The organism is Paenibacillus sp. 2KB_20 (assembly GCF_052115765.1).
Taxonomy (GTDB): Bacteria; Bacillota; Bacilli; order Paenibacillales; family Paenibacillaceae; genus Paenibacillus_AQ.
Window position 1 is genome coordinate 403,701 of the sequence record NZ_JBFRHH010000006.1, and the last position, 45,594, is coordinate 449,294.

Genomic DNA, 45,594 nt, shown 5'->3' on the forward strand with positions numbered 1-45,594 from the left:
CTTATGTCTCCATTCTTGCATCTACATGGCACAACAGCAGCATTTGAATATCCATATAAGGAAATCCCATCTCAACTTCACTATGTTGGACCTATGCTACCTCCAATGCCCACAGACTTCATACCTCCCAAATGGTGGTCAGAGCTTAGCTCAGGCAAGCCTGTCGTTCATGTAACTCAAGGGACGGTTGCTACGGATGTTGAGGAACTGACACTGCCGACAATTAGGGCAATGGCGGATGAGAATGTACTTGTTGTCGTTACTACGCCAAATCCAGAAAAACTGGGGGACATACCGCGCAATGTACGTGTAGAGCGCATGATCCCACATTCTCTCCTGCTTCCGTATGTTGATGTCATGGTTACTAATGGTGGATTTAATGGTGTCAAGGTCGCACTATCCCATGGCGTTCCTCTTGTGGCGGCAGGGATTCTATCCGATCAACCCGAAGTGTGTGGTCGTATTGAATACTTCGGTGCAGGGGTTAATCTTAAAACCAGTACCCCAAGCAGTTCTCAATTAAAGGAAGCTATATTAAAGGTACTAAAAGAGCCAGCTTATCGTAGCAAAGCAAAAGTCATTCAGTCAGACTTTGCTTCCCATGATAGTGCAACGGAAGTGGTACGATTGCTTGAACGTCTAGCGAAAACAAAAAAGGCTGTTCTTCGGGAAGCTTAATAATATTGTTTAGTTAATAATAGCCTCTACAGAAAAAATAAATCAGGTGGTATTAAATGGAGATTCGCCAACACGATAGACTGCGCCCACACAGACCCCGTACTGCAGCATGTCGCCAGACCATGAGAAGTACTGGCTGAAATCCACCGGGTGCTTCGCCCTGGGGGGAGAATTGTCCTCGCTGAGCCGGATTGGGATACGCTAATTATTGACTATCCCGACCTCTTGGTAGCGCGAGCCGATACTCGTTTTGTAACAGACATCGTCGTTCAGAATGCTTGCATCGGGCGTCAACTTGCCGAGATGGCGAAGCGTTCTGGCTTCGATGTTGCGAAGGTGATACCCGTCACGACCGTATTCGAGGACGTCTCTGAGGCGGATAAAATTTTTGGTATCTACCGTGTGACGGTGCTGTTGCTGCAGGGTACATGGAAGGAGATGTGGCCCGAATGTGGATTGATTACTTGGCTACTTCTCCATTCTTCGCATCCGTCACCTTGTTTATTCCTATCGGCTCCAGGGAGGAAAAAACGGTTTTTGATTAAAAAATTTGAATATAATAGATAATTGGTAAAAAAGAGGGGTGTGATCCATATGTTACCTATTCACCAGCAATTCATTAATCAAGCTATGGAAAGAATCCGTCAGGATAGTCGCCTCACGGGGCTACTTATCGGTGGTTCCGTCAATCGCGGGACAGTGGATGTATACAGCGATCTAGATTTGATCGTTGTATATGATATTGCATTCAAGGAAGAGATAATGGAGCAACGCATTCGAATCGCCAATTCGTTTGGCAGCCTGCTTTCGGCCTTCACCGGCGAGCACGTCGGTGAACCTCGGTTGGTGATCTGTCTGTATGGACCTCAACCGCTCCATGTCGATTTGAAGTTCATCTCCTCATCGGAGCTGGCAGTACGAGTCGAGAATCCGCTCGTGCTTTGGGATCGCGACAATTCGCTACGTTCAATCATCAACGAGACATCACCTTCGTACCCTACTCCTACTCCTCAATGGATGGAGGATCGATTCTGGGTATGGGTGCATTATGGAGCAACGAAGTTAGGCAGAGGCGAATTATTCGAGTTCATTGATTTGCTCTCTTATATACGAAGTGTCGTGCTTGGGCCCCTAATTCTTATGAATAACGGGCATATTCCGTCTGGAGTACGTAGGCTGGAGCAATATGCCGCTCACGAAATGGAAGAGCTTAAAGAGACGCTTCCGCTCCATAACGCCCCAAGTTGTTACCATGCGCTGAAGGCCTCTATAGAGATCTATAGAAGATTGCGTCAAGATACCGAAGGACTGATACGCAAGGAAGAAGCTGAGCAAGCTGCGATAGTATATCTCGATTCGGTATACGATAGCGTGCGCAAATGATATCTGGTTGCTAAGACCTATTGGAATGCTTCCTGACGGACCAAATCAAGATAGAGTTTTATTTTTAAAACATTTGAAGGAATAGTTTCTTTTTTATCTATCAGGTGCTAGAGGTCACGAATGTATAATCATTACACACAAATAACTGAAATTGCCGAAGGCGGAGTGTATGCTTCGTTTGAGGACTAGGAAGGTAATATCGTCAATATTGTTGGAGACAGGTAGTGACTGTATGAAATGTGAGGAGTATTTCTATGCGATCGATCGAGCACGAATACTAAGTTGGAGAAAAAGGATTGACCAGGAAAGATTTTCTCGGTGAGGCTGGGGTCTATCGAATGAAGTTTTAGTTTGTTGGTCGCTAAGCTAACGGGAAACGATAGCTTAATAAATAACTAAAACGCGGCTGCTGGCATGAATCGGCAGCCGCGTTGCGCTAACGGGCAGTTTAGCTAATGTTAAGAAGTTGCAAAAATACTTAAACGTCCTTTTAAGTTTATATGGGGGCCTTAGAATAATCCTTCAGTATTGTGTTTTGATTTTCTCGGTCAAAGTATTGATAATTCTAATAAGTTCCGGATCCTGAAGAATTAACTTCATTATTATTATCATGTGCATGAATTATTGTAGTATGATCACGTCCTCCAAATACTTCCCCAATTTTCGGTAATGAGGAATCTGTGAGTTCTCTGGAGAGGTACATTGCAACCTGTCTCGGTATGGCCACTGCTTTTGTTCGCTTGCGCTCCTTCAATACTTCAGGTCGCAACCCATAATATTCTGCTACATATTGCTGGATCTTAGGAATTGTCACAACTTGTGGGGGACAGGAGAGAATAATATCTTTTAAAGCATCTACTGCTAATTCAACGCTAATTTCCTGGCTAACTAGAGTAGAAAATGCAACAACACGAATGAGAGCACCTTCTAACTTACGAATATTTGAGTTGATATTGCTTGCAATGTATACCATTGCTTCATAGGGAATATGAATATTCTCTGTCTGAGCTTTTTTTTAACAAAATTGCAATTCTCGTTTCAATGTCTGGAGGCTGAATATCTGTTAATAGACCCCATTCGAAGCGTGATCGTAATCTTTCTTCTAATGTTTGGATTTCTTTAGGCTTCCTATCACTTGAGATAATAATAGCTTTGCCTTCCTCTAAAAGAGAATTAAATGTGTGGAAGAACTCTTCTTGCGTTTGTTCTTTACCAGCAATGAATTGAATGTCATCAACCAATAGAACATCAATATTTCGATACTTACTTCGAAAAGCTTCACCGCGGTTATTCATAATCGCATTGATAAATTCATTAGTCGCTCATCATCAAGGACGATCCGTATGAGAAGCGCAACGTAGCGGAAAGCGGAAATGCGTTTCTGTGATGTTGAAGTCGTTCCCCATTTATAACTCGATTTGCATGCCGCCGGCTGACAAACAAATCCGTTGTGTTGACACGTCACTATAAAGTCACCTTAAAATGTGTTACCGTACAGTACCGGTGTCAAGCGGCTCAAATCATTTTTGTTAGATCACCCGAGAAGACGGTGTGACGTTCGGCCGACCCAGGCAAGGAATTGATAAAAAGTTTATGCGAGCTTATCAGGAAGGGAGGCCGAATAACGGCAACGGGGGCCATGCAGCATAGTGGCATGACAAAACCGACTTTTTACCGGCGCAATATAATTTTCAAAAATCCCAATGTTCCATTTACAAAAATATATTCGGAACTTTGTCATTTGAGAGAATGGAGGGTTTATCGGTCTAATGTCGAATAATTCCATATTGAGGGCGGATTAACATAACGGGTAGTTTACTTCAATCCGCAAGTTTTATTTAGAACAATTTGATAAATGATCGGAAGTGACTAATGAACATTCGTCTGTTGAATGACTCTGATGCCCAAGTGTATAGAGAAGTAAGGTTGCGTGCATTGAAAAATGACCCCGATGCATTTGGATCAACGTATGAGCAAGAAGAAACTAAACCACTGGGGCACATTATAGAAAGGATACACCATACAAAAGATCAATTTACATTGGGATGTTTTGACGACAGTAACAAATTAGTTGGCATTGTCAATTTTTCACGTGAAAACAGGCTTAAGACGGCACATAAAGGAAACATTTACGGTATGTACGTAGAGCCTCAATTTCGAGGACGGGGGTTAGGTAAAGCCCTTCTATTAGCCTTGATTGAAAGAGCAACAAAAGAATGTGAAGGGTTGGAACAGATTCATTTGACGGTTGTGTCTAATAACAAATCAGCAAAACGCTTATATATCTCGCTTGGGTTTGAAGTTTACGGTATAGAACCACATGCATTAAAGTTTGATGAACAGTATTTCGATGAAGACTTAATGATTTTAAGATTGCGACTTATAAACTAAAGGGGACAATAGTTTAACGAACTGACTGCAATTGATAAATCTATCACTCATAAAAAGAACTCTCCAGAAGCGGAGGGTTCTTACATTTCTATCCATGTGTTTGCGGGTGGTGTCAGCTACGCTGGTACTACCCCAAGCTGGTATGGCCTGGGGTGTGCCCCGGCGTATGGATCACGATAATGCCCCCGCCAAAAGGCAGCACCTCTCCGTCGTGCAAAATGCGGTTCACTGGTGCTGTTGGAGGGTTCTTCAGCGTGTGCTTAAATGCGTTCCTCCACTCTGGCGGCACGTTATCCGGTAACGAAGCCAGCGCTTGTGTAATGGCCTCGGGCGATAATTTGACAAGCCTTGTATCGACTTCGATTATAAGGCTTTTCTATTTCGCTGGCGGACACTTCAGGAGCGTGGTTACTGTGCTCGATCACGGCCGGCAAACTGCCGATATGATCCAAATCCCGGTGTGTTATAATAATTTGGCTTATGTCATGGGCGGAAATCCCGATGCCCGATAACTTTTGTTCCTGAATGAGCGGCATATGCCTTACTCACTCACGGCTAATTAGGAGGATTTGAATATGATTACATACAAACCGTTAAGCGAGCTTCCGATTCGGGAAGTATCGGAGCTCTGGAATCACTCATTTGAAGGGTACATGGTGAACGCCTCGATGCCGCTGGACCGCTTCATTGCCCGTATCGGAAATGATGGTCTGTGCATGGAGAGATCACTCGCTTGTTACATGGATGGCGTACCGGCCGGCATCGTCATGAACGGCTTTCGGGAGGAAGATGGTGTTAAGATTGCACGTAACGGCGGGACGGCGATAGCCCCCGATTTCCGGGGGAAAGGAATCGGAAAAATCATGATGGAGAAAAACGAAGAACTGTACGTAGAACAAGGCGTCCATCGTGCCTATTTAGAGGCGATCAGCACAAATGCGCCAGCGATTCGTCTCTACGAAAGCGTTGGATATCATATCATCGACCGGCTGCTCATCATGACGAATGAACAGCCTCCGGAGCAGCAAGGTGCGAAGAATACTCGTTCACCGTATACGCTGGTCAGAGGCCTAGCAGCGGAGGCTGCATCGGTAGCCTTCTATCGATCCGGTGAAGTCTGGCAGACAGACGCTTCCAGTATCAAGGATGGCGAATGCGTTATTGTGTATGAAGGAGAAGAACAGGTGGGCTTTGGTTTGTTTAAGCGGGTGTTTGATGCCACAGGTAGTTTGGCAGCAATTACGCTGTTTCGCTGTGAGGCCGCTCCAGGACATCCGGATGCAGAAGCCGTGATGAAGACCGCGGTACTGGAGATGATACAACACGGTTATGCCTGCAAGCGGTCCGCATTCAACATCCGGGCTTCGCATAAGGAACTGGTGAACGTGCTGAAGGAGCTTGGATTTACGAGCTCGATGGAGCAGGTGCTTATGGTTCATGAATACAGCGCTACATAGGTTGCATGAATACTTGTAAAATTCGAAAGGAATTGCGTGTATGAGAAAAACACGGATTTGAGCCTGTACCCGGCCCTCTCGAATGATATCCATTGGGGCGTATTGAGAGCCAGGTTTGCCTTTGGCGAAGGTCAGACAAGGTTTTAGAAAGTTCTTGGTTTGCACAGGACATGGCGGATCTTACTGGGAAGGAGCATTTATTAAGCATATCAATTACAAATACCCAGAGATTATCGTAATTTCCGCAAATCACAATAATCATCTTGCATGGGAAGAAGCAATCTAACGGGCAGGATAGCTCAATGATTTCGAGAAGGTTGAAAATATACACTGGTGACTGGTGTTTTCGTTCCGCAAAAGTGGAGGAGGTGGCAATGCGCCTAGACTATGATGATCATAATCTCAATTTCCCAAGAACGGAACGTATTGATAGATTTCTCTTTGAAATGATGAGAGATATTAGTGGAGCGGTGAATGATTCGTTTCAATATCGGTATGGGCTCCAAAGTTATAGCAAGTTTCTCGCAGCACCTTTGTTTAAGTACAAGCGTGGTAACACTCCACTTATCATTGATGAGTTGATACTAAATTCCTTAGACGTCAGTATTGATGTATCTTGCTTTGATTGGGTGGGAGAGCAAGCTGTTTCTTATGACATTTATGGACGTGAATGTGAGCGGTATCATGTCGAGGATTTTTATTTGTCAATCCCGTTCAAAGATTTGTTCTCCAAGAAAAGGATTCTTGAGCATGTTTACGATGAGTTATCGCCTGTTTTAGAATCTCGGGGGCATATGATGGATATAGACAATATTACGATCTCATTTCCCGGACTAACTCTTGACATTTCTGAGGTAAACAGAAACACCTTTGATAATTTTCAAAGAGATCATGGAAATTGGAATTTTAAAAGACATGCAAGCTACAGAAAAGATAAAGAGGTGCTTACAAGTCACAAACATCCTTCATATCGGGCAATGATGATTCAGAATCTCAAGGGGATTCAGTTAAATATGGCCAGTTTTTCAAAGACACCTTCCGCGGACAGCAAACGATCAGTCTGCGCATGGGGCTCGGCGCGCTCATCATCCAAGAGAGGATGCAGTTGACCGACAGAGAAATCTTGGAGTCGATTAGCGAAAATCCATACATGCAATACTTCATTGGTCTGTCCGGATTCGTCATGAAGCAACCGTTTCATCACTCCATGATGACGCATTTCCGGAAGCGCCTGACGGATGTGCTGGCGGAACTTAACGAGATCGTCGCCTCCGCAGGCGCGAAGGAAACGAAAGACGATGATGACAGCAACGACGCAAGCGGCGGTGGTAAAGGCAAAGTGAAGCGCTCGGAGAAGCGCGCCTCTGCTGCTGAAGCCGAGCAGCAGGCGATGTTCGTAGAAGCGCGAGTCGCATCGTCAGAAGCAACGTCTCCGGTGGAGTCGGTAGCTCCAGAGTCAGAGATTCTTGAAACGAATGAACCTGTTTCCGAAGTGCGTCCGGAATCAGCTGCAGAATCGGAAGCCCCTGCGCTGCCGAATCAAGGGACGGTGCTGGTGGACGCCACCTGTACGCCAGCGGATGTGGCGTATCCCACAGATTTGAATCTGCTGAATGAAGCGCGGGAGAAGCTCGAAGCGATTATCGATACGCTGCAAGAGCCGGTCATCGGACAAACGGCGAAACCGCGCACTTACCGGGAAAAAGCACGCAAGCAGTTTCTTGCGGTTTCCAAGCAATGCAGGCCGGGACCGAAAGTGATTCGCAAAGCGATTAGACGCCAGCTCAGTTACGTGGGACGAAATTTGGAAATCATCGCCGAACAAGCCAAGATGCAGCCGCTCACGCTGCTTAGCCGCAAAGCCTATCGCGACCTGTTGGTGATTCATGAACTGTATCGTCAGCAGCTTCAAATGTACAATGAGCGTTCTCACCAGATGGAAGATCGGATCGTCAGTATTCATCAGCCGCACGTCAGGCCGATCGTGCGCGGGAAAGCTAAGGCGCGCGTCGAGTTCGGAGCCAAGATCGCGGTAAGCATGACAAAGGGCTATGCGTTCCTTGATCGTCTGTCTTGGGACAACTTTAACGAAAGCACGACGCTTATTGATGTGATCGAGAAGTACTGCGAGCGAATGGGAGACTATCCGGCAGTTGTCCAAGCGGATCAAATCTACCGCACGCGCGAGAACCGGAACTTCTGCAAGCAGCACGGTATTCGGATCAGTGGACCAGCATTGGGACGCAAGCCTAAAAACGGTCCGACATTGTGAAGAGAAGCAAGTCGTCAAACAGGATACCGGTGAACGAAACGCGATAGAAGGCAAATTTGGTGAAGGTAAGCGCAAGTACGGGCTTGGCTGCATTCGAGCACGCCTTGCAAAGACAAACGAATCGGTTATTACGCTGCAACTTCTGGTGATGAACCTGGAGCGCAGGCTCCGCGTTCTTTTTTGCTTTATTTTCGCGATGCTGTCTCGCGGGCGCCTAGCTCTGAATTTTGGATAAAGAATCGTTCAGCAAGCCCTACATAAACCTGCGGACAGCAGGATCTGAAATTGAGGATGATCGAAATGAAAAATGAAAAAATTCTTTTGGTAGACGACGAGCAAGGGATTCTCGAAATTATCGAAATATTATTGCAAAAAGAGGGCTATCACCGGATAAAAAAAGCCATGACGGGTCAGGAAGCTTTACGCTCCGTTCAAACCGAGAGCCATGATCTCATCGTTCTGGACGTGATGCTTCCCGATATGGACGGATTTCAATTATGCGGGCAAATCCGCCAATATACGCAGGTCCCTATATTGTTTGTCACGGCCCGCTCAGGCGACCTCGATAAGCTGACGGGACTTGGAATAGGCGGGGATGATTATATTACGAAACCCTTTAACCCCCTCGAGGTCGTAGCACGAATTCAGGCTCAGTTGAGAAGGCAAAACATCTACAAGGAGCTTGTCTCTCCGGAGCCTTCCATATCGGATTACGGAACCATTCAAATTTATAAGGATGAAGGGCGGATTGTCGTCCGCGGCGAAGACATACATCCTACGGCCAAGGAATTTGAGCTGTTGGTATTTCTATGCAGCCGTCCTCATCGCATATTTACGGCCAGTCAGCTGTACGAGCATGTGTGGCAGACGGATTATCTCGGAGACGATAAGACCGTCGTCATGCATATCTCCAATCTGCGCAGAAAGATAGAAACAGATCCGAAACAACCCAAAATGATCGTGAATATCCGTGGAATCGGCTATAAATTCGTGCCACCTAACGGGGGTGAAAGCGAATGAACATTTATCTCCGGCTTGGGGTCCATATCGTCGGAAGCTTATTCGTTCGGATCTTGGTCATTTTGACGGTATCAGGGATCGCTTGTATCTTTACAGCAAAAAGTACGCCCATGTTTCCCGGCATAACTGTAGAGCAATGGAAAACGGTCGTTTTTCTCGTTTTTTTGTTTGGGAGTCTTCTTCTTTGTTTCTTGTATTGCATTTGGTATTTAGGCAAACCGCTCGTCTATCTGATGAAATGGATCACGCTTTTGGCGGGTGACAAGTATGAAGCACCTCCGTTAAAACGAAGTTTTTACAAGGGAAATGGAAAGCTGAAAAATCCCTATCATTTGTACGAAGGCCTCATCATGCACATGCGCAAACTGACGGCAAACCTGCAAAACAATGCCATGGAAAGGGATCGGATGGACGAATTGAAGCGGGAATGGGGAGCCGGCATATCGCATGATTTGAAAACGCCTCTAACGTATATCAAAAGCTATGCTTCCATGCTGCTATCCCCGCAATACGGCTGGAACGATTCGGAAAAAACGAAATTTTTGTGGGAGATCCAGCAAAAGACCGAACATTTGGAAGAGCTGATTCAGGATTTGAATCTTTCCTTCCAGATGGACCATCAGAACATTCCGCTGTCCGCGACGAGCGGCGACATCGTCGACTTTGTAAGGCGGATCGCGGCGGATGTGGGGAATGATCCCCGGGCTAGCAAGCATGAGCTGAATTGCGATGCGCTTGAAGAGCGGATCGATGCCTCTTACGATCCCAAGCTGTTTGAACGGGCCCTGTACAACCTTCTGATGAATGCCGTGCTTCACAACCCTCCGGGAACAACGATATCTATTTCTGTGTACCGCGACGAACGTATTCATATCGTGATTAAGGACGACGGAGTCGGGATGAGCGCAGAAACAATGCGGTATTTATTCCATCGGTATTATCGGGGGAGCACGACGAAGCAAAAGTCCGAGGGAACGGGACTGGGCATGGCCATTGCCAAACAATTGATTTTAGCGCATCAGGGCGACATTTCGGTCACAAGCAGGACCAATGAAGGGACTGCCGTTGAAATTTCGCTCCCCAGTTTATCGACTGGAAAATAAACACGAAAAGCCGACCTTCACTTTACAAGAAGGATTGGCTTTTTTCATGCGTATACGATTTTGCCATGACTTGGTTGGCCGTTTACTTGTTTTTTACTTTTGGCCTGTATAATACACATCGAGGTAAAGGATAATTCATGTTCTTAGGAGTGATTATGGTGGAACTATATTTGGATCACGTCGGCAAAAACTACGGTGGGCAAACTTGGGCCGTGCGGAACGTATGCCTACACTTAAAATCCGGCGTGCTTGGACTGCTTGGGCCTAATGGCGCCGGCAAGTCCTCCTTGATGCGGATGCTGGCCACGATCACCAAGCCGTCGGAAGGCAAAGTGTTGTGGAATGGTGTGAACATTACCAAAAAACCGGACAGGTTAAGGAAGGTGCTTGGATATTTGCCTCAGGATTTTGGCGTCTATCCGAATTTGAATGCGGTGGAATTTCTGCAATATTGTGCGTCTGTAAAAGGCTTGACGGGAAGATCGGCGCGCATGCGGATCGACGAATTGATTCAGCTGGTAAACTTGACGGAGGTGTGCAAACGTCCGCTAGGAGGATACTCCGGCGGGATGAAGCAGCGTGTCGGCATCGCGCAGGCACTGCTCAATGACCCTGAGCTGCTGATCGTTGACGAACCTACCGTCGGACTGGATCCCGAGGAGCGAGTCCGTTTCCGCAACCTTCTTTCCGATTTGGCGGGGGAACGCATCGTCATATTCTCCACGCACATCGTATCGGATATTGAATCTACCGCTACCGAAATTGCCGTCATGCAAAAAGGAGCGCTGCTTTCCTATTCCGATCCGGAACATTTGCTCAAAAACATGCAAGGGAAGGTATGGGAGACGATGGTTCCAAGCAGCCAACTGCAAGCGGTGAAAAATCAATGGCTCATCAGCGGCTTGGTCCGCCGTTCCGAAGGGTTTCAGGTCAGGGTGATCGCCGATCAAACCCCATTCGTCGGAGCGCAGCCGGTCGCGCCCACGCTGGAGGATGCCTACCTTTCTTTAACTTCATTCGGGGGAGAAAGAGCATGATCTCAGGCATTTATCAGATTGCCAGAGCGGACTTTCTGGAACGGATCCGGCGCCGGGGGTTTCTTGTCGTCATTTTCCTTACCGTCTTGTTCAGCTATATCTTCTCGCCACCGCGCAACGGAAAATATGTAACACTCGTTTTCGATCAATATGTCGGCCTCTATAATTCTGCTTGGATGGGAACAAGCGTCGCCATTTCTTTTTCGGTGTTCTTTTCCTTGATCGGGTTTTATTTCATTTCCAAGGCGGTGGACGTAGACCGGACGGCAAGGACAGGGCCGATCATTGCCGCTTCACCGGTAGGCAAAAGCAAATATGTTCTCGGAAAATACTTCAGCAATGTAAGCATTTTATGCATCATCGCCGCCATAACGATGTTATCGGCTTTGATCATGCAGTTGGTAAGGGGAGAAGACCGAACCATCGATCTGTGGGCACTGGCTTCGCCATTTTTGTTCATGTCCTTGCCCCTGATTGCATTAATTTCGGCCATCGCCATATGGTTTGAAATCATTCCGAAGCTGCAAGGAACGATAGGAAATACGATTTATTTCGTCATCTGGATCGTGACCGTTTTTGTGGGTGCGAAGCCCATTCCCATGGGAAGCTATTTTACGTTTACCGACCCGTTCGGACGGGCCATTCCTATGATCAGTATTGCCGCATCATTAAAGGAACAATTTCCCGACTATAACGGCCAATTTTCGCTAGGTTTGACGTTCCTCGATGAAGAGGCCCAGAGCTTTGTATGGCACGGTGTCAACTGGTCATGGCCGGTGATCTTCGGACGTTTCGCATGGATAGCGGCTTCGATCATATTTGCCTGGATCGCTTCGTTATTCTTCAATCGGTTTCGCGTGAAGGAATCCCGGCCCTCTGCTGGAGAACAAAATCAGGCAACGGTCGTGATGCCGGTTGAACCCATCGCCTTTGACGAAGATTTGACGTTTTCTTCATCCGCATTAACACCGGCAACAATCAAAGCGGGAAGACAGCCTTTTTTACCTCTTCTCCGGGGTGAATTTAAACTGATGATGTCAGGCTACCGCATATGGTTCCTGGCTGCGACTATGCTTACGGTTTTGGGCTTTATTTTGCCGCTCGGAGCGGTTGAACGGTTCATTTGGCCGCTATCATGGGTTTGGCCGCTGGCCATCTGGTCGGCGATGGGCACCAGGGAACGGCGTTTCAGGACGGAGGAACTACATTTCTCCTCGCCGGGCCCAATAAGCATGCAGCTTCATGCAACATGGGCCGCGGGTATCATCCTCGCCGTATTGATGAGTTCGGGACTTGCCGTACGACTGATTGCCGAGCAGGAGCTGACGATGCTGGCAGTGTGGATAAGCGGGGCGGTATTTGTGCCGACGCTGGCATTGGCTTGCGGGGTGTGGAGCCGTAGCGGAAAGGCGTTCGAAATCATCTATTTGTCCATCTGGTACATGGGGCCCTTGAACGGGCTTCCCGTTCTTAACTTCATGGATTTGTCGGAAGGAAGGAATGTCTATATTTATTCTGTGCTTTCCCTGATCTTCTACGTAGCCGCAATCCTCGGGAGAAGGCAAAGGTTGAACCAATAGAAACAAAGTGGATGAGACAGAATGGAGCGATATGCAATGAGAAAACAATTTGCCATAGGATTTGCGATCATTTTGGCTGCAGCGGGAGCTTTCATCTGGTATCAGTTTTTAAGCTATGAAAATGTAGATGTCAGAAAGGAGGTTTCCGGCGATAAAATTACGAACATCACGCTGGATCTTAGAGACGTGGATTTGATTCTGCAAAAAAGTTCCAACCAACAAATTACCGCCCGTCTTTCGGGAAAAAAGGCCAAAGCCGATCACTGGACTCTCGAAACCGATATGCAAGGTTCAACTTTGCGGATCGCATCGGGATTTGCGCAGCGGGCCTATCTTAATTATATAGATAAACCAAAAAGGGAACTCATTGTAAGTCTGCCGGAAAAAGTTTATAAGGATATTCTATTGAACCTGTCTTCCGATTGGAGAAATGTTTCCCTGACGGTCCAAGCGGCTGACGGGGCGCTTCAGGAAGTAAATGTAAAGAAACTGAAGGACCCCGGTCATGTGGAAACTCTGTTTGGGAATCTACGTATCCAGACACATCGCTAACAAAAATGGCCTCTCCAACTAACGGTATTCGCACTCTTCCCGGTCAAGCTGCAACATGATATCCACCACCCTAGCCACCACCAATCGAAATAAAAAAAACAACAAACCGTAGGTCCTTGGGGAACTTGGTTTACCAGTTACTAGCTTGGGCTTTTCTTGGCTCATTGGGGATTAGCGCTTGGCTCAGCTACGCTGTCCATTATTTGCGGAGGAGAGAGTGGTGAACATTTCAAGATCAATCGTTTCGAAGGATTGGACGTATTCCGAATATGCTCAAATACAGGATTCCGGCAACTAGTGATAAAACAAAAAGGAGGAGAAACAGGTTGCTGTAAATATGAGCGTTGGCTTGTTCAATAAAAGGAAGAATGGGTATCTCGAGCGCCCTTACGTTTAACAAGGAAGATACGGCGGCCGTTCCAACAGCGCCTGAAACACCAACGGCCAGCCCATAAAATCCCATTCCGGCTCCTATTTGTGAAGCGGGCAGCGTTCGGGTGACGGTCTCCGTAAGCGCAGTTTGCACAAACGACATCCCGATATAGATAAAAACCAACGAACCACTGATATACCAGAGCGATCTACCCGTCATACCGGCAAACAGCAGCAACGCCGCACCTATTAGTAGATATCCAATGTAAAAGACGAAACGATGACCTTTCTTTGCGGTCATTTGACCGGCGATAACGCCAAAGATTACCGAGAAAACGGCGCCTGGAAACACCACGATGCCGATTCGATCCGTCGGCAGTTGATGCAAACCGGCCAGCATAACCGGTACGATAAAAACGATGCCCATCATGATGCCGAACACAATAAAGCTAATACTGATACCGATCAGATAAGGAAGATTGCGGAATAATATCGGCTCCACAAATGGGTTCCGGGCGCGGATCACATGGATAATAAGTATGCCCAGGGTAAGCAAACAGGGCAGTAAGTAATACCACTGCGCTTCCGTGCAAGCAAGCATCAAACATGCAATGAAAATCGAAAGCAAGCTTGCCCCGAACAGGTCAACTTTAGCTTTATTCTTGATCTGACTCGTCCTGGGAAGTTTAAGAAACAAGGTGAGCGCAGGAAGCAGAAACAGCGGGATCAGAAACAAGAGAGACCAATGCAGAGTCGAGGTGATATATCCGCCAACGATCGGGCCCGCGGCTAAGGCCATGGCTTCGACCGAAATAAACAGACCGAAAAGCTTCGCCCTGCGTTCTGGACTGAAATACCGGGCCACAGCCACTAGAGTGAGTGCTTTCAGAGAGGAAGCTCCGAATCCTTGAATGGCTCGGACTATGAGAACCCAGGAATACCACTTCTGCAGGATAACTCCACATATACCGGAGATTACGTAAATAAGAATGCCAATGACCAATAAGGGACCGATTTCGAAGCGGTCGGACAATTTGGCAAAAACCGTTTGCCCGATACCAAAAGTAATGATAAATGTCGTGACAATCCAGCTCCCTTGAGAAGGGAGCATTTGAAATTGTTCCGCCAACCGAGGGATGGATACATTAAACACGGATTCGTTCAAAACGGCAAAGAAGAGCACATAGACGATACATGCGGAGAAAATACCCGATCGGGACAGCATTTGCTCAGCGGGGGACCCGACAGAAGGTGACTTCATGGTTTTCCTTGCACCTCCTGAACCTGTGTAAATCCTTTGGCAATCCATTCGGACAGCAGTGCCATGGCTTGGTCGAATATTTGCGGTTTAAATTTGGACCGATGCTCGTTCATGGTAAAGTACAATTGAACAATGGCTGTTAAGACTTCAGGATCTTCCGGAATCACTTTGCCGTTTGCTTGCAGTTGTTCAAACACCGGGCTGAACTGCATATAGTCTCGGAAGACATGTGCCGCAATCTCATCCTTGGAAACCGATCGCATGACGAAATTGAGATCATCTTCGGAGTGCTCCAGAAATGGATCTTCCTGGATCTGCTCCATCCCTTTCGTTAACATTTGACGGATAGCGGTGCTGGGAGAGCCTTCATTCTGTTTCGTGACTTCCTCGATAAGCAAGGCCTGATTGTGATAGGCTTTATCTTCGAATATTTTGAAATAAAGCTCTTCCTTGGAAGCATAAAACTTGTAAAATGCCGCAGGTGAGATGCCAGCAGCTTTTGTCAGTTGCTCGATGCTTGTTTTCTTAAGACCAAATCTGCCGAACAATCGGCTTCCTTCCTGAAGAAGCTTCCCCCGAATCATTTCCAGTTCTTGTTCAGTAAATTTACGCGCCAATTCAATCACCTCTCTTGTTCATTATATAAACCCTACGGTAAATGTAAATATATAAATGAAATATTTATTTATTTTTACAAAGAACGTATAATACCTCATGTGAGGTGAATTGGTTATGGAATCGTTGACATTGATGTATAAACGGTATTTCAATGAATCCTTATTTTCCCCAAAAAATGAGGTGTCATTAATGCCTCGGCCTGAAGTGGGTACCGGGAGCATTGATAGAATCACGACTTACAGTGGAATCGAAATTGTATACTATGATATTTGCTATCATGCATCCTGTCCTTTTGTTTTCGCTTCAAAAGGGCGAATGGTGGAACTCCAGTTTGCTCTCTCTGGTCAACGTCAAGTCATGGTATCCGATCAGATTCACGAGCTTCCGGCCGGAAAGGGAGCTCTTGCTTTTATGCAAAACTTTAAAGCTCGGTTTTATCCCCCTGCAACGGAACGGTACGTTTCGCTCGCGTTGGGCATACCGGTGACTTTATTTGACTATGCGGCCAATCAATTGGCGACATCGCTAAATCGTAAAATTGAGTTTAACAGGATCTTAGATGGTCAGGCCTCTCGAGCTTATTATTTTGATATCGATACCAGAAGCATGGCACTAGTCAAGCAATTGATCTCGGTTTTTACAAATGCCAACCGATCCCCACTCATGATGGAAGCTTTCGCATTGGAGCTTTTAAATAGGCATATGATTCAATTATTTGACCTGATACCAAGACCAAGAGGCTTGTCTACAGGCGATCTTCAAAAATTGCATCGAGTTAAACAAGTACTTGAATCTTGCATGGCTGATCCCCCCTCGCTGCAGGCCCTTGCCAAAATGGCGGGGGTAAACGATTTTAAACTGAAGTCGGGGTTTAAAGCATGCTTCGGACTGACCGTATTCGAATATTTGAGACACATTCGTCTCGACTATGCGATGAAGCTTCTGCAAGACGGTGAGGCTAATGTAACCGAAGCGGCAATGAGGGTAGGGTACAGCAACGTGAGTGCGTTTTCCGAGCAGTTTTTTCGAAGATATGGCGTGAAGCCATCAGCGATCAAAAATCAATAATAATCCGTTTGACCGTAATATTTCCTTTTCAAGGGAGCGGAGGCAGTCAAAGTTCACTTATAATCCTCATCAAACGATACGTTATGAAGAGGAGTGTAGGGAAATGAAGAGAGTGAAGTACAGCGTTTTCTTAAGCGTTTTTATAGCTATGTTGGGGCTTATGCTGATTGCCCCCATTATGCCTCCGCTAATTCGGGAATTAGGGCTGAAGGAAACTCATTCCGGTCTTATTATTTCACTTGGCTCTGTCATGATGGCGGTTATGGCGCCGGTATGGGGGAATGTAAGTGATACGAAGGGGCGGAAACCCGTTATTCTGATTGGGTTTATTGGGATGTGCATCAGCAGTTTATTGCTGACCCTTACTTTTTATTGCGGACTTAAACATTGGATTAGCGGTGGACTGTTACTGCTTCTGTTAATCGTAACGCGTAGTTTAATCGGGATGTTCATCCCCGCAGTCTTATCCTCTTCACAGGCTTATATGGGGGATGTGACGGAGGGAAAGGAAAGAGCGAGCGGCATGGCGATCATTAGTTCCGCAAACGGACTGGGGCTTATTATCGGACCGGCCATTGCCGGCGTGTTTACGTTAATTGGTTTGCTATGGCCATTATATTTTGGAATCGTGATTGCAGCTGCTGCATTTTTAGTCACACTACTGCTAATGCCTAAAACGAAACCGGTAGTAAAGGAAAGACCTGTTAAAATCAGTCCATTTCAACCCGGATTGCGGATGTATTTATTAGCCGCTTTAATCACGATGCTGGGGATTGTAACGGTTCAGGTCATCGGCGGGTTTTATTTGCAGGATCAGCTAAATCTCGCATCTGAAAGTGTAGCGAGAGTGGTTTCCTTAGGACTGATGCTTACAGGTCTGGCTATGCTCCTTGTACAACTGATTCAGACGAAATGGCTTAAATGGGAGCCGCGGCCGATGATCCTGCTCGGTTCTATGATTCTCGTCCTCAGTATGATCGTATTCCTGTTTACAGCTAGCCTTCCATTCTATTTCTTAGCGTTTTTTATGTTCGGTCTAGGTGCGGGATGGATGATGCCCGGATTTATGGCAGGCGCGTCTCTCTCCGTCAGTAATGAACAACAAGGCGGGGTTGCCGGCCTGGTTGCCGCGATGCAGGGAATTGCAGCAATCATCGCTCCTATTGTAAGCACCACTCTCTACCAAGTCGATAAACAAATCCCTATGGCAGCTGTGGCGATTCTAGCCGTATTTCTGGGTGTAATTATGATGAGAAGCTCCAAAAATGGCCTACCCGCGAAAAACCTTTAAGAATCAATTAGGAACAGGGGCCATGACCGCAATTGTCTTACTCAGACACAAGCAACGATCTAAAGTCATTCCAACAAGAAAAGAGAAATATTTTTATGACAACAGCTTCTTTTTCTTTTTTCGCTTCAACCTAGTCCGGTCTTTGTATCTTTACTTCGAATTATTTCTGCACGTTCGGGTCGTTAGATCGTTACGGACTACTATTTGGGTTGTTTTTATCGGGTTTGGCTTTAGTGCTCATTTTATAGTTCACCTCCTGTGTCATCCCGTAAAAGTATTTCTCAAAACCGTTCTCCTTATTAGAACAATGTCCCGGAATTCTGGTGAAGTGTGAGTCCCAAGTATAATTTCATCAAGAGACGATGATTCAAATTAATTAGGTGCACCATTAAAGAACGGATTAACTTTCATTCTCTATGGTGCCGCGCTTGGTGCGGCATGAATGTCTAACGGGAGACGACAATAAGCGGTAGTCTAGGATATTCTTGTCCATGGTTGCCGCTGTTTCTTTAATTGCTGCCCCCGATCGGCGCTTCCGGATCCGCTCGTTCTGCCGTCGCTCAGCGTGGACCTGACTTGCGGCCACCACCTCAACTAGGTGATTCGATCGCTCTCTAGATCCGGCCAGGATCCGGACGTTTCGTTCGCTGCACTGGCCGGCGTGAGACGGCCATAGTCGCCGTTCTCTCCATGACAGATTGTCGGATCATATCGTGGAATAGTCTTTGGCTCATAACGGTCCGGCTAAACGTGAAAAGGATCAATAACAATTTAGATAGGACGAGAATTGCAATGAATTGTTAAGCTCTAACGGGAAACAGTAGATTTAAGTAATCAATGAGACGAAGAGGGGGGAAACCGAAATGAAGACGATCAAGTGCATGATGGACCACCTGTACTGGGCGGACGGATGCATCTTGGACGCGTTTTAAGGAGAGTGAGACGAAGAACAAGGACCTTCTGAAGCTGGTTTGGCACCTAGCAGTCGCGGAACGAGTCTGGCTGTCCCGATTGCAGAGCAAAAGCAGCGCGCAATATTCGTTGTGGGAGGAAGCGGAAGACCTGACGGCGATCCGGACGATGTTCGAAGAAAACGTCGAGCAATATCGCGTCTATAGTTGGACGAGATGATCGACTATGCGAACCAGAGCGGGGTTCCGTTCCGAACGTCCGTCCGGGACATCCTGTTGCAGGTCCTCTTACATGGGCAATATCATCGGGGACGATCAACCGGGCACTTCGGATCGAATCGGCAGAGCCTGTCCAAGTCGATTACATCACGTTCGCGAGGCTTTAATGGGGCCTAATAATCACCATTACTCGGAATGGGATTGGCATTGAACTAACGGGAAACGATAGTTCAATGAAAAAAAGGGCTGCCGAGTGGCAGCTCTATTTCCCGCTAACGGTTAATATAGTCGATAAGTAGGGATATCAACGGGAGGAATCTCCTCGTTGCGCTAACAGGCAGGGTAGTTGAACATAACTGTGAATGATGTTCATTGTCTAAAAACGCATCCTTAATATCACAATTATGAGACTCTATACTTTTGAGTTATAATCCAATTGTATTTCGGTATAATATGATTGGTTTAAAATACTGTTTGACTGGTGATTGAACATTTGATAAGATGGCGTAATACCCTTTTTCAGGGTCATAATTTAGGGGTGATATCCATGCCTTTACAAATGCATGAAGATTTTATTAACCTAGCCAAAGAAAAACTCCGTGAGGACTATCGTTTACTTGGACTTCTTGCAGGGGGTTCCATGATTACAGGTTTTATGGATGAGTACAGCGACTTGGATTTAATTGTTGTATACGATGCCAGATACCGAGAAGAGATAATGGATTACCGCATTCAAATTGCAGAGAAACTAGGAAGTTTATTGTCTGCCTTTACAGGTGAACATGTGGGAGAGCCACGATTAATTATTTGCTTGTATGGAGCGCCGCCATTACACGTTGACTTAAAGTTTGTTACTGTTCAAGAACTTGAACAAAGGGTTGAGAATCCAATTATCCTTTGGGAGAGAGGCGCAGAAATAAGTGAATTAATTCAAAGAACATCACCGAGCTATCTATACTCTAGTCCCCAATGGATCGAGGATCGATTTTGGGTATGGGTGCATTATGGTGCGACAAAACTGGGAAGAGGAGAATTATTCGAGTTAATCGATCACCTTACCTATATGCGAAGCTCAGCACTTGGACCACTGTTTCTTATCAAAAACGGTGAACTTCCAACAGGAGTAAGAAGACTCGAAAAATATGTGAGCGAAGAACTTGAAGAACTAAAGGAAACTGTTCCAAACCATAGTACAGAGAGTTGTTACCACGCTTTACAAATGACCATTCGGCTATATCAACAACTTCGTCAACATGTAGGGAATATCGAATATAAAAAAGAGGCGGAACAAGTTTCAGTTGCTTACCTTGAAGCTGTTTACTCCTCTTTAGATAAATAGACAAATCATTTTTGTTAAAAAGCGACGGTAATCGCATTAAAAATATGAAATATAAGTAATTCAAGTAACGGGACACGATAGCTTAAAACGCGGCTGCCGGCATATATCGGCAGCCGCGTTTTACCCAAAGTTGAGGGTACGATTATATGAATCAACAGCCGATTAAGTTCAAGATTGACAATGTATCTTTTGAACTTCAGGATCAGCACGATTTCACATGGCTTCAATCTATTGGTAATGTTTTTTGTGTGTTTGATCAGCAAGATTCTGGTAACATTAGTTTCGGAATCGAAAAGAACGGTAAAAAGCTATTTGTTAAATACGCGGGTTGTAGACCATTGGAGTTTTCCGGAAACCCTAGAGAAGCAATTTCTAGGTTAAAGGTTGCCGTGCCGTTGTATAAGACATTAGAACGTCCAAATCTCATTAGACTTATTGATCATTTTGAAACGAAAGATGGGTATGCTGCTATATTTGAATGGTTTAATGGCGAATGCCTGCATTCACATTGGTTGTTTGTCGATCAACCAAAACATACTCATCCTGAATCGTCTTTCTACAGATTCAAACAGTTATCCATAGAGAAAAGGTTGCAGTCAAATCAGTATGCAGAAGAGTTTTATCGGCACAAGTTCTTGTCCCGAGTCGAGGACAAGAACTTGTACCGACTGCCGTAATGGACAAGAACATGAGCCGATTACCGATTAGATAAGTATCTAACTATGTTTCCATGCAATCTCATTAAGCTAACGGGCAGGATAGTTTAATAAATTCACGAATACTCTACATATGGAATTATTTACGAAGTTCGTAGATAAGACGTTATACGACAGAACGGAGAGATGAATCTTTAAAGTGGGTGCCAATGGAGTAAAGGAAGGAGATTAAGTTGCTGAAGGAATATAATAAGGGTATTCGGATTTCATGGTGTAGCTATCAGCCATTCGTTTTTTATTGATTGTAATAAATCTTATAATAGTTAGATTAATGGTAAAAATGCATTAACCCAAACAACAGAGCGAAAGGATATTATCCCTTATGAAATTATCAACGAACGAACAATCGACTCACGACATTCGACTTGCCCGCTATGCCGCCGTGTCCACTGCCTTAAGTTTGTTAAGTGATGAACAACTTAACAAGCGAGTGGAAAAAGCTACGGTTCTAAATACTGGTATTGGCGGTACAACGGCTTTCTTACAAATTGATGATACACCCGTGTTCGTGAAAATGGTGCCGCTTACGGAACTAGAAAGCCACTCCGAAAATTATATGTCTACTAGAAACACGTTCAATCTTCCTCCGTATTGCCACTATGGGATAGGTTCACCAGGTGGTGGAGTGTGGCGTGAGGTCGCTGCCCATACAATGACCACCAACTGGGTTCTGGCGAGACAGTGTGAGAACTTTCCCCTAATGTATCACTGGCGGGTGTTAAAAAGCCCAGAACGGCGTAATCCAATCTCTGAGGAACTGAGCGATGTTTCCAAAATGGTTGAGTTTTGGGGTACTTCAAAAATACGGGGTCGTATTGAGGCCCTTGAGCAATCCAACTACAATGTTGTACTGTTCTGTGAGTACGTACCTTATAATCTGAATAACTGGCTTACCGAACAGGTCGCTATTGGTGAGAATGCAGCCAATTCAGCGTTTGCCTTGTTGGACTCAAACTTGCTCTCAACGGTCTCCTTTATGAGTGCGAACGGATTACTACATTTCGACGTTCACTTTAACAATGTTTTAACCGACGGACACCATGTGTATATTTCGGACTTCGGACTTGCAACGTCTTCTCGATTTGAACTGTCAGATTCCGAATTGGAGTTCTTTGAATTGAACAAGACTCATGATGGATGTTATGTGGCAACACAAATAGTGAACTGGCTAGTTGCAGCATTGACTGGTAGGATGAACCGTTCTGAACGAATCGAATTCATACGTCGTTGTGCTGAGGGTAAGGAACTCCTAGAAGTGATGGATTCGGCAGCGGAGATTATAATGCGGTACGCTCCAATAGCTGTAGTGATCAATGATTTCTACACAAATCTCGTTTCGAAGAACAGAAATACATCGTTTCCAGTTGAGGAGATTGAACGGGTCTGTATGAAAACTGGGTTCCAGCTGCCCTTCTCGAATCCCAGGCTTGTCTAGTCTACTTTAGATTTCCAATTGTTATATCATTATTGGAGCTGAATTTTTGATGTTGCCCAAGAATTTTTAAATCAGTCAGTGTTTGCTGTTGTCATTCAATACAAAGTTGAAAGTGCTTAAAGGAAAATTTACCAGAAAAATCATTTATAGATAAAAAGTTCGGATTTAATAAACATGAAGGAATGACAGGGATGTTAAGAGTCCATTCATGAGAGTGAAATAAAGTGAATGTGAAAGTAACTCAAGGTTCCGTCGTATAACATAATAATTCACGCTAAGGGTTGGCTGTTGCCGACCCTTGATCCACCGGGAGAGATAAGCAAGGGAGCGGAGTCAGGCGGACACATCCATCTCCCTTCGATAAGAGCTATCTAAGGGAGATGGACGTCGTGAATACATGAACGTTATGTGAATTTCCTGTAGAGCAATAAAACCCATTAACCCTTTAATCCATCTTTTGTATAGGGGGTCAATATGATCAATTTGAAGGAATATCATGAAGTAACTTTAGTAAGCAATTTATTAGCCGAGTGTATGTGGCCTGATAATGAAAGAATACTTCAAGAGCTCAATATGTACAAAGTAGACGACGCTAGGAAACTTTTTGGGAGACTTAAGAATAATGAACTTATAGGGTTAATCGGACTAATCCATCTTTCAACAAAGGAAGTTGAGCTGAAACATATTGCGATTCGATCTGATTATAGAAGGCAAGGAATAGGAAGAGAAATGATTAATGAATATATAAAGAAAAATGAAATAAACAAGATGATAGCAGAAACACATAAAGATGCAGTCAATTTTTATAAAAATATTGGATTTGAAATCATGAGTTTAGGGGAGAAATACCCTGGTGTTGAAAGATTTCAATGCACTTTACCAATGAATAAGATCATGTAAGAGATGATTCAGGAAGCCAGGGACTTCACATAACACAATAATCACGCTTCGGGCAAAAAGGAAAATAGATATTGATGACCGTAATAACACAACTACAAGGACAATTGTCGAAGAAGATTTCAAATTTAATACAAGTGGTGAAATTATTAAAATTAGCGGAATGACACAATCCATAAATGTAAGTGTCGGTAGACAAGAACATAGACCCATTGAAAGTCGCTATTTTAGCGACATTTTTATTTTATCGGTACAAGTTCTTGTCCTGAGCCATGGACAAGAACTTGTACCGATTGCCGTAAAGGACAAGAACATAGTCCGATTACCGATTAGATAAGGATCTAACTATGTTACTATGCAATTTCATTAAGCTTACGGGCAGATTAGTTCAATCAAGCCACTGTAATTTTGGAACACTTAACCTTAAGTTTCGTATAAAGGAAAAGAAGTCCGAGGGGAGTGGTAAATGATGAAAGTGGTCATTATCGTTATTGTATTTGGACTGATATTTGCAGCATGTAGTAGTTCAGATCGAACAAGTAAAATCATAACTGATTCCATAACCAAACCAACGATTAATACAGTAACCAAAAATGAGTTAGATTCCGGGCAGGTCATCTACAATCATAACTATGACAACATGGATCGTGGGAATCATGATTTAGAAGGTCAGGTTGTGGTTGATTTGAAGTATTACAATGATCATGCGATTAGTCGCGGTGATATCGTATACTTTACAAATCCTGAAACTAAAAAGAATCTTGGTGAGTACAGTATTTCTAGAGTAATCGGGTTACCTGGCGAAAAAGTAAAGATTGAAAAAGGACAGATCTATATTAACGGGAAATTGCTTGATGCCTTTTACGGAAGAGCACATCGACTGGGTGCTGATCTCGATAGTTTGAAAAAAGCTTTAGAGCGTGTTGACTTAGAAGATTACATACGAAAAAACATTAAAAACAATGTGGATTATTTTCAACAACTGAGCATGGAGGAAATCGAGATCCCCGAAGACAGCGCTTATCTTGTAGGTGATGATTGGTTACGCAGTAATGATAGCAAATTGTTCGGCTCATTACCCACAGATAAAATTGAGGGGAAAGTGGTTGGGGTGATCGGTAGCCCGTAAAGCTAACGGGAAACGTTAGTTCAATACAAACACAGCGATTAAAATTTGCTATTAAATGAGCTGAAAGTGAAATTTTGAAAAGCAAACCTGCGGAAGATCGCTCTATATAAAGATAAAGATTATTTTATTAAAATATTTTCTAGGGTATGTCGATTTTTTTATATACCGTTCGTCAATTAAATAGAGGCAAGAAAGAATGCTTCAAACTCACACGTTAAAGGAGAAATGAAATAAAATTTCTGTGCTTGGGTTACTTGGAGTCAGATAAAATGGATGCCCGCCCAAAGGATGAGATTGATGCTATAATGAACGAATGTCCGCCCCACCTAGAAAATTTCTACAAGAGCGGCCAAGTGATTATCGATGCTGGTCTCGCATCCGAAACGAAATGCTTGCGGCGGGCGAATGGGAAAGTGAAGGTTATGGACGGTCCTTTTATCGAAACGAAGGAGATGATCGGTAGTGCTTTTCTCATAGAAGCACGGGACATGGAGGAAGCTATCCGGATTGCTTCCTTACATCCAACTGTACAAGTGGCATCAGGCGAGCAGTTTGGATGGGGGATTGAGATCCGGCCTATCAATTACTTTGAATCGAGAGACTAGAATCAACTGTTTTACGGAAATCGTTCAATATATGAAAGTAAGGGCCATTCCGCAAGGAGTGGCCTGAAAAAGTTGCCGCTACAGAGATCCCTTCCATAAATGACAGGTGAGGTCATCACGCTAACGGGGAACGATAGTTAAATAAAGAAAAGTAGGTAGCTGATCAGAGTGATCCGTTGCCTTTTTAAGCTAATCGGTAGGATAGATTAACTCAATTACTCAGGCTTTCATTAGACAATTGTCGTGAGTCGAGGGCAAGACGTGTTTAATTGTCGGGGGACAAGAACATGGTCCCATTGAAAGTCGCTATTGTAGCGGCTCTTTTGTTTTATCGGTACAAGTTCTTGTCCCGAGTCGAGGACAAGAACATGTTCTTATTACCGGTTAGGCATGTATCTAATCGGTATTCTCCCCTTTAGATGCACACAATAAAAACCATACAGGTACTTGCAAAAAGGGGAACCCATGCAATTCGTGGTGATTCCTATTCACGAACCACAGGAAGGATACGTCCTTTTGCGGGTTGAAGCATGCGGGATATACCACGGAGATGCAAAGGTTACCGAAAGGGCAACGACTTCCTATCCAAAAATCCTAGTTGCATACTTGCAACAAAACCTTGGGAACACGATAATCCGATGAAAATAATTTCTGAAGAGGGGAAGGAGAAACTAGCTAACTGGGCATAAGCAGAAAAAACATCTTTTGCCTGATTCCAACTAAAGAGACTAATGTAAATATATAATTATCTACATATGTTAACGGAACTTTGCAGCAATATACAGGTGCTGCGGGTTCACTATAGGCATAGAATTCTCCTCATTTGACTAGGAATTTATGTATACGTTAGAATAGCCATAACCAGTAGGTGAAATCCGAGGTGATAAGCGTGAGTATATTAAGATACAGTTACCCCACGATGTTAAAAAGAAGCAAAAGCTTGTCTTATCGACAGCAAGTTACTTCAATGAAAACGGTACTAATAAATTTTTTAGTAGAGCACAAGTTAATTGCTATAGAACCTTTCCATGCGGATGGTTCGCTCAAGGACGATTTGGTACTGCGAAGCGAGGTTTTCCCCAAATGGTCTGCGTATATTGATCGTGGCGGAGATATTCAAAAAACAACCATTCTTTTACAGGGATTGAACAAGCTGCAAATATAGCTAGTTGGGCATCAAGAGCGAAAGCCAAATCATAACATGGGTACGTAAGCATCAAAACGGGGAAAGTTTCGAGGATTACCGAGGACGCTGGACCAAGAAACATTTTAGTAGTGCAGAAGAAGAGAATGCCTATTTGAAAGCGCAGGTGGAGTACCTAAAAAAGCTCAATCCGAATTTGCACGGGGAGGGAAGCTGGATTTCGAAGCCCGGTGTGAAACAATTAACACATAAATGATACGACAGAAGTGTAGTTAAATAACTTTATCTACATATGTACAAAATACGAGTTTTGTGTAAAAGTGTTAAATAAACGACCGTGCAACGGCCATTTTTGCATCAATCGTATAATTTCATCTTATCCATATTATTGACGGCTTTTCTCATCTCTTCATCTGTTAAATGCGTGTAAATCATCGTTGTCTGAATCGACGAATGTCCCAGCTGATTCTTCAGCTTCGGCACGTCGTTGTTCTCACGATGATAACGTGTTGCAAATGAGTGTCTCAAGGAATGCACCGTCAATGCCGGCTTACCAAACGCTGCAGCGTATTTTTCAATCAGCTTTTCGATCGACCTTGGCGTCAACCGCCGGCTTTGGCCTTTGCGTCCGATCGGCGCTGCTATAAACAGGTAATTTTCCGATTTTTCCGGTTTATACCTAGCTTCACGGATCTTCAAATAGCTCTCCAGGTCCAACAATGCTTGCTGGCTAAAGTATACATATTGCTCTTTATTGCCTTTACGCAGCACACGCACTTGGCCTTTGTTCATATCCAAATCCTCGATGTTAATTCCCGCTACTTCGGATAAACGCAGTCCGGAGCCGAGAATTAGCGAAACGATCGCCGTATCCCGTTCCCGGTTAAATTCATGAAAGCGCTGTAAACGTTTATTGGTTTTATGGAGTTCCCCAAAATCATGAGCCACAAACTGACGGAACTTCTCGAGATCGTCTTCCCGCAAAATTTTGCCTTCAATTCGGTAAGCGATCGTTTCCTGGCTTTCCTTAATTGGATTAAAGTCGATTTTGGCCATGACATTACGCTGAATATATGGCTTAAGCTCCGGAGTTTCGGCCTTGTTTTGAAGATAATCAAACAGCGATTTTAATGCGGACAACTTCCGGTTGATCGTATATTTGTTGTTATCCAATTGATATTCCAAATAATACAGAAAATTTTCGACTTCACGGACGGTCAGCGATTCGAGTACGGACATTTCAATGTTTTTGCGATCATGGATGTTCGATTTAACTGATACAAGCCAATCAAAAAAGATGAGGTAATCGTGACAGTAGTTCAGCAGCGTCGTATGCGACAGTTTGCGTTTTCGGCCATCGATGTATTCGGTCACGTACCACGGGAGCTCAGCACTCTTGGCTTCCACGCGTTTCATATAATGCAGCTTCGCAATTTTATCCACTTATTGCCAACCTCCCTTGTTTCCAGAGTAACTTATTTATAATTATTCGTCAAATTATTATTTTACGTAATTATTGCGTGTGGTATTCAGGATCCTAACTAGAATCTTTGGCCTCAACCATCATTGCTGCTTTTCATCAATCTGTTCCTTGGCTCGGGACAAGAACTTGTGCCGATAAAACAAAAAAGTCGCTAAAATAGCGACTTTCAATAGGGACTAAGTTCTTGTCCCTCGACATCGGGGACAAGAACTTGATAACAACGGTGACATTATCTCCTCCTGCGCCAATGCCTCCTCGTTCATTCTTCCCATTCGAATGGATAGTGATAGCTACTGCGAGGATGGATGGATCAGCATGGATTTGAGAGGCACCATCGAATCCTCCGGAACGTAATAATTGAATTTGTTGTCGCTGATCTGCCCAAGCAGCTGGCGGCGTATCGGATCGGCGTCCTTCAGCAGGCTCACAGACGCCGAATGATAGTCGATAGGACGCATCCAGATCGGGCTGTAGCCGAGGAACAGCTGCCTTCTTGTGAATGCGGAGCGATTCGGCGAGCCAGCATGCCACAAGTTTTGGGCGAACACGAAGACGTCACCTGGTTTTCCGCACACTTGTACCTCTCCGTCAAGCTGCTGGCGCACATCCTTGTGATTCGGATTGTACGGCTGCTTGTGACTGCCCGGAATCACTTTCGTATTGCCGCGATCCGGCTCCGACATATCGCTCAAAATATAGCAAACTTTAATATAATAGGTTGCCGTCAAGCCGTTAATGACAGGAAACTGCGGATGCGGACCGTCTTGATGCCAATCGATAAAGCTGTGCGTGGCCGTTTGGGCTTCGCTTGGATTCGGTTGTCTGATCGTGAGGTGGGAGATGTGAAGCTGAATGTTGTGGCCAAGCAAATTAACGATTAACGGAAGAATGGCAGGCTGATCGATTAATGCAGCGATCTCGGCATGGCGTTCTACGCTGTTATAAATATTATGCGAAAGCGCTTCTGGTTCCGTCAAAACAATTTCGTCGATCGCGGCATTCAGCCGGCTCACTTGTTTCTGCGACAAAATATCTGGTATAACCAAATACCCCTGTTCATGAAATTGCTCCATTAATTTCGGTATTTCCAAATTGGCTGTCTTCATCCTTTATACCTCCTACTTGTATTTAATTTAATTATATTTGGCGAACCATCATGTTATAATGTAAGAAAAATCGATTTCCCTTGTAAATAATTTCATTCTATGAAAAGGTGTTGTCATGCAATGGAGTTCAGCCGATTTCTGGATCCCGATCTGCAATACCATGTCTACGTGAAGGATACCCCTCAATTTCAGAAAACGCATGATACGTATGATCATTGGGCGTTGTTCATCGTCGAAGAAGGCGCTTTTAATTACAGAATGGGCAGCCAAAGCGGAAGAGCGGTCAAGGATGACATCGTATTATGCCCGCCCGATCTAACCTTCTACCGGCAAACGGACGGTTTATCGTTCCATCTCATGGGGTTTCAATGGATCAATTCCCTAGAGGAGCCGCCGCGTGCGGCGAATTTCCCGACTTTCGGCAAGCTTCGGCTATTGAACAACAAACGCTTCCAATCCACCCTCTCTCAATTTCGCGACGCCCAATACTTGCATGCAGGGATTGGTCATATGTACAAGAAACATCTTCTCAGGGATCTGCTCTATTTGCTTCAGATCGAGCAATCCGAGCAGCATACGATGACCTTGTTCAGTGAGGATCCGACCCTTGGGCGAGCCCTGCATCTGCTTCAGCAGCAAGCAGAATTCGGCCTATCGTTGAAGTCGATCGCCGTGGAGCTTGGTCTAACCCAGGTGCAACTGACAAGACTGTTTACACGCGAGCTCCGCATAACGCCAAGCGCCTACGCGACTAATCTTAGAATGGACAAGGTGAAGCAACTCCTTGTATATTCTTCGCTTACCCTTGCCCAAATCGCCGAGCATTGCGGATTTACCGACGAACATCATTTAAGCAAAAGCTTCAAAAAACTGTGCGGCGTCAATCCTTCGTCGTACCGAAAAACACATAGCGTATGATAGAACAAGCCGACCTGCATCGAATGAGGTCGGCCTTTCGTTCCCGTTATTTAGTTCCCGTAACCGAGCGTCTTAAGCTGTTCCATGGCGCTGTCCACTAACGCTTTGTAGTTCATAGACGTTTCCAGCGTCTTGATAAAGTCATCATATTCGGTCAATGGACGTTTATCGTAAATAAACTTCGCGATCTCCTCTTCCATGTACCGGTTCGCATCGGCTGGGTTATATCCCTCTGGATTATCGATAAATCCGTTCAATGCTTCAATACGGGGTTGATCGTTCGCGAATTCGATTGCAGCCGATTGTCCGGCGAACTTCGCTTGCAAATACTCCATTTCCGGTCTGCCGGTGAATTGGTACAGCCAAGAATGGCCGACCTCGCCCGCTTTGTCCGTCATCTTCGGCTTGCCGTCCTCAAGTGTGAAGTGCGTATCCTTCACCCCAAACTGCACGAGCAGCGAGCCTCCGTCCGGATTCGAAATATAGTTGAGCAGATCGAACACCCGCTGCAGTTTCTCCGGGTCTTTCTCAAGCGCTTTCGGAATGGCATATCTCCCAGGCGCCGCGCCGATATCCCATGAACCGTCGAATTGTCCTCCTGTACCCGAAGGAGCGGCGATTTGCAGCCATTCCGCATTCGGATTAACGGTTTTGATTTGTTCCACGAACTGCTCCTTCGTCATGTTCGGCCAATCAATATAGACGATGCCCGCCTGCCCTTTGATCGCCTTCTCTTGATGCTGCAATCCGCTATTGGCGAGCAGCTCCGGATCAACCGATCCTGATCCAATCATGTCCTTAATAAAGACCAAAGCATCCTTCATTGCCGGTTCATGCAGCGCATTGACGACTTTGCCGTCCTTCTCGTAGAAGTTGCCTGGCATTCCGACGCCGAAGGCTCCGAAAACGGTCGAGAATGCGCTCAGCTTGCCGCCCGTTAGACCAAAGGTGTCCGGCTTGCCATTTCCATCCGGATCGTTCTTAGTGAACGCTTCCGCTACGGAAGCCAACTGCTCCACGGTCGTCGGCACTTCCAGCTTCAGCTTGTCGAGCCAATCCTTGCGGATCCATAAGGTGTTGTAAGGGATTTGCGGAGATTTGGAGATGCCATATACTTTCCCGTCGACCATCCCCTTCTTGACGCTGTCCTCCCCGATGAACGCTACCGTTTGCTCCAGCTTATCCATATACGGCGTCAGATCAAGCAGCAGCCCTTGCTTGGAAAATTGAATTAGCTGCTGCCGGTCGACCATGAACAGGTCGGGAAAGTTCCCCGAGGACATCCGAACGTTTAGTTGATTGTTGTAATCGTCCGCTGCTGGATACACTGTCAAGTTCAGGTCGATATTCAGCGCCTTATCCAATTCCTGCTTAATCATGTCTTTATCGGGCGATGGAAGATTGTTCCCCGTCTCGATAATGTCGAGCTTAACCGGTTTGCCGCTAGGCTGCTCCGTCGTTTCCGCTCCGGGCTTGGCGGTAGCGCCCGAATTATTTTCCGGGTTATCATTGCCATCCCCCCCCGAACATGCCGTAAGCAAAGCCCCCGCTAATGAAACGGCTACTAGCAAAGTCCCTAATTTCTTCATGATCTTAACCCCTCTCTGAATGGTTTCATCAGTTAACCTTTAATCGAACCAAGCAGCATCCCTTTTGTAAAATGCTTTTGAAGAAACGGATAAATCACGATGACCGGCAAGCTCGCAATCATGACGGATGCCATCTGCATCGTCTGCGTCGGCATCATATTTTCCGCGTTCTCAAGCGGCTGCTGGCTTTGCATCAGAATTTCCCGGACGACGACCTGAAGCGGATAGAGTGTGCGATCGGTCACATAAAAAATCGCTTGAAAAAACTCGTTCCAATGGCCGACCAGGTAAAACAATCCAACCGTCAGCAATACAGGAAGGGAAAGCGGCGTAACGATTTGCAGCAGGATGCGGAACTCTTTGGCTCCATCCATTCGGGCCGACTCGAACAGCTCCTCCGGCAGTCCTTCAAAAAAGCTTTTCATAATAAGAACGTTAAAGCTCCAGACTGCATTTGGCAGAATCATCGCCCAGATAGAATCGAGCAGCCCCATCGACTTAACGACCAGATAGGTCGGAATAAGCCCTCCGCTGAACAATAAGGTGAACACGATCATGAGCAGAAAAAAGTTTCTTCCCGGCAAATTCCGACGGCTGAGCGGGTACGCCATCAGTCCCGTCAAGACGAGATTGACCGCTGTTCCGATCACCGTAATGAGAACGGTTATTTGGAACGCCTTCGGAATATTGGACTCCGTCAGCAGCGTGCGGTAAGCGGAAAACGTAATTTCCTTCGGAAACAATATGAATCCGCCGTTACGCAGCACTTCTCCGAACGGAGTGATGGATACGGATACAACATAAAGGATCGGCAGAATGGCGATAAGTCCGCATAGTCCGAGAATAACGTATATGATTGTGTTAAAAATTTTATCATCGAGGCCTCTTACCATATGCCCTCACCCCATTTCTTCGCCACGCGGTTAGCACCAAGCACAAGGATGAGTCCGATGACCGATTTGAACAATCCGACTGCCGACGCCAAGCTGAAATTAAGCTGCTGCAGACCGGTTCGGTAAACCCATGTGTCGATGATGTCCGCAACCGGGTACACCTGAATATTGTACAGAATGTAAATTTGATCAAAGCCTGCGTCAAGCAGATGGCCAAGCTTCAGAACGAACAGCAGGACGATAATGCTTCTAATGCCAGGAAGCGTAATATGCCAGATCATTCGCATTCGGCTCGCACCGTCCACCTTCGCCGCTTCGTAGAGGGTCGGATCGATGCCTGCCATCGCGGCTAAATAGATAATCGCTCCCCAGCCGAGATTTTGCCATACCTCCGATCCGACCAGTATGCTGCGGAAATATTCCGTCGAGGTCAGAAACGGGATCGAGCTTCCCCCCGCTTCTACAATCCAGCGGTTTATGAGACCGCCGTTCTGGGAGAAGAGCGTCAAAAGAATACCGAAAATAATGACCCAAGACAAGAAGTGCGGCATGTAAGTCAGCGTTTGTACGATCGACTTCAGCCAGCGAACGCGGCATTCGTTCAGCAGTACGGCCAGCATGATCGGCGGCAGCGTCCCCCATAACAGCTTGTAGAGGCTGATCAACAGCGTATTGGTCAGCAGCTGGCTGAAGTAAGGCGACTCGTAAAAGCTCTGAAAATGCTTATACCACGGATCGACCCACGAGCTGCCCGTTATGCCGTCCAGGATCGCAAAATCTTTGAAGGCGATAATGACTCCGTACATCGGGAAGTACCGAAATATGACAAAATAAATAATGCCGGGCAGCAGCATGACGTAAAAGGCTTTAAACCGCCATGCCAATTTTAAAATCATGAGCAGCTTTGTCCGCGGAGAAGGCCGTATCCGAGGGGCTGGCGTTAGGCTTTGATTGGCTTCCATCGTATCCCTCCATAGTTTGAATGCGCTTCCAATAAGGTAAGTATAAAGGTCCTGACGTCTCCTCGATATACACAAAAACGTAAAAAATGTACGTAATTCCTTCATCATCATTAACATCGAATATGGATCCATCTACATCAATATCAACGATTAATGAGTAAAGGCTGTCACGAATGGTCTGAAGAAACCACGTGACAGCCTTGGTATCGTTATTGGTTAACGCCAAATACCTAATCGTTCGTCGCTTTCCGTCAGGACGGGCATATCGACGCGGACAACAGTACCTGCCCCTTCCGCGCTTCCGATCCGCAAGCCGTACGTCTCACCGTGATGGATCCGAATCCGCTCATGCACGTTCCGCAGCCCGATGCCAGTAAACCGGTACATGGAGCGCTGCCCACCGTCCTGATTTTCCAACAGCAGCCTGCTGCGCTTCTCCCGTTTGATGCCTATCCCGTTATCGCGCACATAGAGTCTCAGAATCCCCTTCCTCAGCCCGCCTTTCACGACGATAAGCCCGCCGTGATTCGGCGTTAGTCCATGGAAGAGTGCATTTTCTACGAGCGGCTGCAGCGTAAGCTTAAGTATGCGATACTGCAGAAGGTCAGGAACAATATCAATCATAAACTGATATTGTTCCCCATAGCGTACCTGCTGAATATGCATGTACATTCGCAGCCCTTCCAGCTCCTCCTCAAGGGATACGTATTCTGATTGCTTGTCGAAGCTGAAGCTTAACAGCTTGACCAGTGAACGAATCGTATCGCGCAACTCGTCGATACGCTGCTGCTTTGCCAAGCTGCTTATGCAGGCAAGGGTATTATACAGAAAATGGGGCGCAATCTGGCTTCGCAGCATCTTCAGCTCGTATTCCTTCTTCTGCTCCTCCGCATTTTTCGTCTTTTGGAGCAGGCTCTGAATCCTCTCGAGCATGGCATTGTAGCTCTGCGTTAGCCTGCCGATTTCGTCCATTCTCGTAACAGGCAGCTTCGCCACAACCTCAAAGTTGTTAAGACGGTCCATCTTCTCGACAAATCGGCGAATCGGATGTGTGAACGATCGGCTGAGCAGATACGCACTGATCAGAAGCATAATGATCCATACGATACTCGCGGTCCGGTAGTTGTTGTTCAGCCTCTGAAGGTCCTGATAGAAATAATCCTCTTCGATGAACGCCGCAAGCGACCAGCCTAGACGGTTTTTGGTCGACTTCACGGCAACGAGCGGATTCAAGGAATCCCCTTTTATGCCGCTTACGCCGACTTTGAGCAAGGCGAGCTGCCCACGAAAGCTCTCCTCCAGCTTTGGCGGATACGAGGCGGCTTGGAAGGGGAGCAGCTTATCGCGGGAATCCAGCCGATTAATGACGCTGCCTTCCTTCGTGAACAGTATATAAGATTGATAGATCATCGGCGCAATACGCTCCGTGAGCAAATCGAGATTAAGTTCAGCGACTACGACACCCTTCACCTTTTTGCCAGCATCCGCAATAGGCAGTACGTAAGCAAGCGTTCGCCCCGACATTGGCGAATCATAAGGTTCGCTCACGTTAATGGCCCCGTAGTTAATAAGCGCCAGCTCATAGAGTTGATTCAGATTTGGATTGCCGATGATGTCATAAACGACCTGCGAGCTTGCAAATACTTGACCGTCAGCTCGAATCATGTACAAAGTTCTGGCAATGGAGTTGTTAATTCCCGCAAACTTGCGAAGCGTCTCGACAGCTGCCACCTCATTCCCTTCCTCCAGCAAATCGGCGCGGGTCGAGAGTAGCAGCAGCATATTTTCCACATTGTCCAAACTTGCATCGATATATTGATTCGTCCGGCTGACGAGCAGCTCTGCATCGCGAATGACTTGATTCTGAAGCAGACTTTCAGCCTCGTGGAGGTTTCGCCATGCAAGCACTTGAACGAGCAGCAGCGTCACGATGAACAAATAAATAAACTGCTTGGTAGCGAGACCAAGGCTGGCATACCAATGAAACAGTTTCGTCATTATCCCCCTTCTTTCGCGCCCGTTCTCACGCTCCCGTGCTATCAGCCATTCCGTTTATAGTCCGTCGGCGATACCCCGGTCCAATTTCGAAACGTAACGGTAAAATAGCGGTAGCTCGGAATGCCGACCTCTTCCGCGACCTCATATACCTTCTTATTCGAATGCCTAAGAAGCTCAATCGCCTTCTCCATACGAAGACGGGTTATATACTGATTGACCGTACTCCCCGTTTCCTCGCGAAACAATTTGCTGATATAATGTGGGCTCAGCCCTACCTGCTCTGCGATAATGGGCAGCGAAATCGGCTCCTTGAGATGGTCTTTGATCCATTGCACGGCCAAACGAATCTCAAAGCGCGAACGCAACTTCCCTAGCTCGTCAGCTTCCATATCCTGAACCATATTGGCGATCATCTCAGCTAACGTTCCTGCGTCCATTAAAATCCCCATTCGGGCTGCGCTTAGCTCAGCGCCCTCTTGCTGCCTGTGCCAATCTACCTGCCAATGAAGTATCCGTTCCTTCAGTTGACTTGGCTTCACTCGCTCTGCGATGCACCAATCCCTGAACTCGCCAAGCAAGCATTCCTTCAAGCTCGCAGGAGACAATGATGCTTTTCTCAGCATCTCGTTTAATTCCTTCGTTTTCTTTTCCGTCAGATCCGTTAGAGGCAACGAATGCTGCGTGTACACAGCGCTTTCCTCGGGACATCGGTCGTAAAACAGCGCATCTTTCCACTCGTTCGAATAGGCGAGCGCCGATGCAATTTCTTCCTTCGATGTGACCGGTTGGCTAAATAGCGCACATATTGTCGCGTAGCGCTCCTGCTTGGTCTCTTTCCGATCCAATAGCTCCGTCAAGTGTTGAACGAACGTGCGGAGTGACTCAAGAACAGCATCGGTAGGAGTTCTGCCTTCAAGCAGAACAAAATATTCCCGCTCCCGTACCGTCAGCCAAGTCAGCCAGTTTGGATCCCTTTTTTCCTGCTCGGTCAGCCTCTGTTGAACCGTGTCCTTCACAGGCAGATAGCCTATTGGAGGAATGTCTAGCTGAAGTCGTACCAGTCGAATTGGACGATCTACGCTTAGCGTCATCGATTGCCAATCGGAGCCGGCTGGCTCTTGCCCGTGAAGCAGCTTGCCGAATAAGGCGGCTTGCAGCTGCCTCTGTTCCCTTCTCGCATGCTCGTGCACCATGCGCTCCTTGACGACCGCAGCTCTCGCTTTGTCCATCGCCTGTTTAAGCTCTTCTTCCTCCAATGACACCTTCAAAATATATTCAAGCGCTCCAAGACGGAGCGCTTCTTGTACGTAATGAAAATCGCTGTGACAGGTTAACAATATGATCTGTACGCTCGGGTGGCGCTTCCGGAGTTCCCGTATGAGAGCAATTCCGTCCATAACCGGCATCGTAATATCCGTTATCACGACATCTGGCGTGCGTTCAGCACATAGCTGCATCGCTTCCGACCCGTTGCTCGCTTCCCCTATCCATTCGGCTCCGCACGCCTCCCATGGAAAGATCCGAAGCTCTTGGCGCAGAGGAATTTCATCTTCGACGATCAATACGCCAAGCGGCTTTATGATCATGATATCCTCTCCTTTAGCACAAAATGAAAGCGATGTCATTTTATTTATTCCATTATAGAGCATAGACTCTTATTTCGGCAACCTCCGCGCGTGGTCCTCCGTTCGTTTCGTCGATCCATAGTCTAATCGTATGCGACGAGATGGAACGGCTGAGCTTATGCACTTTTTTGCGCTTATGGTTGTGCTTCTCTTCAGCCAGTGTGACCCATTCCTCACCGATGAGCGCTTCTATCCGATAAGCTCGGATGAGCTCGGGAATCGCTTCGAAAGCGGTGCGGTGATGGTGCAAATTTATTAAGTCTTCATTAATATCGTCGTTAAAGGTGACGTGGATCTCGGCGATCGATTGCACTTCAGCCCACTCCAACTGCAGCCATTCCGGTTTGCCTGGAGACATCGGCTCGGACATCCATAAATGCGGACCGGCGAACGGCCGAATATACCCGTCCGTCACCGCTGCGGCAGCGTACGCTTCCGTATTTGGCGTAACCTGCAGACATAGCGGCTTGCGGTTCCAACGGCGCATGCTCCACTGTACGACCGGCTGATCCGGCTGACGATCCTCTAAAAGAGTCGAGACGATCGGCTTTGGCCCTTTCTCAAAGCACAGCACGCCGGTCATCGGAGAATCCGATCCGTGAAGTTGAATCGCTTCGTTTGCTTTAATAATAAGGAATGCATTGCAGGCTGCATTGGGCTGCCAAACTAAATCCAGCTTAGCCCACTGCCTGGTACCTTCGGCTACTGACACCGATGCTTCAGCCACCATCTGCTTTGGCACGTAATTTTCACCTTTTTCCGTATGCCACAGCTCCACTTCAAGAGTAGCAGCCTTTGCCGCATCGATCAGCAGCGCCACTGATTCAAGCGAGGGATTCACGGGAAACAGGATGCCCAGTTCTTTGTCCAACGGGTGTGTATAGGTTGAGTCCGTCAGCGACACTTTGGTCATTGTGCTGGATGCCGTAATTCGGGCCGATTTGGCGAGATCGTAAGGGTCGTCTGCCGCGATCCCGATAATCGACGCATCCTGCCTGAGCATCGTCTGCTGCAGGTCGTTCATATGGTCACGGTGCAACACACGCGGCGATATCCCTTTCTGCACGCACAGTGCGGCACCGCTTCCGGCTGCTTCGCCGATGACGGCACAGGTTGCCATTACCCTCGTCGTACCGAATGCGACGTGAGTTGCGCTGATATCGCGGCCTGCAAACATCAGATTGCTGACGTTGCTGGAGTACAGACACCGAAATGGAATATGATAGATGCCGTCCGAAAATAAATGCTTTGAACCGCTCTCTGTCGAATACATGCCTTGCGGCGGATGAAGATCTATCGACCAGCCTCCGAAGGCGATGCGATCGGTGAAGGGCACCTGCGCGATAATATCGTTTTGGTTCAACATATAATCTCCTGTGAATCGGCGATACTCCCGTTTGCCAGGGAGCGACCCGACCCATTCCAGCGTCATGCGATCGGCATCGAAATTGCCGGAGTTTTTGATATAATCCCATACCCCGTAAATGACCGACCAGAGCTCATCGCGTATTCGTTCATTATCATGCACCGTATCCAGCTCGCCGCCCCATTCGATCCACCAATAGTGGCAGCCTGAGTCGCCGCTGCGAATGACCCGCTTCATCGGGATCGCCGTTTGCGTAATGTCCTTCGCAAAGCTCGGCGGAATGTACTTGACCGGCCGATCTGCCTCCTTCGTATAGAACAGGAGCGTGCTGCCAAGCGTAATATCGTCCGCCGTCTCCGGTGCCCAGTCCTCGTTGTATTCCTCTGCGGCCTCGCGGCCGATCCGGTATTTAGCGCCTGCCAGAAAACCCGCAAGGCCATCTCCTGTACAATCTATGTACATATCGCTTTCAAACCGGATTTTCCGCTCGGAGCCCATCATCCAGCCTGTGACTGACTTCATGATGCGCTCCTCCTCCGCGCCTTCCGCTTCGACCTCGTGCACATCCGTATTGAGAAACAAGGCAATGTTCGGCTCTGCTCGGACCGTCTCGAGTACGACGAGATCCCATAAATAAGGATTTCCATCCGGGTTCCGGAATTGATTCTCGACGAACATTTCTCCCATGATGCCGGTTTCTCTAGCATAACGCTGCGTGCCATGCGCCGTAGCGCCGCATACCCACACCCGTACCTCGCTGCTAGAATTGCCTCCGAGTACGGGTCTGTTGTTCACGAGCGACACGGTTTGGCCGAGACGTGCGGCTGCAACGGCAGCGCATACGCCGGCCAAGCCTCCGCCAATAACGGTAATGTCGGATTTTACTAATTCAAACTTCAATCGAATCCCCCCAAGTCTAGAATTACTATCATCTTAATCGAGGGGGTCGTTATTTAACATGCACTGCGCTATCATATTGGCATATACTTTATTTCATTTGGGAGGCTGATTGCGGTGATGATGTTGAATCGAAGCCCCATCCTATATCCTAGCCTAATGCATCATGTCTTTTGGAATCATAAGAAACAATTTCAATACAGCGTGGACACCTACGGACATTGGGTTCTATTTGCGGTGGAGGGCGGCAGCTTCCGTTATGGGATCGGCGATAGCGAGGGAATGGCGCAGATGGGCGACGTCATCGTTTGCCCGCCGGGCGTCGATTTTCATCGCGACGTTATCCATGCGCCGTCTTTTCATTTCATCGGATTTTCGTTAGGCTCTATATCGGGAGAGGCGGTTGCAGGGCAAGAGGCAGAGCAGGACGTCCACCACCGTTTGGCGGCTTCTGCCTACAAGCCCGCCGTCACGCATAAGGAGAGGTTTGCCGATAATTTGAGATATTTCAAGAGGCAGGACGAAGCTGCCGCGGAGATCGATCAGCGGAGCTATTGGCAAAACCATGCGCTGAACGATATTTGGCTGTTTTGTTTGCAGTCGATAGCGGTCGGCGTGGTTGGCGAAGACAAAGAACCTGCCGATCCTCTGATGGAACAGGCACGGCTCTATATCCAGCAGAACGCCTATAAGGACATGAGCATGCTGGTGCTTGCGGACGAGCTGGGCATCAGTCCCGTTCAGCTCACCCGCAGATTCACCCGAAGCGTGGGGATGACTCCTTCGCGCTATTTAAGCCATATTAGGCTGGAGCAAGCAAAGTCCTTGCTCGTCGATACCCATCTGAATTTAGAGCAGATCGCATTAGCTTGCGGCTTCAACAATGGCTTCTACCTCAGCCGCGTGTTCTCGAAGCTGATGAAAGTCAGTCCTTCCGCTTACCGGAAAACGAACCGGGTCTAATGCCTGCTACAATCCCCTCTATACAGAACTTGATAACATAAAATAAAAAGCCGCATAATCAGCGGCTTCTAATGTTACTATGTTTTTGTCACCCGACATCAACTCCATCCAATTCTGTAGACGTTAGTTATAATAATGTTCTGCCAATGCATTTGCAGCAATGATGGCCTGGTACACATCTTCAGGCGTTACCGGGTGCGGCAAATTGCCCATCGTGTCTCCTTCGGCACACGCATCTTCTGCTACTTTTCGCCATTCCTCCTCTATGAATTCATCCAGACCCAGGTCTTTTAAGGTTAGCGGCAGCCCTACTTCCTTGATAAAACGGATAACCGTTTCGATTTCCTCTCGTGGAGCACTTTCGAGAACAAGCTGCGTTAATAAACCAAAGACCACTTTTTCGCCATGCTGCGCATGATGCAGCGATGGAACGGCCGTCATTCCATTATGGATTGCGTGGGCAGCGGCCAAGCCGCCGGATTCAGCGCCAACACCGCTTAAATAAATCGTGGCTTCAATTGTTTTTTCAACGGCCGGGGTCGAGACGTTCTGATCCACGGCGATTTTAGCCTGCAGGCCATATTCTAGAATGGTGTCATAGCACATTTTTGCAATACCTAAGCCGGCTAGGGATGGCTTTAGATTCACTAAATTATCTCCATTTTTCTGATAACATGCTCGCGCTTCAAAATAAGTCGCAAGAGCATCCCCTATCCCCGCCACAAAAAACCGTGTCGGTGCGTTTACCAGAATATTGGGATCTGCCAGCACGATGTCAGGATTTGTCGGCAAAAACAGGTAACGGTCAAATGAACCGTCTGCATTGTAAATGACGGAAAGTGCAGTACACGGCGCATCTGTTGAAGCAATTGTCGGGAAAATCGCAACAGGCAGATGTGTGTAATATGCGGTAGCCTTAGCTGTATCCAATGTTTTCCCGCCGCCAATACCGACTATGATATTGGCACCTGATTTTTGCACCGCTTGGCGGTGTCTGTCGATTTCATCTTGAGTGATTTGATAGTTGAATTTTACAAATTCGCTTTGATGTCCGGCCTCTTCAAAAGATTTACCGGCTTCCCTGCGCGCACGATCCAAAATAAATTCATCGCAAATAACATACGCATGGTCACCATAAGTAGCGGTATAGGAAGCTAATTCTTTTAGTAAATAGTTCCCCACGATAAATCTCTTTGGCGATGTAATTGATTTCACATATTTTCCCAAAATATCACGCTCCAATGGATTTCAATATCCTTGCTATTATCTAATGATAATGAGATTTTTATACGATTGAAAAAACTGTCCCTTTTGTAGCCATAAAAATATCCCCTCCAAGTTCACTCCCTTCTCATGAAAACATGAGTTTTTTCGAGTGTCTACTTTGAGGGGATAATGCCACCATAAAAGCTGCTTTTTATCCAGGTATCATCGGGACAATGCACATTTTACATAATATTGGAATATATTGAGTTGTTTGACTCATATAATCATCATGATTAAGCCCGTCTCTAGTGCAGTCCCCTCCTGATTTACTTCAGATTTGCCGACCATTTCTCAGCACGAGCCTGCAGATCATCCAGAAACTTCTGAATATCCGGAGCATTTCCGGATGCAGCCTGGCTAATGAATCCGTTAATAGCTGGAGCGATATCGCTCATATAAAACGGATTGGCTTCATCCATGAGCTCCGAGTGGCCAACATTTGCGATTTCGAGTGCTTTTTTCACAAACTTATCTTCCGGTGTTACAAAATCAGCGTTTTTAAGTGTTGGGGTACTGGAGAAGTTCTCATACATATATTTTTGCGTCATGTAGCTGGTCAAGAATTTTAATACTTCCCATGATGCATCCACATCTTTAGCATTCTTCGCCATGATGAACGGGTCAACCGCCACCCAACCTTCGCCTTTAGGCCCCATGTTCAGCACAGGTTCAAAACGGTCCAACAGCTCTTTGTTCTGCTTCGACCGGAATTCACTCATTGTTGAGCCGCCGGTGGAATCGAGGGCGATGGCGATATTGTTCTTCTCCAGACCGAAATTCTCAGCTCCTTGGGCATTTACGAAACCTGCCGGCGGCAGTTGTGCGGCTTCTTTCAGCCATTCCAGCACTTTGACCATTTCCGGAGAATTCAGGTGCCATTTAATGCTTTTGATATCCTTCAACGATCCATCCGCTCCTTTGGCGCCATAAGCAAGGGTTAACGCAACAAAGGTAGATCCGTTTAATGAGTTGCCGCTCCAATACAGACCGAAATTGTCTTCACCGGTTTTCGGGTTTTTGCCGGTCATTTGCTTGGCTTTCTCCAGAATTTCATCCGGTCCCGGCTGTGCCGAGAGCGTTTCAACGCCCCAGTCTTCAAACAGCTTCTTATCATAAATCGTCATCCGGCGGCCAAGAACGGCAGGAATGCCAAACTGCTTGCTTCCGTCGGGCGACTTGGTGCTATAGGAGTTATTCATAATGCCTTCCAGATAGATGCCCTTGTCAAACGTAGTGTCCTTTTCGATCAAGTCGTCCAGGTCACGCAGCAGCCCTTCCTGGTACCATTGTGATGCAAAGGCTCCACCGGTATACAAGATATCCGCATCGCCGGAGAGCAGCATGGCCGTTTGTTTGGCTTTTACGTTCTCCCAGGGGATTTGATAAACCTCCAGTTTGATGTTCGGATACATTTTTTTGAACGTTTTATCTAAATACTCGTTGAGTCCGATGGTCGGGTTGCCTGTCAGTGCATCGATCCCGTTATCCAGCTGCCAGCCTGCCAGTGCAACGCGAACCGTACCTTTCATGTCCGATACTTTTTCAATCTTCACGCCGCCTGTCACATCTTTTCCCGAACTGCCTGAACAAGCGGCCAATGTAAATACCAGCACGAATGACAGGATAAGCAGCACAACTTTTTTCATACACAAACACCCCCACATAAATTTAGCTTCCATTTTGAATTACTGCTTGATACCGGATAGCGCAATGCTCTCGATGATATAACGCTGCAGGAACATATAAACTACGATAACCGGAATGAGGCTCGTAGTTGTTGCTGCCATAATGATCGATGGCTGCTGATTGATTCCGTTGTTATACGTAAACATGGCCAATCCAATCTGGATCGTGTACTTGGCAGCCGATTTTAAGATCAGCAGCGGCCACAGCATATCATTCCATACGCCTAAGAACAGCAGAATGACCATGGTGGCGATAATGGGCGTACACAGCGGCAGATATACCCGGCTGAATACGGTGATTTCCTTGGCGCCATCCAGAACGGCAGCTTCCCTTAAACTGCTGGGTAATTGATCAAAGAAGGCTTTGGCTAAAAAAGTACCGAACGCATAGTTCATGGCCGGCAAATAAAAAGCCAAGTAGTTATCGACCAGTCCGAGTTTACTGAACAAAAGATACTGCGGAATCATCGTCATTTCGAACGGAATCATCATCGTGCTTAGCGCTAGCAGCAAGACGAAGTTTGCTCCTTTGAAGCGGAGCTTGGATAAGGCATAACCGGATAATAGTGCGGACAATGAGCTGATGATAATGACCCCTGCACTTACAAGCGTGGAGTTGCCGATGTATCGAAACATATTAATGTTGGTGAAGGCGGCTTCATATGTTCGGATCGAAGGCTCTTCCGGCCATATTTTCGGCGGGAATGAAATATTTAATCGTGCAGCCCAATCGAAGCTCGTTACCAGCATCCATAAGAATGGCACAATCATGATGAATGAACCTACCAACAGAACCAGCGTTAGTATCAGCTGTTGAAGTGTGATTCGTTTACGGCGCACAGGCTCCTTGGGCAAGGCTGAACTGCTCATAGTTACCCTCCTGTTTTCTGGAATAAGGTTCCCCTACGGACCCGAAAAATGGATAATGGCATTAGTCCAAACTGTCTTTGCGGCGGTTGAGCAGCATGAGGAACACGGTTAGGATGAGTATGATGACGAATAACAGATAGGATACAGCCGTAGCCAGCCCCATCTGCGAAGAGAGAAACGCATTTCGGTAAATATACAGCACTACGGTCATCAAGCTTCCCCCAGGATTACCTGCGGTTCCGCCGATTAACCATACATCCGTAAACCGTTTCATTCCGCCGATGGTACCCATGATGAGCATGAACACAAAGATCGGACGCAAGTATGGGATTGTAATGTACCACCATTTCCGGTAGGTGCCAGCCCCATCCACCTCTGCAGCTTCATAGAGATCCCGAGGGACGCTTTGCAAACCAGCCAGAAAAATAATCGTGTTATACCCAAGCGCACCCCACAAGCTCATGAGCACAATACTGTAACGCGCAACTTCAGGGTTCGTGAACCAGCCGACAGGATCGATACCAAACAAACCAATTACAAAGTTGATCAGCCCTTCCTTGGACGGAAAAAACAAGAAGGAGAACAACAGGCTTGTAGCAACGCCGGACACGACATTGGGCAGAAAATATACCGCTTTGAAAAAATTGCGTCCCAGATGCCATTTCAGATTATTAATCAGGCTCGCCAGAATAAACGACAGTGCAATTCCAAGCAGTACAGACCAAATCCCCATGACAAACGTATTTGTAAGCGCTTGCCAAAATAAGGAATCTTCTAATGCGTAACGGTAGTTGCTCAGGCCCACCCAAGCGCCGGATAAATTGAGCCCGGATGTCTGATGAAAACTCATAAACAGTGCGGCGAACATGGGATAGATGGCGAATACGATGACACCGATAATCAGAGGGGCGCTGAATAGATAACCCATCCAGTCATTACGCGTAAATCTGAACTTTCGTTTGGCCCATTTCCCATGCTCCGCAGTCCATTTCCCTTCTGGGGTGGATGACAAACCGATCCTCCTCCTTTCGTTAATAACCGGACCCATTCCGGTAATCGGACAAGACGTTCATGTCCATTCTGTAAATGGTTATGTGGACGAATCCGGATTATGTGTTATTCTTTTTTTCACAGACGTGAATGGAAGAACAACATCTTCTGCGATTGCTTATCGGCAGTGTATGCAGCTGCCCGCATCCGGGTGTATGCCTAGATCGAACCTTGCTTCGAAGATCCTGGACCGTTTTGAAACTGTACCGAAAAAAGCACAACCTATTTTAGGCTGTGCTTTTTTTGTATTTTGAAAGGCTTATAGTACGTGTTCAAAAAGGTCAATTTTCAGCACCGAGAAGGTTGGATGAAGCTAGGGACGTCAGGAGCGGAGCGTACGTTTTGGGTACGTGAGCACCGGAAGGCCCGGCTGAATTCAAGATTCGATGCCGAGCTGCTTCCTGATTCGCTTCGTGATCAAAAGCGGACTTTTTGAACAACCTCT

The 45,594-nt window shown here is 46.5% G+C and carries 34 protein-coding genes and 3 pseudogenes (1 of these 37 cut by a window edge); 21 read left to right on the forward strand and 16 right to left on the reverse strand.

Translation table 11 applies throughout. The features are described from left to right. Positions 1-678 carry the 3' portion of a glycosyltransferase gene (locus AB4124_RS18595; RefSeq protein WP_441973801.1) on the forward strand. Its footprint begins 594 nt before the window's first position, so 678 of the gene's 1,272 nt are visible here — the last part of the coding sequence; its start codon lies off the left edge, out of view; it ends in the stop codon at positions 676-678. A gap of 594 nt (positions 679-1,272) precedes the next feature. Then, the gene (locus AB4124_RS18600) at positions 1,273-2,061 is read left to right on the forward strand and encodes a nucleotidyltransferase domain-containing protein (RefSeq protein ID WP_441973802.1); all 789 of its coding nucleotides are present in this window, start codon (positions 1,273-1,275) and stop codon (positions 2,059-2,061) included. Between the two features lie 522 nt (positions 2,062-2,583). On the opposite strand, the pseudogene dnaA reads toward AB4124_RS18600, so the two are convergent. Continuing rightward, positions 2,584-3,380, reverse strand: a pseudogene (dnaA, locus tag AB4124_RS18605) (chromosomal replication initiator protein DnaA); the annotation flags it as partial. A gap of 553 nt (positions 3,381-3,933) precedes the next feature. Here dnaA and AB4124_RS18610 point away from each other — a divergent pair. After that, positions 3,934-4,452, forward strand: a complete 519-nt coding sequence (locus AB4124_RS18610) for a GNAT family N-acetyltransferase (protein ID WP_430187422.1) — start codon at positions 3,934-3,936, stop codon at positions 4,450-4,452. A 290-nt stretch (positions 4,453-4,742) separates the two neighbouring features. Here the strand turns inward: AB4124_RS18610 and AB4124_RS18615 are convergent, their stop codons facing one another. Further along, on the reverse strand, positions 4,743-4,988 hold the full coding sequence (locus AB4124_RS18615) for an MBL fold metallo-hydrolase (RefSeq protein ID WP_430187419.1): 246 nt from the start codon (positions 4,986-4,988) through the stop codon (positions 4,743-4,745). Between the two features lie 39 nt (positions 4,989-5,027). Between AB4124_RS18615 and AB4124_RS18620 the strand changes: the two genes are divergently transcribed. The 7 genes and pseudogenes from AB4124_RS18620 to AB4124_RS18650 all read left to right on the forward strand — a co-directional run bounded on the left by AB4124_RS18620 (position 5,028) and on the right by AB4124_RS18650 (position 13,473). Beyond that, the gene (locus tag AB4124_RS18620) at positions 5,028-5,909 is read left to right on the forward strand and encodes a GNAT family N-acetyltransferase (RefSeq protein ID WP_441973803.1); all 882 of its coding nucleotides are present in this window, start codon (positions 5,028-5,030) and stop codon (positions 5,907-5,909) included. Positions 5,910-6,876: 967 nt separating this feature from the next. Next, positions 6,877-8,416 (forward strand): annotated as a pseudogene (locus AB4124_RS18625) (IS5 family transposase). A 65-nt stretch (positions 8,417-8,481) separates the two neighbouring features. Beyond that, positions 8,482-9,201 carry a response regulator transcription factor gene (locus AB4124_RS18630; protein WP_441973804.1) on the forward strand — a complete coding sequence of 240 codons (720 nt, stop codon included), beginning with the start codon at positions 8,482-8,484 and terminating at the stop codon, positions 9,199-9,201. Further along, positions 9,198-10,304, forward strand: a complete 1,107-nt coding sequence (locus tag AB4124_RS18635) for a sensor histidine kinase (protein WP_441973805.1) — start codon at positions 9,198-9,200, stop codon at positions 10,302-10,304. Before AB4124_RS18630 ends, AB4124_RS18635 begins: the two co-directional genes overlap by 4 nt. A gap of 158 nt (positions 10,305-10,462) precedes the next feature. After that, positions 10,463-11,341: an ABC transporter ATP-binding protein gene (locus tag AB4124_RS18640; RefSeq protein WP_194232881.1), complete on the forward strand. Its 879-nt coding sequence runs from the start codon at positions 10,463-10,465 to the stop codon at positions 11,339-11,341. Beyond that, positions 11,338-12,921 carry an ABC transporter permease gene (locus tag AB4124_RS18645; RefSeq protein WP_430187410.1) on the forward strand — a complete coding sequence of 528 codons (1,584 nt, stop codon included), beginning with the start codon at positions 11,338-11,340 and terminating at the stop codon, positions 12,919-12,921. The genes AB4124_RS18640 and AB4124_RS18645 overlap by 4 nt, the downstream gene beginning before the upstream one ends. Before the next feature lie 36 nt (positions 12,922-12,957). Further along, positions 12,958-13,473: a DUF4097 family beta strand repeat-containing protein gene (locus AB4124_RS18650; RefSeq protein WP_441973806.1), complete on the forward strand. Its 516-nt coding sequence runs from the start codon at positions 12,958-12,960 to the stop codon at positions 13,471-13,473. A 235-nt stretch (positions 13,474-13,708) separates the two neighbouring features. Here the strand turns inward: AB4124_RS18650 and AB4124_RS18655 are convergent, their stop codons facing one another. Further along, complete coding sequence (locus AB4124_RS18655) at positions 13,709-15,106, reverse strand: MFS transporter (protein WP_441973807.1); 1,398 nt, start codon at positions 15,104-15,106, stop codon at positions 13,709-13,711. Continuing rightward, positions 15,103-15,723, reverse strand: coding sequence for a TetR/AcrR family transcriptional regulator (locus tag AB4124_RS18660; protein ID WP_430187402.1), 621 nt, complete (start codon positions 15,721-15,723; stop codon positions 15,103-15,105). The genes AB4124_RS18655 and AB4124_RS18660 overlap by 4 nt, the downstream gene beginning before the upstream one ends. A 115-nt stretch (positions 15,724-15,838) precedes the next feature. Between AB4124_RS18660 and AB4124_RS18665 the strand changes: the two genes are divergently transcribed. From AB4124_RS18665 to AB4124_RS18705, 9 genes and pseudogenes are all read left to right on the forward strand, one after another. Further along, positions 15,839-16,792 carry a helix-turn-helix transcriptional regulator gene (locus AB4124_RS18665; RefSeq protein WP_441973808.1) on the forward strand — a complete coding sequence of 318 codons (954 nt, stop codon included), beginning with the start codon at positions 15,839-15,841 and terminating at the stop codon, positions 16,790-16,792. A gap of 103 nt (positions 16,793-16,895) precedes the next feature. After that, complete coding sequence (locus tag AB4124_RS18670) at positions 16,896-18,083, forward strand: MFS transporter (RefSeq protein ID WP_430187399.1); 1,188 nt, start codon at positions 16,896-16,898, stop codon at positions 18,081-18,083. Positions 18,084-19,760: 1,677 nt separating this feature from the next. After that, a complete protein-coding gene (locus AB4124_RS18675; protein ID WP_006678991.1) occupies positions 19,761-20,552 on the forward strand; it encodes an aminoglycoside 6-adenylyltransferase in 792 nt (263 codons plus the stop codon). 146 nt (positions 20,553-20,698) lie between these two features. Further along, on the forward strand, positions 20,699-21,229 hold the full coding sequence (locus AB4124_RS18680; protein WP_441973809.1) for a serine/threonine protein kinase: 531 nt from the start codon (positions 20,699-20,701) through the stop codon (positions 21,227-21,229). Positions 21,230-21,590: 361 nt separating this feature from the next. Beyond that, entirely contained in the window at positions 21,591-22,703 is a 1,113-nt protein-coding gene (locus tag AB4124_RS18685) for a protein kinase domain-containing protein (RefSeq protein ID WP_441973810.1), read from the forward strand. Positions 22,704-23,177: 474 nt separating this feature from the next. After that, positions 23,178-23,603, forward strand: a complete 426-nt coding sequence (locus AB4124_RS18690; RefSeq protein ID WP_441973811.1) for a GNAT family N-acetyltransferase — start codon at positions 23,178-23,180, stop codon at positions 23,601-23,603. A gap of 463 nt (positions 23,604-24,066) precedes the next feature. Then, a complete protein-coding gene (gene lepB, locus AB4124_RS18695; RefSeq protein ID WP_441973812.1) occupies positions 24,067-24,729 on the forward strand; it encodes a signal peptidase I in 663 nt (220 codons plus the stop codon). Positions 24,730-24,974: 245 nt separating this feature from the next. Then, on the forward strand, positions 24,975-25,334 hold the full coding sequence (locus AB4124_RS18700; protein ID WP_441973813.1) for a YciI family protein: 360 nt from the start codon (positions 24,975-24,977) through the stop codon (positions 25,332-25,334). A gap of 1,172 nt (positions 25,335-26,506) precedes the next feature. Beyond that, positions 26,507-26,689, forward strand: a pseudogene (locus tag AB4124_RS18705) (IS3-like element ISBth8 family transposase); the annotation flags it as partial. Between the two features lie 146 nt (positions 26,690-26,835). On the opposite strand, the gene xerS reads toward AB4124_RS18705, so the two are convergent. Further along, positions 26,836-27,921, reverse strand: coding sequence for a tyrosine recombinase XerS (gene xerS, locus AB4124_RS18710; protein ID WP_083659709.1), 1,086 nt, complete (start codon positions 27,919-27,921; stop codon positions 26,836-26,838). Between the two features lie 330 nt (positions 27,922-28,251). After that, positions 28,252-29,067 (reverse strand): phytanoyl-CoA dioxygenase family protein, encoded by an 816-nt coding sequence (locus AB4124_RS18715; RefSeq protein ID WP_430107751.1) that lies wholly within the window; start codon positions 29,065-29,067, stop codon positions 28,252-28,254. Between the two features lie 120 nt (positions 29,068-29,187). Between AB4124_RS18715 and AB4124_RS18720 the strand changes: the two genes are divergently transcribed. Beyond that, a complete protein-coding gene (locus AB4124_RS18720; protein ID WP_441973814.1) occupies positions 29,188-29,985 on the forward strand; it encodes a helix-turn-helix domain-containing protein in 798 nt (265 codons plus the stop codon). Between the two features lie 50 nt (positions 29,986-30,035). On the opposite strand, the gene AB4124_RS18725 is transcribed toward AB4124_RS18720, so the two are convergent. The 6 genes from AB4124_RS18725 to AB4124_RS18750 all read right to left on the reverse strand — a co-directional run bounded on the left by AB4124_RS18725 (position 30,036) and on the right by AB4124_RS18750 (position 39,318). Next, positions 30,036-31,574 carry an extracellular solute-binding protein gene (locus AB4124_RS18725; RefSeq protein ID WP_441973815.1) on the reverse strand — a complete coding sequence of 513 codons (1,539 nt, stop codon included), beginning with the start codon at positions 31,572-31,574 and terminating at the stop codon, positions 30,036-30,038. A gap of 32 nt (positions 31,575-31,606) precedes the next feature. Next, positions 31,607-32,467 carry a carbohydrate ABC transporter permease gene (locus AB4124_RS18730; protein ID WP_076323468.1) on the reverse strand — a complete coding sequence of 287 codons (861 nt, stop codon included), beginning with the start codon at positions 32,465-32,467 and terminating at the stop codon, positions 31,607-31,609. Further along, positions 32,461-33,363 (reverse strand): ABC transporter permease, encoded by a 903-nt coding sequence (locus tag AB4124_RS18735; protein ID WP_372238808.1) that lies wholly within the window; start codon positions 33,361-33,363, stop codon positions 32,461-32,463. Before AB4124_RS18735 ends, AB4124_RS18730 begins: the two co-directional genes overlap by 7 nt. A gap of 282 nt (positions 33,364-33,645) precedes the next feature. Next, the gene (locus AB4124_RS18740; RefSeq protein ID WP_441973816.1) at positions 33,646-35,427 is read right to left on the reverse strand and encodes a sensor histidine kinase; all 1,782 of its coding nucleotides are present in this window, start codon (positions 35,425-35,427) and stop codon (positions 33,646-33,648) included. 41 nt (positions 35,428-35,468) lie between these two features. Then, on the reverse strand, positions 35,469-37,013 hold the full coding sequence (locus AB4124_RS18745) for a response regulator transcription factor (protein WP_441973817.1): 1,545 nt from the start codon (positions 37,011-37,013) through the stop codon (positions 35,469-35,471). Positions 37,014-37,065: 52 nt separating this feature from the next. Continuing rightward, positions 37,066-39,318 (reverse strand): FAD-dependent oxidoreductase, encoded by a 2,253-nt coding sequence (locus tag AB4124_RS18750; RefSeq protein WP_441973818.1) that lies wholly within the window; start codon positions 39,316-39,318, stop codon positions 37,066-37,068. Between the two features lie 117 nt (positions 39,319-39,435). On the opposite strand from AB4124_RS18750, the gene AB4124_RS18755 reads away from it, so the two are divergent. After that, the gene (locus AB4124_RS18755) at positions 39,436-40,278 is read left to right on the forward strand and encodes a helix-turn-helix domain-containing protein (protein WP_441973839.1); all 843 of its coding nucleotides are present in this window, start codon (positions 39,436-39,438) and stop codon (positions 40,276-40,278) included. 123 nt (positions 40,279-40,401) lie between these two features. On the opposite strand, the gene AB4124_RS18760 is transcribed toward AB4124_RS18755, so the two are convergent. The 4 genes from AB4124_RS18760 to AB4124_RS18775 form a co-directional block, all read right to left on the reverse strand. Next, positions 40,402-41,505 (reverse strand): glycerol dehydrogenase, encoded by a 1,104-nt coding sequence (locus AB4124_RS18760; RefSeq protein WP_441973840.1) that lies wholly within the window; start codon positions 41,503-41,505, stop codon positions 40,402-40,404. 305 nt (positions 41,506-41,810) lie between these two features. Further along, positions 41,811-43,190, reverse strand: coding sequence for an extracellular solute-binding protein (locus AB4124_RS18765; protein ID WP_441973819.1), 1,380 nt, complete (start codon positions 43,188-43,190; stop codon positions 41,811-41,813). Between the two features lie 39 nt (positions 43,191-43,229). Further along, on the reverse strand, positions 43,230-44,099 hold the full coding sequence (locus tag AB4124_RS18770; RefSeq protein WP_071220686.1) for a carbohydrate ABC transporter permease: 870 nt from the start codon (positions 44,097-44,099) through the stop codon (positions 43,230-43,232). A gap of 61 nt (positions 44,100-44,160) precedes the next feature. After that, entirely contained in the window at positions 44,161-45,111 is a 951-nt protein-coding gene (locus AB4124_RS18775; protein ID WP_379405368.1) for a carbohydrate ABC transporter permease, read from the reverse strand. Positions 45,112-45,594: the final 483 nt, after the last annotated feature.

What these genes read in the sequence shown, in the direction of transcription:
- AB4124_RS18600 (WP_441973802.1), top strand. Translation starts at nt 1,273, where the DNA reads ATGTTACCTATTCACCAGCAATTCATTAATCAAGCTATGGAAAGAATC.
- AB4124_RS18610 (WP_430187422.1), top strand. Translation starts at nt 3,934, where the DNA reads ATGAACATTCGTCTGTTGAATGACTCTGATGCCCAAGTGTATAGAGAA.
- AB4124_RS18615 (WP_430187419.1), bottom strand. Translation starts at nt 4,988, where the DNA reads ATGCCGCTCATTCAGGAACAAAAGTTATCGGGCATCGGGATTTCCGCC.
- AB4124_RS18620 (WP_441973803.1), top strand. Translation starts at nt 5,028, where the DNA reads ATGATTACATACAAACCGTTAAGCGAGCTTCCGATTCGGGAAGTATCG.
- AB4124_RS18630 (WP_441973804.1), top strand. Translation starts at nt 8,482, where the DNA reads ATGAAAAATGAAAAAATTCTTTTGGTAGACGACGAGCAAGGGATTCTC.
- AB4124_RS18635 (WP_441973805.1), top strand. Translation starts at nt 9,198, where the DNA reads ATGAACATTTATCTCCGGCTTGGGGTCCATATCGTCGGAAGCTTATTC.
- AB4124_RS18645 (WP_430187410.1), top strand. Translation starts at nt 11,338, where the DNA reads ATGATCTCAGGCATTTATCAGATTGCCAGAGCGGACTTTCTGGAACGG.
- AB4124_RS18650 (WP_441973806.1), top strand. Translation starts at nt 12,958, where the DNA reads ATGAGAAAACAATTTGCCATAGGATTTGCGATCATTTTGGCTGCAGCG.
- AB4124_RS18655 (WP_441973807.1), bottom strand. Translation starts at nt 15,106, where the DNA reads ATGAAGTCACCTTCTGTCGGGTCCCCCGCTGAGCAAATGCTGTCCCGA.
- AB4124_RS18665 (WP_441973808.1), top strand. Translation starts at nt 15,839, where the DNA reads ATGGAATCGTTGACATTGATGTATAAACGGTATTTCAATGAATCCTTA.
- AB4124_RS18670 (WP_430187399.1), top strand. Translation starts at nt 16,896, where the DNA reads ATGAAGAGAGTGAAGTACAGCGTTTTCTTAAGCGTTTTTATAGCTATG.
- AB4124_RS18675 (WP_006678991.1), top strand. Translation starts at nt 19,761, where the DNA reads ATGCCTTTACAAATGCATGAAGATTTTATTAACCTAGCCAAAGAAAAA.
- AB4124_RS18680 (WP_441973809.1), top strand. Translation starts at nt 20,699, where the DNA reads ATGAATCAACAGCCGATTAAGTTCAAGATTGACAATGTATCTTTTGAA.
- AB4124_RS18685 (WP_441973810.1), top strand. Translation starts at nt 21,591, where the DNA reads ATGAAATTATCAACGAACGAACAATCGACTCACGACATTCGACTTGCC.
- AB4124_RS18690 (WP_441973811.1), top strand. Translation starts at nt 23,178, where the DNA reads ATGATCAATTTGAAGGAATATCATGAAGTAACTTTAGTAAGCAATTTA.
- lepB (WP_441973812.1), top strand. Translation starts at nt 24,067, where the DNA reads ATGATGAAAGTGGTCATTATCGTTATTGTATTTGGACTGATATTTGCA.
- AB4124_RS18715 (WP_430107751.1), bottom strand. Translation starts at nt 29,067, where the DNA reads ATGAAGACAGCCAATTTGGAAATACCGAAATTAATGGAGCAATTTCAT.
- AB4124_RS18720 (WP_441973814.1), top strand. Translation starts at nt 29,188, where the DNA reads ATGGAGTTCAGCCGATTTCTGGATCCCGATCTGCAATACCATGTCTAC.
- AB4124_RS18725 (WP_441973815.1), bottom strand. Translation starts at nt 31,574, where the DNA reads ATGAAGAAATTAGGGACTTTGCTAGTAGCCGTTTCATTAGCGGGGGCT.
- AB4124_RS18730 (WP_076323468.1), bottom strand. Translation starts at nt 32,467, where the DNA reads ATGGTAAGAGGCCTCGATGATAAAATTTTTAACACAATCATATACGTT.
- AB4124_RS18735 (WP_372238808.1), bottom strand. Translation starts at nt 33,363, where the DNA reads ATGATTTTAAAATTGGCATGGCGGTTTAAAGCCTTTTACGTCATGCTG.
- AB4124_RS18740 (WP_441973816.1), bottom strand. Translation starts at nt 35,427, where the DNA reads ATGACGAAACTGTTTCATTGGTATGCCAGCCTTGGTCTCGCTACCAAG.
- AB4124_RS18745 (WP_441973817.1), bottom strand. Translation starts at nt 37,013, where the DNA reads ATGATCATAAAGCCGCTTGGCGTATTGATCGTCGAAGATGAAATTCCT.
- AB4124_RS18755 (WP_441973839.1), top strand. Translation starts at nt 39,436, where the DNA reads ATGATGTTGAATCGAAGCCCCATCCTATATCCTAGCCTAATGCATCAT.
- AB4124_RS18765 (WP_441973819.1), bottom strand. Translation starts at nt 43,190, where the DNA reads ATGAAAAAAGTTGTGCTGCTTATCCTGTCATTCGTGCTGGTATTTACA.
- AB4124_RS18770 (WP_071220686.1), bottom strand. Translation starts at nt 44,099, where the DNA reads ATGAGCAGTTCAGCCTTGCCCAAGGAGCCTGTGCGCCGTAAACGAATC.